Here is a 57671-nt window from a genome sequence, read left to right on the forward strand (position 1 = left end):
AAGAGAATGATATTATTTGCATAGAGGATTTACAAGTAAAGAATATGACTAGAAATAGTAAACTATCTCGCTTAATTTCTGATGTGTCATGGTCAGAATTTATTCGTCAATTAGAATATAAGGCTAATTGGTATGGTAGACAAATTGTAAGGGTAGGTAAATTCTTTGCAAGTTCACAAATATGTAATAAATGTGGGTACAAAAACGAGGAAATGAAGAATTTAAGTATAAGAGAATGGATTTGTCCTTGTTGTAATGTAACTCATGATAGAGATATAAATGCAAGTATAAATATATTAAAAGAAGGACTAAGACTAATAACAGTTTAAAATAGATAACGTATGTAAGAACCGTAGGAACTACGGGGATAGCCTGTGGAGAATTGGTAAGACATATTTCAGTATGCAAAATTCTATGAAACAGGAACCCTGTGACTTTAGTCATGGGAGGTTCAGAAATTAGCAGGAGGAATTTTTTGCATGATAAAGCTCACAGATGAAGAATTTATAATTCTTGTAAACCATATAAAAAAAGAATATGGTATTGATTTAAGCAAAAAAAGAGCACTAATTGAAGGTCGGTTATATAATACAATGATAGAGAAAAAATTTAGTTCTTTTAGTCAGTATATGAATATATTATTTAAAGATAAGACAGGAAATGAGGCTATAAACTTAATAAATAGATTGAGTACCAATCATACATTTTTTATGAGAGAACCTCAACATTTTGAATTTATACATGATAATATCCTTCCTTTTTGGGAAGAAAACAATAAATTAAGAAACTTAAATATATGGAGTGCAGGTTGTTCTAGTGGAGAAGAAGCGTATTCAATAGCTATGACTTTAGATGATTATTTTGGACATAATAAAAAATTGTGGAATATTAAGATTATAGCTACTGATATTTCAATGAATTCACTTGAAAAAGCTAAGAGAGCTACATATACAGAATTAAATGTTAATAATGTTCCTGATTTGTGGAAGAAGAAGTATTTTATAGATAATAAAGATGGTACATTTAAAATTTGTGATAAGATTAGAAAAAGCGTAACTTTTAAGCCCTTCAATCTAATGAACGATTTCTCATATCAACATTTTGATTTGATTTTTTGTAGAAATGTTATGATTTATTTCGATTTAAAAACTAGAGAAGAACTCATAAATAAATTTTATAGTGTAACTAAAAAAGATAGCTTTTTATTTGTAGGTCATGCAGAGATAATTAACAGAAGCAATACCAAATATAAATACGTAAGACCTGCTGTCTATAAAAAATAAAAGAGTATTTCTGATATATGACTTTGTGGAGGCGGTAATGTGGAACATTTTAATAATATGGTAATTGCTATAGGTGCATCTGTAGGTGGCACAGAGGCGATACTTGAAATTATAAAAGACTTGCCAAAATCGACACCAGGAGTTGTTGTAGTTCAACATATGCCGGCTATATTTACTGATATGTATGCACAACGGCTTGACAAGCAGTGTGTTATGAATGTAAGAGAAGCTAAAAATAATGATAGAGTAGAACGAGGAAATGTGTTAATCGCACCTGGGGGCTATCAGATGAAATTACATGTGAATAAAGATGGGTATTATGTAACTTGTAAAAAAGGTGAAAAAGTAAGTGGTCATTGTCCATCAGTAGACGTTTTATTTGATTCAGTTGCAGAAGTAGCAGGTAAAAATTCAATAGGCATAATACTTACAGGGATGGGTTCTGATGGTGCAAATGGACTTTTAAAAATGAGAGAAAAGGGTTCATTTACTATTGGACAAGATGAAAAATCTTGCATAGTATATGGAATGCCAATGGTGGCTTTTGATAGGGGTTCTGTTGTATTACAATTGCCACTTGCTGAAATTTCAAACTGTTTGATTAGACATCTTAATATTTAAAAACGAAAAGATTAATTTTTTGTAAATAAAAAATTAATCTTTTATTAAATTATATGGATAAAAAACCCTAGAAACTCCAAATATAATAAGAGAGATTTATATTTAGGAGGAAAATGATAATATGAAATTTTTTAAAGGCGATATGAAAGCTAAAGTTTTAAGATATGTATTTGTTTTAACCTTGACTATAATAGCTGTTTTAGCAATTAAACATGACCATATATATAATAATTTAGGGAAAGATGCTTCGATTAATTTAGATAGAAATAAAGAAGCAGTAAGTGTTATGAATAATCAATCATTACCAAAGGATACTACAAGTAGCAAACAAACTTTATCAGTAAGTACAATAGGAAGTAAAACAATAGTGAAAAATGATGAATATCTAGAAAGTACTATAAATATGCCTATAATAACAAATTCAAATAAGATTGTTGAAAGGTCTACAAATGATAAAATAAAAAATGATATCTTTGAATTTTATAATAAATCATACACAGAAGCAAAGCAATATCTTAAGGATAATCCTGATGAAGAAAATAAGTTTGTTGCAAATGTAGATTTTGAACTTAAAAAGAATACTGACTCTGCTCTTAGTATAAAAGTAAGATATTATACTTATAGTGGCGGTGCACATGGATTTTATCAAGATATAGCATACAACGTGGATATGAGAACGGGAAAATTTTTAGAACTAATGGACTTATTTAAAGATAACACTAAATACAAGGAAGTTATAGATGAAGAAATTAAAAGACAAATAACTGAGCTGGAAAAAAAGGACAAAGAAAATATCGGAATATACAATTTTAAAGGTATAAAAGAGAATCAAAATTTTTATTTGCAGGATGAGAATTTAGTTATGTATTTTGATTTATATGATATAACTCCATATGCAGCAGGAATACCAGAATTTTCAATAAACAAAAAATTAATAAGCTATATGTTAAAACCAGAATATGTAGATTTATTTAATTTGAAATAGAAATTTAAATTAAATGTTATGCTATAATATCTAGCATAGAGATTTATTAAAATTGGGGGTATAAAAATGCTACTTTTAAAAAAAGACGACATAAAAAAAGTATTTACAATGAGAGATGCAATTGAGGCTGATAAGGAAGCTTTTAGAATTTATTGTGAAGGAAAAAGTGTAAATCCTTTGAGAACCAATATACCAGTTCCAAGCCAAGATGCTAGTATGTTATTTATGCCAGGATATGTAGAAGAACTGGGATGTGGGGGAATAAAAATTGTATCTGTATTTCCTAAAAATGCTCAAAAAGGTAAACCAGTAATTCCAGCAACAGTATTACTATTAGATGGTGAAACTGGAGAAGTGAGTGCAGCTTTAGATGGAACTTATGTAACTCAGATTCGTACTGGGGCAGCATCTGGAGCAGCTATAGATGTATTGGCTAAAAAAGATTCTAAGATTGGGGCTTTGATTGGTCTAGGAGGACAAGGAGAACCACAACTTGAAGCTATGATAGAAGCTAGAGATTTGGATGAAGTAAGAGTGTTTAGTAGAAATAAGGAAAGTAGAGAAAAATTTGCAGAAGAAATGAATTTAAAATTAAGTAAATATAACACTAAAATAATTGCAGTTGAATCATCTGATGAAGCTATAGACAATGCAGATGTAATAGTCCTAGCTACTCCATCAAAACAGCCTGTACTTAACGGAAACTTAGTAAAAAAAGGAGCTTTAATAAGTGCAGTAGGTTCATATATGCCAGATATGCAAGAGTTGTGCCCAAATTGTTTAACTAGAGCATCTAAGATATTTTTTGAATCAACAGATGCAGTTTTATCTGAATCAGGAGATATATTAATTCCATTAGAAGAAGGTAAAATAAGTAAAGATGATTTTAATGGTGATTTAGGTAATGTTATAAATGGGACTATTCCTGGAAGAGAAAGTGATGATGAAATAATTGTGTTTAAAACTGTCGGAATAGGTGTACAAGATGTCGTAACAGCGAAAAGAATATACGATAAAGCAAAAGAAAACGGTATTGGAATGGACTGGAAGTGGTAAAATTTTCAAAATAAATCTATAATTAGACAAAATTATGTTATAATGTTGATAAATAAATTTTTTTATTATCTTAGTTGAGGGAGGCTATTTGTATGAAAATGGTAAAAAAGTTAATATTATCTTCGATTATGGCTTTAGTTTTAGTTCTAACTATAGGGTGTTCTAATGCAGAAGAAAAAGTAAAGTCAAATTTTGAAGCTAATTTAGCCGCACTAGAAATGTATAAATATGACGAAAAGGGGATTTCTGACGCATTAACAGAAGTTGAATATAAACAAATTCAAACTTATAATAGCAAGGACAAGGTTTCAATGTTAGCTCAATTGACTCCTCTTTATGGTAAAGAAAATGCTGAAAAGATATATGACACAATTGTTAAGTTAATTCAAGGTGTTGAAAAGACTGTAACAGTAGATTCTTCTAGTAAGGATAAGATAACTTTAAAAGTTGTAAGTAAAGCATTAGATACTAGTAAAGTAATGTCTGAAGCAAATACTTTAGTAAAATCATATGTAACTGATGAAAAGAATTACAACAAAAAAGAAAAAGAAGTTCAAGATGATATGGCAAAAATGATTATAGACCTTTACAATAAAAAACCAACTAAGGATGTTACAACTTTAATTACATATACTAAAAAAGATGGTAAATGGCAACCACCAAGCAATATACAAAAATTATGTGAAGGAATATATACAATTTAATTTATTTTAAAGACACAAAAACTATCTTTTAAACATATAATAAAATGTTTGGGAGATAGTTTATTTTATTCTAAAAATATCAAATATATTTTATAAGTTATTTACTTATTTTATAAATTATATTTTATAAATGACTTATCTTGTTAAATAACTTATCTTGCCAAGTAATAAATAAATTTTTTACTAAATAAAGTACATTTAATATAATTTGTTTTAATATTTATTGTACAATCAAATTTATTTGGTATGTTTACTAATTTTGACTATATAAAACAAACAATACAATTATGATATATCTTGATAAAACATGGTGAATAATTGTGTGTTATATAGTCGAAAATATGATATATTAATATTATATTATACGTTAAAAGTTTATTTATGTATTTTCAAAAAAGTTTTTATAAAATGAGAGGGGTGTTTTTATGGTATCAAGGCAAGAATTAAAAAGAGTGTCAAAAGCTCAATTGTCTGGAAACTGGGGTACATGTGCAATTGCTATGGCAGTATATATTGCAGTGATAGTATTAATATCGATTGTAGGATTGCCTTTTGAACCTTTAACTACTATTGTAGTAGCTATAATAGGGTTTTGCGTTGCAGCAGGATTTACATGCATGTTCTTGAAGATTACTAAAGATGAAAAAGTAAGAATAGGAAATATTTTTGTAAATGGAAGAATCTATTTAAGAAGTTTTGGACTTTATGTATTAGAATCAATAGCTGTTTATATTTATTCTTTTATAATCACAATTATAGGCGCATTTTTATCATTCGGTGTTTTACTTACTAGTGGAGCAATTGAATACCTATCAAGTGATAGTGTTGGTATAGGAACTATTATTTCTACTGGAATAACTTTAGTTCTTATAATATTTGTTCTTATGCTACCAGTTTATATATTGCTATTATATGTTTCTCAAGCTGCTTTTTTAATTTGTGAAGATAAAGATAACTTAGGTGTATTTAAAGCGATGGGTGCCAGTTTAGATATGATGAAAGGAAATGTACTTAAATTATTTGTACTAAACCTTAGTTTTATAGGATGGTATATACTGGCGATAGTTACTCTTGGAATAGGCTTATTATGGTTGATTCCATATGTAGGAGTTACTAACTGTAATTTTTACAGACAATTATTAAAAGAAAATCCAGATGTAGAGGATATATTATTGGATAAAGAAAAATCTTATTCTATGTATTAAGATAGTTTTACAGTTAAATAAAATGTATTTTTAACTTGAACATTAAAGTATTGCATGACAAAACTGTCTTTTATAAGAATTTTTTTCTTAAAAGGCAGTTTTTGTTATTAAAAAATAAATGGTTGACACAGTATAGACTATTATGATAGTTTTTAATTATAGTAATGACTATTGCGATAACCATATTTGAGGAGCGATTTTATATGGAAATAAAATTATTTGATTCAGAACTTAAAGTAATGGAAGTTCTATGGGAGATAGGAGAAAGTAAAGCAGGGGAGCTAGTAAAAATACTAAAAGAAGAAACAGGATGGAATAGAAATACTACGTATACAGTTATAAAAAAATTAGTAGCAAAAGGTGCAATAGAGAGAATTGAACCAAATTTTGTTTGTAAAGCTTTAATAAGTAAAGAAGAAGTGCAAAAACAGGAAACAGAAACACTAATTAATAAAATGTTTGGAGGGTCTTCAGAAAAATTTCTTTCAGCTTTTATTAATAAAGAAAATCTTTCAAGTGATGATATTACAAAACTTAAGCAGATTGTCGAAAAATTAAAGTGAGGTAAGATTTATGTTCATTAAATTGTTAGAAATGAGTTTTACTTCTGGAGTTTTACTTTTAATTGTTATTTTCATAAGAGCATGTTTATTTAAAAAATTACCTAAGAAGGTATTTGTATTATTATGGTTGATTGTGTTGTTTAAACTTCTTATACCAGTAAGTTTAAACTCTGGTTTTAGTATTTATAGTATAATTGAATCCGCTTTTAATGTTGAATTAGGAGCTACATCAGCTGAAGATTACACTCTTAAGGAAGTCAGTAATTCTATAGATAAAAATATTTCTAACAGTAAAGTACTATCTGATATTGAGAATTTTACAATATTGGAGATGTTAGGTATTTTGTCTTTTGTGGTTACTATTATACTGAGTATATTTTTATGCTCTAAGTATATTAAAATAATTAATCTTTTTAAAACTTCAATACATATAAAAAATCATGATTTTATTAAAAAATGGATATATGAAAATAGGTGTTTTAGAAAATTTATGGTTTGTGTATCTGAATTTACTAAGACACCACTTACATCTGGTATTTTAAAGCCACGTATTATTTTACCAAAACAAATGGATTATAGTAATAATCAGACTTTAAACTTTGTTTTGACTCACGAGATGGTTCATATTAACAGATTTGACAATATGCTGAAGTTGTTTATGCTTTTGGCTCTTGTTATTCATTGGTTTAATCCTTTAGTTTGGATAATGTTTTTTTTACTAAATAAGGACATAGAATTTAGTTGCGATGAAAAAGTAATGAATATGATTGGAGAAGAATATAGAGCTGATTATGCAACTGCACTGATAAGTTTAGCAGAAGAGAATAATCCATTTTCGATGGCAATTTACAATGGATTTGGAAAGACAAAGATAGAAGAGAGAATAGTTAATGTTATGAAGTTTAAAAAGTCAACTTATGTTACTTTTTTGGTTTCAACTGTATTAGTTTGTGGGACAAGTCTTGTTTTTGCAACAGGAAATAAGGAAATTAATGAAGTTGAATCTTTTGATTTAACAAAAAGTGAGCAAAGTAATAGAAGTGAATTTTCATTAAGCAATAAATCGACTGATTTGTATTCTTCAAATGAGGATTCTGATATTTCTGTCAGTGTGTCAAAAATATCTGTGAATAAAGAAAATGAACCTAAAAGTAATGAAGATGAATCCATGAATAAAGAAAGTAAATCTAAAAGTAATGAAGATGAGTCTGTAAATAAAGAAAGTAAATCTAATAGTAGTAAATACATGTATGTAAATAAATCAAGTAATTACAATGATATATCTTATACTAATTCATCAAATTATTTAGTTCAGAAAAATGGTTATGATGAGAATGGTTTAGTTATATCAAGACAAGGAAATTTGTTGTCAGTCAGCAAAGTTCAATATAGAACTTCTGTAAAGGAACCTTAAATCCTAGTAATATAAGAGATTTAGAATTAAAATACTATCTTGAAATAAGTTTAATTATTTTGAGATAGTATTTTTTATTAAAAAAATTATAAAGATACTTGACACAAATATGACTACCGTGGTAGTCTAAAGGTATAGTTAATAACTATTGCAATAGTCACTGATAACTATTATACCTAAATAAATCTCTAAGAAAGGAAGATTGATTATGAAAATAAAAAAATCCCTTATAGGAACAATGATTGCAGCTGCTATAGTATTAGGAGGAACAGGGTCAATATTTGCAAATGAAAATAGTGATGTATCTAATATTACACTAGATAAGTTTGATTCTCTAATAAAAGCAGGAATAACTGACCCTGCTGACTTAGAAAAGTATGGAGTAGAGTATTATACTTATGAAGAGTATGCTAAGAATATTGAAGAGTTAAAAGCATATGCTAAAGACCCTAATGAAGTTAAAGATGTAAGTCAAGAAGACCTTGAAAAAACAATTAAAATAATGGAGCAAGATTTAGAGAAGATAAAAACTGAAGGATTAAAGATTATGAAACCTATCAGAATAGACAATGGAAATGGGCTTATAAGTTTCTGTGGTAGATAATGTACTCAGCTTACAATGCTAACCTTTTTTATATATACAATGAAATGTTAATAGTATTTATTAAAAAGTTTATAAAAATACTTGACACAAAAGTGACTATTATGATAGTCTAGAGATGTAGTTAATAACTATTGCAATAGTCACTGTCAACTACAATGCCCAAATAAATCCCTAAGAAAGGAAGATTGGCTATGAAAATAAAAAAAACAATTATAAGCACAATGATGGTATCTGCTATGATACTAGGTGGAACTGGAGCAGTATTTGCAAATGGAAATGATTCATCTAAAATTACTTTACCTAAGTTTGAATCTTTAATGAAATCAGGAATAACTGACCCTGCTGAGTTAGAAAAGTATGGAGTAGAGTATTATACTTATGATGAATATGCTAAACATATTGAAGAAATGAAAGCATATGCTAAAGACCCTAATGAAGTTAAAGATGTAAGTCAAGAAGACCTTGAAAAAACAATTAAGATAATGGAACAAGAGTTAGAGAAAATAAAAACTGAAGGATTAAAAATTATGAAGCCTATCATTATAGAAAATGAAGATGGGTCTCAACTTGCTATTTCTTCAAATTATGTAGCAACTAATTAGTGTTAAATATAATCTCAAAGAATATCTTAAAACCCTAAATAAGCATGACTAAATACATTAGGCTACTGCGATGATATAAACATGTAGTTGATGATTATTTAAATATTCATTAACTACACTACCCAAATGAAGTTTAAGTTTGTTAAAGTGAAGTAAAAAAGTATTAAAAACTTAGACAAATGTAATTGAACATATTGAGTGAGAGTAAAATGAGACTCAAATAAGTAATAAAAGAGCTAAAGTCTAAGTGAAAAAAGAAGTAAGAATTAGAGGAAAAACAGAATAAAAGTAAATCAAGTCAAAGTAAAAAGTATTAAACCCAATTTGTAATGTTAACATTTTTTAATGTATGTTAAGAAATGTTAACATTATTTTTTTTTATCTAAATTAATAATTATAATATTTAGAAAATTCTAACGAAAATTAAATGTTATTTATTAGATTCATTAAAAGTTAAAGAAAATAATCGATTTAGCATTTTTAAGAGGGGTTTTAAAATTTTTAGACTTCTTGGCATAGCAATTGCTTAATATATAAATTAAATAATATGATTATAAATTTGTGGATTAATTTTATCATTACTTACTTATTAATATATATACCATGTTGATAATAAGTATATGTTGATAGCTTTTAAAGTGTATCGCTAACAAATACACTAAGCTATTAGAGGAGTATTATTTCTAAGGGGGGAGAATCATGAAACAATTGCTTACAGGAAATGAGGCAGTAGCACGTGGAGCTTACGAAGCAGGTATATCTTATGCAGCTGCTTATCCAGGAACACCAAGTACCGAAATACTAGAAAATATAGCACTGTATAAAGATGACATAATTGCAGAGTGGGCACCAAATGAAAAAGTTGCAGTAGAGTCTGCAATAGGGGCATCTATTGCAGGAGGAAGAGCACTTGCGGCTATGAAACATGTTGGAGTAAATGTCGCAGCGGACCCAATATTTACGTATGCATATATGGGGGTAAATGGTGCAATGATTATTGTGTCAGGGGATGACCCTGGAATGCATTCATCACAAAATGAACAAGATAATAGACATTATGCTAAATTTGCAAAAATAGCTATGGTAGAACCGAGCAATAGCCAAGAATGTAAAGATATGTTAAAGGCAGCTGTTGAAATAAGTGAAAAATATGATACTACAGTTTTATTTAGAATGGTTACAAGAGTATGCCATAGTAAAGGTCTCGTTGAGTTAGGAGAAAAAGAAGAAACAGTTGTAAAGAAATATGAAAGAAATCTTTCTAAATTTGATGCTATACCAGCTACTTCAAGAGTACTTAGAGTTAAGCTTGAAGATAGATTAAAAAAACTTGAGGAGTTCTCTAATGAAACAGATTTAAACTTTATAGAATGGAATGACAAAAAAATTGGTGTAATAACTTCAGGTGCTTCTTATGAGTATGCTAAAGATGTGTTTGGAGATACTGTATCATACTTAAAATTAGGATTTACATATCCTCTTCCAACTAAGAAAATTAGGGAGTTCACAGAACAAGTAGATACTGTTTATGTAATTGAAGAATTAGAACCTTATATAGAAGAACATTTAAAAGAGAATAACATACCTTGTATTGGAAAGGAAAAGATACCTAATATTGGGGAGTTAAACCCAGACATCATAGCACAATCAATCTTGGGAGAAAAAAGGGAGCTAATAGAATACAGTAAAGAAAAGATAGTAGGTAGACCACCAACATTATGTGCAGGATGTCCACACAGAGGATTTTTCTATGAGTTAGGAAAAATTAAAAATGTACTTATAAGTGGAGATATAGGATGTTATGGACTAGGAGGAGCAGAACCTTTAAATGCTAAGGATACCTGTATATGTATGGGAGGAGGTCCAGGAGTAGCTCATGGAGCACAAAAAATATTTACTAAAAATAATATTAATATGAGAACTATAAGTACAATAGGAGATTCAACATTCTTCCATACAGGGATAAATGGACTTATAGATATAATATACAATAAAAGCAATACTGTAACATGTATTCTTGATAACAGGATTACTGGTATGACAGGGCATCAAGAGAATCCTGGGACAGGATTTTCATTACAAGGTGACGTTACTGAAATGATGGATATTGAGACTATAGTAAAAGCTTTAGGATGTAAGAATGTAAAAGTTGTAAATCCTAATAAGTTAGATGAAGTTAAAGGAGCATTGGATTGGGCTTTATCAATTGAGGAACCATCAGTAATAATTACAAGATGGCCATGTGCATTAAAAAAATTTACTGAAGATGATAAAAAGAGATTTGACCTTATACCATCAGTTTGTAGTGTAGATGATGAAAAGTGCATTGGATGTAAGAAATGTCTTACAACAGGATGTCCTGCTTTGAGATTTGATAAATCTAAAAAGAAATCAAGTATAAATCAAGCTCAATGTGTAGGTTGTACAGTGTGTGCACAAGTATGTCCAGTAAATGCTATAAAAAAGGTTGGTGAAGAATAATGAAAAAGGTTAAAAATGTATTGCTATCAGGTGTAGGAGGTCAAGGTACTGTTTTAGCAAGTAAAATACTTTCTGCTGGTCTTATTGATGCTGGATATGATGTTAAGATGTCAGAAGTTCATGGAATGGCTCAAAGAGGGGGAAGTGTAACAACTCAAGTTAGATATGGTGAAAAAGTACACTCTCCTATACTTGGTAAGGGCGATGTTGATGTATTAGTTTCATTTGAAACTATGGAAGCTTTGAGATATCTTGATTTTCTAAAACCTGATGGCAAATTAGTAGTGAATGATTATGAGATGCCTTCAGCACCAATTTTAACAGGTAGAGTGGATTATCCTGAAAATATAATAGATGATATTAAAGAAAAAGTGGATGTAACAGTGATAAAGGCAGTTGATATTGCAAGAGGTCTTGGAAATGAAAAAGTTATGAATGTGGTCCTTTTAGGAGCTTTGATTAAGGCTCTACAGATAGAGGATGATATAGATTGGGAAAAAGTAGTGTCACAACAGGTCAAACCTAAGTTTATAGAAATTAATATAAAAGCTTTAAAAGAAGGGATGAATGCCTAAAAATAAAATGATAAGTATGTAAATAAAACTAGTTGAAAACTAGATAAAGGGTTAGGGTGGAAATCAATTACAAAACAATTATATGGTGATTGTAAATAATACTAGTTGAAAGCTAGACAAAGGGTTAGGGTGGAAATCAATTGTAAAATAGATTATAGGGTGATTGTAAATAAAACTAGTTGAAAACTAGATAAAGGGTTAGGGTGGAAATCAATTACAAAATAAATTATAAGGTAATTGTAAATAAGATTAGTTGTAAAGTAGATAAATAAAGGGTTAGGGTAAAATATAAATAAAAATTAAGATTAAAGTACAATCATTTAAGAGTAAGATTTTATAAATTTAAATATGGAAAATGAATATCTAATAAGCAATGGTTAATAAATAATTACAAATAAATTGTAAATTAAATAAATCTTTGACAGGAAGGAGAACTATTTATATATTAAATAGTATTTATAATATGAAAAAAGGCGATTTTATATGGATTGGAGTTCTTATTTGTATTATTGCTATCTTAGCGATACCAAGTAGTAGAGAAGTGTTTATGGCAGCAACAGGTGCACATCCATATATTGGAGGTTTTTTCAAGTTTGCTGTACTAGCTACAATGGGAGATTTACTTGGTGCTAGAATCTTGCATAAAGACTGGAAAATACCAGTAGGGGTCTTTTACAGAGCAATAGTTTGGGGAATAATAGGTATAGTTACAACATATGCGATGTCAATCTACTCAGCAGGCGTAGGTCAAGCACAAGTAGATGGTATGCTTCCTTTTGAGGGAATAGCCTTTGCTAATGCTTTGTTTAAGAGTGCAACTATGAACATACTAATGTCACCAACTGTGTTTTTATTCCATAAGGTTATGGATTGTTTTATAGACAAAAAATATGAAGTTGAAAAAGGGATTAAGGTAACACTTAAAGATGTGGTAAATGTAGTGGATTGGAATGCTTATCTTGGTTTTAGTGTTTTAAAAACTATACCATTTTTCTGGATACCATGCCATACAATTGTATTCTTATTCCCTGCTGAATATAGAGTAATTGCCTCTGCATTTGCATCTATAGCTTTAGGTCTAATATTAGCTTTAGCCAATAAATCTAAGGTTACAAATTAAGTTTATTGATGAATCAAAAATATTATTTAAACTAGGAATAATCTTTTAAAATAATAATCTTTAAAATAGTATTACTTAGAATAACTAAGCAATATTTTCATTATGAAGCAATATTTTCATTATGAAGCAACATTTTATTAAAAATAAATATACAATTTCAAAGAAAACTAAATTTGCGAGTACTGTTTTTAAGAAGCTTAAAATCCCCCATTTAAAGTTTTAAGATTCTAAAACAATAAGTTATAACTACAAAAATGGCTGTTAGGACTATGATACTTATAAGTTAAAATACTTATAGTATAGATTAGTTCATAACAGCCATTTTTTATTTTGAATCAATAATCTAAAATAAATTCTAAATCAAACTTTAAATTAAAGGGTTTAAAGAAGCTATTCTAGTTGTAGCCACGTAAACTCTAGATATTTCATACCATGTTTTAAAATCTACCACTCCACTTTGAGGTAAACCAAAGATTCCTTGGAATATTCTAACTGCATTTTCTGTGTCTGTTCCATATATACCATCTTCTATTACCTTTGGTATAGCTGGGTAAGAGTTGGATATGGCATTTAACTGATTCTGTATAGTTCTAACATATTGTCCAGTAGAACCAACTTGTAATGTAGTCCCAGGGAATGATACAGGGACACCACTTACTATAGGCGCTCTTTCAAATACTATCTCATCTCCATAATAATATCTTAGTATGCTTTCGTAGTCGTATCCTTGGTCACCTAAATCTTTACTTCCCCATTGAGTCATTTGGTTAGGACATTGAGATTTTTGACCATCGCAATATTGTGCTAATAGTGGCTGTCTTGCTGTAGGAGGTCTTTTTATAAATGTGTTAAATATTGCATCTACAACTACATTAATTGGTTCAAATAAGTTTCTGTTGTTTATAAATTTATGGTCATATGCAGTTGATGAAGTTATTGTAAAATTATATCCTTTATTTCGATACCACTCAGTAAATACCCTATTTAAAGTAAATGATATTATAGCTATTACATTTGCATAGATTGTCTGTTGAGGCCAAGTTGAATATATTTCAGATGAGGCTATGTTTTTAATATACTCTTTAAATTGAATCCAATAGTTTGGAGCTGATGAATCTTCTGGCAAACCATCATGAACTACTATAAATTCAGGTACTACAGGGTTATCCAATACAACAAAACCAGTAGGAGGAGGTAATGGCTTTGAGTTACTTTCTGGAATTTTAGGAGGATAAGTACCGTATAGGGTATGTTCTCCTATATCAAAAATCAATTCACTTTGTCTTGAGAAAGAACGTTTACTTCTTGTTCTAGGAAACATGGGAACTCCCTGTCTCGCTTCAATTGTAGCTAATAATTGCGTTCCTTCTATGACAACTGTTTCATATCCATCTGCTATGGCTTCTACTATATACTGGCTGTAAGGTCTAACATCAGATGGTTGTAGAGAGTAATCTACATCTGGTGCTGGTAATACTAATCCAGTCACTTGACCAGATTCATTACTCGTTAGGTTTTGGTATAAAGTTGATGAGCTTTGGCTACCATTAGACATTGAATATATATTTACTGTTGCATTTTGAATAGGTCTATTGTTAGTAGCATCGATTATACTTACTGTTAAGAAACCATCTTGCATCAAATCACCCTTTCTTTAAATGAATTTAGTTCCCTTATATTTCAAGATATGAATATAGCTTGAGATTTGTTAAATAATATAGATATAAATTTAAATTTTTTAAAATATTTTAGTATATTTGACTTTGAATAATTTAATGTCTATTTTAGAGTGTATTTAAAACAAAATAAGCTAAAAATAAATAGATGCTATAAAGAAGAAATGAATTAAGTATTTTGAACAGAAGTGAATTAAAAATTTTGAAAGGAAAATAGTCTATGAAGCTGGATTTATTTTTATTGGCAATAGTTCCTATATTGATAGGGCTATTTTGGATAAGGTCTAAAGATAAATATTGTAGAGAGCCTTTAATTCATTTAATTAAATTTTTTTTAATAGGTGCTTTTTTAAGTATTATAATTATACTTTTAGAAAATTTACTGATGAAATTTAATGTATTTGAAGGATATTCAGAACTAATATATGTATCATTTGTAGTTGCAGGGCTTGTAGAAGAAGGTGTAAAAGCTCTGATACTAATTCCTGCACTAATTAAAGAAAAACATTTTACCGAAAAGTTAGATGGTATTATTTACTCTGTATTTTTATCTTTGGGATTTGCAACAATTGAGAATATAGTCTATATTTTTTCTGAAAGTGGTAATTTAGCCCTTCAAGTTGGTATTAATAGAGCGATTATCTCTATTCCAGCTCATGTAATGTTTGCTATTACTATGGGATATTATATCTCTAAGTATAAGTTTGAAGGAAATAAAAACAAGAGACGTGAGTACTTATTTATGGCTGTATTGATTCCAATTTTATTACATGGAGTTTTTGATTTTATATTGATGATAGAATATAGATGGGCTATTATATTACTTATAGTTTATGTGATAATTTTGTGGAAGGTAAATCTTGATAAACTTGATAAATATATGAATCACTCTAAAAAAGTGTTTTTCGGTAATCTTAAGAAAAAGAAAAGAAAATAGAGTTCAAGCAAAAGACATAAACAGTTAAAAGAAATAAATGACAAACAAACGAAGCAGATTGAAGGGGGATTATAAATTTGGCGAATTTACCAGAAGAATTTTTAGAAGATATTAGAGAAATACTACAGGATGAATATGATGATTTTATAAAAAGTTATGATGAAGATAAGACTACTGGTCTTAGAATAAATACATTAAAAATTGATAAAAAGAAACTGTTGGATTTAAATTTATTTGATTTGTCACAGATACCATGGGCAGAAGAGGGTTTTTATTATGATGATAAAATCAATAGACCTGGTAGAAATCCACTGCATGAGGCTGGAGCATATTATTTGCAAGAGCCTTCTGCCATGAGTGTGATACCAAAAGCAGATATTAAAGAGGGCGATAAGGTACTCGATATGTGTGCTGCTCCTGGTGGGAAATCTACATATATATTGTCTAAATTAAATGATACAGGTCTATTGGTCTCTAATGAAATTAATGCTAGTAGAATTAAGGCTTTAGGCGAAAACCTAGAGCGATTTGGAGTGAAAAATTGTATTATAACAAATACCGATTCTAAAAGCTTAAGAAAGACATTTAATGGGTATTTTGATAAGGTGGTTATAGATGCACCTTGCTCTGGTCAGGGTATGTTTAGAAAGGACGAGGTGGCCATATCAGATTGGAGTTATGCAAAGGTATTAGAATGTCAATCTATTCAAAAAGAAATTATAAGAGATGGATATAAAATGTTGAAGAAGGATGGTATTTTAATTTATTCAACGTGTACTTTTTCAAGAGAAGAAAATGAACATGTTATAAATGAGTTTATCAGTGAATATCCATATGCAGAACTTATTGAAATGGAAAGATTATGGCCTCATAAAATAAAGGGAGAAGGTCATTTTGTTGCCAAAATAAAAAAATTGGAAGATGAAGAGTGTAATGTCAAAGAATTAAAAATAAAAAATTTAGATAAAGAAATAAAGGATTATAGGGAGTTTGAAAAGAAATTTTTAAAGGTTGATTTTTATAGTAATAAAAAAAATAAATTTTATTTAAGAGGAGAAAACCTGTACCTACTTCCAGAAGTATATCCAGATACGAAAAAACTAAAAGTATTGAGATACGGTTTGCATTTAGGGGTTTTAAAGAAGAATAGATTTGAGCCTTCTCATGCACTATCTCATTATTTAAAGGTTGAAGATGTAAAAAATGTCGAAAACTTTAGTGTACAGAGTGATTCAATTCTTAAATACTTAAAAGGGGATGTTGTAAATTCTAATGAAAGTAGAGGCTGGGTTTTGGTATCAGTTGAAGGCATACCTTTAGGTTGGGGGAAAGAATCTGCTGGTGTAATTAAGAATCATTATCCTAAAGGTCTTAGAAAATTATTTTAAACTAGTAGAAAAAAGAAGTATAATATTTATATTGTAAGTTTATGGTAGATTATTTTGCTGTAGATTGACTTAATATTTAACACAGAGGAGACGATTTTAGTGGGTGAAGCAGTTAAAAAAGAAATTGTAGAGTGGATAAAAGTGATTGTCATAGCTCTTGTTCTGGCATTTGCAATAACTCGTTTTATAGTGCCAACAATAGTTAAGGGAGAATCAATGTATCCTACACTGGTTGAACGTGACTACCTAATAGTTAATAGAATCGCGTACAAGGTAGGAGAGCCAAAATACAAAGATATAATAGTATTCAAAACCGACTTAACAGAAGAAAATGGAAAGAAAAAAGACTTAGTAAAAAGAGTCATCGGAGTTCCTGGTGACCATGTAAAAATACAAGACTCCAAGGTATATGTAAATGATAAATTGTTAAATGAGACTTCCTATATACATAATAATCGTACTGATGGAGATATTGATATCGTAGTTCCAGAAGGAAAATTATTTGCTATGGGGGATAATAGAGAAAAAAGTTTAGATAGTAGATACGATGAGGTTGGATTGGTCGACGAGCATACCGTTTTAGGAAAGGTTCTAGTCAGATTGTATCCATTTTCTAAGATAGGAACTATTGACTAAACATATAAAATTTGGAGCAATCGCTGATTAACTGAAATCACCAGACCATGCACAATAGTTGTCTGTATAAAAAAGACAACACCTTATTTAGTAGACTTATCTAAAAGATAATGTTAGAAATGCATTATTAATAAAGATAATATAACTATAAAGGAGAATTTGTGAATGAATGAAACTATTAAAGAAGAGATTGTAGAGTGGATAAAAATAATTATTACTGCACTTTTTTTTGCATTTATTATAACTCGTTTTATAAAACCAACACTAGTAAATGGAGAATCTATGTACCCAACACTTAAGTCACATGACTATTTGGTAGCAAATAGGATGACATATAAATTATCAGAACCAAAATGTGGAGATATAATGATATTTAAGACTGACTTATTACAAGATGATGGAAGAAAAAAAGAACTTGTAAAAAGGGTTATAGGTGTACCTGGTGACCATCTAAAGATTAGTGATTCAAAGGTTTATATAAATGGCAAGTTATTAAATGAAGTTTCATATATACATGATAATTATACTGAAGGCGATATTGATATGGTGATTCCTAAGGGAAAAGTATTTGCGATGGGAGATAATAGGGAAGTAAGCTTGGATAGTAGATATAAAGAAGTAGGATTAGTAGATGAGCAAAATATTAAAGGGAAGGTTATTTTAAGAGTATTTCCTTTTACAGATATAGGCATTTTTGAGTAGGTGATTTGTATGGCAGTTGGTGTAGCATCCTTATTGTTTAATCTTGAGGAGGCTTTAGATATTTGTGAAAAAATAGAGCAAATAACTCATTTAGAGATTGGGATTGACAATATATATGAATGTAGTGAGTTATGTAAATATAAAGATAGAATTTCTAAACTAGGATTATCTGTAGGGATACACTTACCTATGGAGTTAAATACTTGCGAAAATATAGAGTATATACGAGATTCATGGATAAATTTTATTGAGAAAATAGAATTTGAGCTCAAAGGGTTTGATATAAGGTATTTTAATCTTCATTTGGGCTATGTTATGACAAATAGGATTAAAAAGAATAGAAACAAGTATTTAGACAATAGTGTAGATTTTTTAGATAAGGTAAATACAAACTCGTATATATGTATAGAGAATACATATTCAAAAAGTGGGGATTTTTCAAATATTGGAAATATATCCTATGATTTTGAATATATATTTAATAGGATTAAAAATTCTAAGATTTGTTTTTGTTACGATACTGGACACTGTTTAATTGATGAGGATGATTATATAAAGAACTTGAAGGATAAAATAAAGTTGATACACTTAAGTGATAATGATGGTATCAATGATACACATGTAGGCATAGGAAAAGGAATTTTATCTGAAGAGGGAATTAAAGAGGTCTTAAAGTTAGATGCAGAATATTTAGTACTAGAAATAAACTACGAAGACATTGAAGATACTATAAGTAAATTGAATCGTATTGTAGGAGAGGGTTAAATACCTCTCTTTAACTTGTTGATATGCCTCGTTGATTAAAATTTGTATTCATCAAAAGGAAGGAGATGTTGAAGTGAAAAAAATAAACTTAAAAATAGACGGAAAAAATAAAGAATATTCGTTAGAAGAAAACTCTTTAGGAATTAGACTAGGTGATATAGCAAAAGAATTTTGTGATGAGCATAAGGGTTATATAACACTTGCAGTTGTGGACAATAAGTTAAAAGAGTTAAATTGCAGAGTGAAGAATGATTGTGAGATAAATTTTTTAGATACTACTAATGAAGATGGTGAGAGAGTTTACTTTAGAGTCATGTCATTTGTATTTGTAATGGCTTGTAGAGAAATATTTTGGGATAGTAGAGTTACAATAGAACATTCACTATCTGGTGGGCTATACTGTGAAGTTCACATAGATAGAAAACTTAAAGAAGTGGATGTTGAAAATATAAAAAACAAGATGCAAGAGATAGTAAACAATGATTATACCATAGAAAAAATTGAAGTTACAAGAGACGAAGCTATTTCCATATTTGAAAACAATGAAATGTATGAAAAGGCAGAGCTTTTAAAGTATAAAGAGTATGATAGTGCTAAAGTATATAAGTGTAGAAACTATATAGACCATTTTTATGGATATATGCTACCATCAACTGCTTATATAAAATCATTTGATATTAAGCTTTACAATGGAGGAGTTATAATTCTAGGCCCTAGTGAAGAAGATAAGACTAAACCTATGAAATTTATACCTCAGCCTAAATTATCAAGCGTATATTATGAAGCGGAAGAATGGTCAAGACTTATGGGAATTGACAAGGTAGTATCACTTAATAAGATAATAGAAAACAAAGAATATGGAGACATAATAAGAACATTTGAAGCGTTACATGAAAAAAGATTATCTCAAATAGCAGATATGATAAAAGAGAATAATAAGAGAGTAGTCTTAATAGCAGCTCCATCTTCGTCTGGAAAAACAAGTTTTGCTCATAGATTATCTATACACCTCAGAGTAAATAATTTAAATCCTATTTCGATTTCTTTAGATGACTATTTTATAGATAGAAAACATACTCCTTTAGATGAATATGGAAATTATGATTTTGAATCAATTTATGCTATAGATTTAGAAAAATTTAACTTAGACTTAAAGAGTCTTTTAGCAGGAGAAGAAATTGATGCTATAAGATTCAACTTCAAAGAAGGAAAGAGAGAATATACTGGTAAAAAAATAAAGATAGACTCAAACCAACCAATTATACTAGAAGGTATACATGGGCTAAATCCTATTTTAACGTCATCTATACCAGATGAAGATAAATTTAAGATATACATAAGTGCCCTTACTCAAATAAACTTGGATGACCATAATAGAATTCCTACTGCTGATTTGAGAATGATAAGAAGAATTGTTAGAGATTATAATTTTAGAGGTTATAGTGCTGATAATACTATCTTACAATGGGCATCAGTTAGAAGAGGCGAAAAGAAGAATATATTCCCATATCAAGATGAAGCAGATGCCATATTTAATTCTGCTTGTGTATATGAATTAGCAGTTTTAAAGCGATTTGCTAAGCCCTTGCTGGAAGAGATAAAAGAAGATAATCCTGCTCACATTGAAGCAACTAGATTACTAAAGTTTTTGCAGTATTTTGTAGAGCTAGATGATACTTCTGATATACCAGGGACTTCAATTCTTAGAGAATTTATTGGAGGAAGTAAAATAGTCGATTAATCTGGACTATAGTATTTGTCTTTAGATTTATTAGTAATAAAATGGCAGTTGAAAAAACTGCCATTTTATTTTGCTATAATAGTTACAAGTTTTAAAATATATATTAGAATCTATTTGGAGAGATGAAGACAGGAAGTTTAAAATATTGAACTATTAAACTGTTAAAACGGTTAAATTGTTTGAAAAATGAATAAATTCTTGTAAAAAATAGTTTTAAAGTATAATTTTTTTTAACACTGTTTTATTATAGTATAAATCTGTGCTAAAATAGAATATATATATCATAATATAAGAGGTGCCTATGAATACGTTAGATGAGACATTATTAAAAGAAATTATAAGTTCTAATAAGAAATATACTAATTATGGACAAGTTGCTAGTTACATACCAGAATTAAAAAACGCTAGAAGAAATGATTTAGGAATTTGTATCATAGATAGTGAAAACAATCTTTACAGTGCTGGAAATTGTAGCACAAAGTTTACTATACAGAGTATTTCAAAACCAATTGTGCTTGCTATGGCACTTATGGACAATGATTGGGAAGACGTTTTTTCAAACGTTGGAATGGAGCCAAGTGGAGACCCATTTAATTCTATAATGAAACTTGAAATTAATGACACAAAAAAACCCTGTAATCCAATGATAAATGCAGGGGCTATAGTAACTACTTCTCTTATAAATGGGAGCTGTTTGGAAGAAAAAGAAGAAAGAATGCTTAGTTTCTTTAGGAAATTAGCAAAGAATGATAATATAGGAATAAACTATGATGTCTATAAGTCTGAAAAAATGACTGGAGATAGAAACAGAGCAATGGCTTACTTATTAAAAAGTGATGGATTTATCAGAGGTAATGTAGAAGATGTTTTAGACCTTTATTTTAAACAATGCTCAATTGAAGTAGATTCTGTAGATTTAGCCAGAATTGGCATAAATCTTGCTAATTATGGAGTAGACATAGAAAATGGTGAGCATTTGATGAGTGAAATGGTTTCTAGAATTGTCAAAACATTTATGATGACTTGTGGAATGTATGATGCTTCTGGGGAATTTGCTATTAAAGTTGGGATTCCTGCAAAATCTGGAGTTGGGGGTGGTATAATGGCTTCTGTGCCAGGACGTATGGGTATTGGTGTTTATGGACCTGCACTTGACAAAAAAGGTAACAGCGTCGCAGGAGTTAAAGTTTTAGAGGAGTTGTCAAATAAACTCAAATTAAATATTTTTTAAAATTTTAAGAAAGGATTTTTTTGACAACAACATATAATTTAATATATAATTAAATTGTAAAGAAATATGAATTAAATAAATTTTTTAGGAGGGGTCAATGAAAGAGGTATTGGTATTACGAGATTTGGAGTGCATAAAGGCTATTGCGCATCCACGTAGAATAGATATTCTAAAAGCATTTGACAAATCGCCATTGTCAGCAAAACAATTATCTCAATTATTGGAAGAACCTCATGCAAAAATAAACTACCATATAAAAATGTTATACAAAGTTGGTATTTTAGAATTAGTTGAGGAAAAAATAAAGTCGGGGATTGTGGAAAAATACTATTATCCAAGTGCAAAAAATGTGGTTATAGGGAATAGGATACTTAATTTTTCTTTAGACAATGGGGAAGAAAAAGAAGAATTGTACATATCAAAATTTGAAAACATGAGTGAAGTTTTTTATAAGGCAGCAGAAGAAGATGTTTTAGAAAATGAAAATATAGTTGATTATCATGATATTTCTCTTACTCATGATGAATTAGTTGAACTCAGTGATGCTATGAAGTCAAAGATAGATGAAATTTTAAATAAAAGACAACACAACGTTGAAGGTTCTAAGTATGATATAGCAATGGTTGTAATTCCTACACTTGAGGAAGAATGTCCTAGTTAGAACCATTAATTATGGATTAATTAAAAACATAAAGTTAGAGATTGAACATCAGAATTTACTTAATAATCAAAAAATGGCTTTTGGTATGAGTAAAAAATGATTTTTAGTCTCTATTTTTTTGCCTGTTTATATAAAGGATTATAAAATATATATAATCAAATTGTAATAGATATATAAATGAAATGTAGTAAAATTATAATTAAAATGTAAGACATATATAGATATATGTAAGGAGTGGCTAAATAATATATAAGATTATAATATTTGAAATTTCTTAAAATGGGTATAATTAAATTGTAAATATTAAAATTTAAAATTAATATACATGAAATTGATTATAGTTACATTAAATTAAAGTTGTATTAAAATAAAAACTTACTTATTAGAAATTTATAATTAAAATTTAGCACAAATATAAGTACAAATAAGAATCTAAGTAAAAATAAAAGGAGATTAATATGATTAAATTAGGAACACATCTTTCAATAGCAAAAGGATTTGCTAAAGCAGCTGAGACAGCTGTATACATTGGTGCAAATACATTTCAATTTTTTAGTAGAAATCCAAGAGGAGGAAATGCTAAAGAATTTGATGAAAAAGATATAGCTAAGTTTCAAGAGATTAGAAAGGCAAATAATTTTGCACCATTACTTGCACATGCTCCATACACTATGAATTTAGGTGGTACAAAGAATGATGTATACGAATTTGCGACAAGAGTGATAGATGAAGATATAAGAAGGATGGATTCACTAGGAATTGAATACATGTGTTTTCACCCAGGTAGTCATGTAGGTGGTGGAGTAGATTTTGGTATAGAGAGAATAGTAAAAGGATTGAATAATGCTATTAAGGGTGATGAAAATATAACTATACTTCTTGAAACTATGTCAGGAAAAGGAACTGAAATAGGATTTAAGTTTGAGCAATTAAAAAGTATAATAGATGAAATTGAACACAAAGAAAGAATAGGTGTGTGTCTTGATACATGTCATATTTTTTCAGCTGGATATGATATAGTAAACGATTTAGATGGAGTCTTAGAAGAATTTGATAAGATTATAGGGATAGATAAGTTAAAAACTGTTCATCTAAATGATAGTATGATGCCATTTGGAGATAAAAAGGACAGACATGCTCCTATAGGAGAAGGAAAGATAGGATTAAAAGCATTGATTGATTTTATGGAACATCCTAGCCTGAAAGACCTACCATTTTTCTTAGAGACTCCTTTTGATGATGAAGGTCATAAGAGAGAACTTAAAATGATAAAAGAGATACTATCTAGTAAATAAAATTTTATTTGCTATGTGTAATTTTAATAGAATATAAATATATTGCAAAAATTCTCATAATTTGTTGTATAATTAAAGGTGATACATTTATATTATATAAAAATTAATTAAAAGTTAGGTGGGGAAAGATATGAGAAATTTAGGCAATACCAATATGAAAATAAAGAGAGTTGGCTTTGGGGGAATTCCAATACAAAGAATTACTCAAGAGGATACTAACTTAGTCATAAATGAGTTAGAAAAACAAGGAATAAACTTTATTGACAGTGCAAGAGGGTATACAATAAGTGAGGAAGCAATTGGAATTGCTCTTGAAGGGAAAAGAGATAAATTTTTCTTAGCTACTAAAAGTATGTCTAGAGATTATGACTCAATGAAGAGAGATGTTGAGATAAGTTTAAATAATTTCAAAACTGATTTTATAGATTTATATCAATTCCATAATGTTAAAGAAGAGGAGTATGACAATCTTTTTAAAGATAAGATGGCTTATAATGCTCTTTTAGAGGCAAAAGAACAAGGTAAGATAAAGCACATCGGGATAACTAGCCATAATTTAAGTACTATAGAAAAAGCTATAGAAGGTGGAAAATTTGACACTATACAGTTTCCTTACAATATAGTTGAAGGACAAGCAGATGAGGTATTTAAAAAGGCTCATGAAAAAGGAATTGGAATAATAGTAATGAAGCCTTTAGCTGGAGGGGCTTTAGATAATGCTACATTAGCTATTAAGTACATATTATCTAAAGACTATATAGATGTAGTTATACCAGGGATGGAAAGTGTTGAACAGGTTAGACAGAATGTTGCTGTACTTGAAAATCTTGTGCTAGATGAAAAAGATAATAAAGAAATTGAGGAAATAAGAAATTCTTTAGGTAAAAAATTCTGTAGAAGATGTGAATACTGCATGCCTTGTGCTGTTGGAATAAATATACCATTGAGCTTTTTATGTGAAGGATATTATACTAGATATGGACTTGAAGAGTGGGCTAAAGAAAAATATCAGGTTATGGATGTTAAACCTACTGAGTGTATTGACTGTGGTCTTTGTGAGAGTCGATGTCCATATGAACTTCCAATAAGAGAAATGTTGAAGACTGTTGTCGAAAAATTAGGATAGATTTTATTTGTTGAAATCGGTGTAGTAAGTTTACTCCGATTTCTTTTTATATGGATATGCTTTATTTATGTGAATATGTTTTATTTATATGGATACGTCTTTATATACAAATGTTAAATTTATATGAATGCAGTAATTTTATAAGTACTAAATTTACATAGCTACAAGTATCATATAAATTTAAAATTTGTGTGAGTATAGCTATAGCACAAATATTATTGTTATATTTTCAAATGGTATAGCATTACTATAGTATCAATTAGTATATAAAATATTTATTTCTCAAAAATATTATAAGATATATCATATTTAGATACTGGATAAAGTTCAATTTCAACCCTAGGGTTATCCTTATCGATAAAGTCGAATAAAAGTACTGGCTTAAGTTGTTTATCATTTTTTATTATTCCGCTTTTTTCAATACCATCACAAATACTCTTTGGATAATTATGTAAGTCTCCCATTCTCTTGTTTGGGAAGTATAACTTTAAAACAGTTATTAGATTTTCTTCAACAGTTTCTCCTTGATACTGTTGGTTTATAAAACCTGCAATCATGTTTTCATATGCTAAATACTTAGAATACTTTCCCTTTGAAGGCATCCATGCTTGACCATTTATATTATGAAGTTTAAAATTAGATTTACTAATGGGTCTACCTGGAATTGTTATTTTAATCAAATTGTTCACCATCCTTATACAGTATTTATTATAATCTGTGGATGATTTAAAAGCAAATTCTTATTTTTAATGTTTTTGTAAGTGATAAATTTAGATATGATAAAATTTATATTGCCTATTATGAATGGTAAATTTAAAAATGTAAAATACACTATATAATTGTAAGTTAAAGTTATATTTAATTTTGTGACTATAATTTATCAGTATGATATGTATTACATTGTTGAAAACATAAAAATTATAATTATATTAAAATGGAAAATAGATGATAATTTAATTACATGGTGAAGTTTGAGTTATATAAGTATTGGAGTAAAGTAGAGAAATCATATTAGTAAGATGATTACTGAAAAAATAGTAAAAAAAGTTTAAACTAAGTTGTTATTGTAGAATAATAAGAAATAGAGTATATAAAACAAGTTATATTAAAGTATAAATGGATATTATTATAAAGAGATGAGACTTATATTATAATTTAGCTCATTTTATAATATAGTAATAATAATTGTAGTTTTATAACCTAAATTAAACAGGTTAAATAGATTAAAAAGGAATAATTTTATGAATAATAAGGAATTAAAAGAATTTTGTAATCTTATAGGATTAAAGTGTGTAGGAATAGCTGGTATAGACAAGTATGACAATCTAAAAAAGATACTTGAAGATAGACAGGAAAAAGATTATTTGACTGGGATGGAAGAACCAATAATTGATAATAGGATTAATCCAAGAAATATAATGGAGGATGCTAATTCTATAATAGTATGTGCATTTCCATATCATATAAATAGACAAGAAAAAATCGAAAATTCAAATTTATCAAAATATTGTCATGGAAAGGATTATCATATTGTAGTAAAGAACTTTTTACAACAAATTTGTGATTATATATCCAAAACAGTAGAGGATTTTAAATACAAGATATTTGCTGATAATGGGCCATTAGTTGACAGATATTTAGCTTATTTATCAGGTATAGGATATTTTGGAATAAACAATAACATCATAACTGATGAGTATGGTTCTTATATATTTATAGGATATATAGTAAATAATTATAAATTTGAGGAAGATAAACCACTAGAAAAAAGCTGTTTTAAATGTGGTAAGTGTGTAAAATATTGTCCGGGAAATGCTATATTAGGAAATTATGATATGAATCCCAAGAAATGTTTATCATATATAACTCAAAAAAAAGGAGATTTGTCAGAGGAAGAAAAATCTGTTTTAAAGAGTAGTAAAAAGGTATTTGGGTGTGATATCTGTCAAGAAGTATGTCCACATAATGTTGGAATACCAACAACTCATATTTTGGAATTTAAAGAAAATATAATAGATTATTTGGACTATGATGAGATACAAAATATTTCAAATAAAGAATTTAAAAGGAGATATGGAGATAGAGCATTTAGTTGGAGGGGCAGAAATATAATAAAGAGAAATATGGAAATAATTTTAGATAAGTATAATGACTAATAATAAGAGTCTATTTCATATACTTTAATGTGAACTTACTTTAACACTTATTGTATCAAAGTCATATTATATCATTAACGTTAAATATGGGGAGGTGGGGGAATATTGAAATATAATAATACATCTGAAATAAATCCACTAGATTGTATACTAGGTCAAGAAAGAGCTGTAGAAGCTATGGAATTAGGTCTAAGAATAAGTAATCCAGCCTATAACATATACTTAGCTGGTGAATCTGGAACAGGAAAAAGTACTTATGCCTTAAAGGTTTTGAATGAATATGCATCCAAAAAAAATACACATAAAGATTGGTGCTATATATATAATTTTGAAAACCCTAGAGAGCCTATTATAGTTGAGTTAGAAAAAGGGTTTGGAAGAGAACTTAAGAAAGACATGGAGAAGTTAATTGAGAGTCTTTTAGAAGATTTTAAAAATGCGTTTGAAAGTGAAAGCTTTGAAATAGAAAAAAATAAACTTTTGGACGAATATGAAATAGAAAAAGATATGTTACTAAAGCAAATTAAGAAGTACGGAGAAGAAAAAGGATTTAAATTAAAACAGAGTAAAATGGGAATAGTCTTTATACCTTTGAAAGAAGAGGAAGATGAAAGTGACATATCTGATGAGGAGTTCTATAAGGCAAAAAGAGAACTGGAAAACATGGCTATACAGGTCGTGTATAAAATTAAAGATTTAGAAGAAATAGCTGAAAAAGCTGTTTTAGAGCTTGAAGAAGAGATAGCTAAACTTGTAGTAGAACCTCACATCAAGACATTGTGCGAAAAATATGAAAATTATGATAAAATCCAAGCTTATTTGGAAAAAGTAAAAAAAGATATAATAGAATATATGTACTTATTCTATTTAGATGAAGATGAATTAAAAGATAAATATGATAAAGAACATTTTATTAAATATAAAATCAACCTATTTGTAGACAATGGAGGTTCAAAAAACAAAGAATCAGCACCTGTTATAGTAGAGATAAATCCAAGTCCTGCAAATTTATTTGGAAAGGCAGAATACGATTATGCAAATGGCAATATAAAGACTGATTTTACAAAACTATTATCAGGAGCATTTCATAGGGCTAATGGTGGTTACTTAGTGATTTATGCAGACCAGTTATTAAAATATACGATGTCTTGGGAAATCCTTAAAAAGACTTTGCAAACAAAAAAAGTAATATTGGAAACTCAGACAGCAATTAAGCCAGAAAATATGCCATTAAATGTAAAATTAATATTGATTGGAAGCCACTATATATATGATATTCTATACAGATATGATGAGGATTTTGAAAAATATTTTAAAATATTCGTGGATTTTGATAGTGAAATGGATAAGAATGAAAATAATGAAGATGGAATTGCTAGATTTATAGCATCTCAATGTGATAAGAATAATTTAAGACATTTTACTAAGGAAGCTGTTGGTGAAGTTATCAAATTTAGCACTAGATTGTCTGGTGATTTAGGAAAATTATCAACTAAATTTAATAAAATAATGGAAGTTGTAATAGAAGGAAGTGCATATGCAGAATTTAGAAATTCAAGATATACAGAGCAGTGTGATGTTAAGAAAGCAATAAGTGAAAAGAGAAAAAGAATTAATAGGGTAGAGACACATATGGATGAATCAATTGAAAATGGATTTACTTTAATAGAGACAGAGGGAAAACAGGTTGGAGTGATAAATGGTCTATCTGTATTAAGTACGGGAGAGTACTCTTTTGGTAGAGCTTCAAGGATTACAGCAACCACTAGTCCAGGAAGTAAAGGCATAGTAAATATAGAAAGAGAAGTAAATATGAGTGGCTCTATACATAACAAAGGAGTGCTTATATTAGGCGGTTATCTTTCTGAGAACTTTGCACAGGATTTAATAATGTCACTAAATGCATATATCTGTTTTGAACAAAATTATGGTGGAATAGATGGAGATAGTGCTTCTTCGGCAGAATTATATGTACTATTGTCATCTCTTAGTGGAGTGCCAATTAAGCAGAATATTGCTGTTACAGGCTCTATAAATCAAAAGGGAGATATACAAGTAGTTGGTGGAATAAGTGAAAAAATAGAAGGATTTTATTCTATATGTAGGACTAAAGGATTAAATGGTGAGCAAGGAGTTATAATTCCTAAGAAGAATCAGAGAAACCTTGTTTTATCAGATGAAGTTAATGATGCTATATTAGATGGGAAATTTAAGATATATACAGTTGAAAGAGTAGAAGAGGCTATAGAGATACTGACAGATGTTAAATTTGAAGAAATAAAGAAATTAGTAAAAGAAAAATTGATATCCTTTAGTAAGATACAAACTGTGTCAAAAGAATAAGTTTATTATAGAATTTAATGGGTATTTATGTATAATAAAAAGCAAGAACTTTAATAGGTTTTTGCTTTTTTTGTGAAATATATGTAGATTGAATTTTTATTTTGTATATTTTATATATTGATGTTTATTTTTTGTTGAGATGATTAAACTATTTATAAATAGAGTCTTATAAATTAGTATTTTAAAGGGGGATAATTATGAAAAATGTAAATCTAAAAGAGATAAATGAAAAAGACATAAAAGAAAATGAAGACATAAAAGCGAACCAAGAGATAAATGAAAAAAATCTAAAAGGGAAAGAAGATATAGATAAAAAAGATATAAATAAAGTTGAACCTAAAAAAGAAATGAATAAAGCAATTAGTAAAAAAGATAAGATAATTGATGAGAAAGATATATCAAATTTTAGTGATATTGAAGAAGATAAAAAAACTGAAACAGGCAAAAAATCAAAGAGTACTAATTCCAATAAGAAAACACAAAAATCAGATAAAGAAACTAAAGGTAAATCTAAGAATAAGAATAAGTCAGTAAATGATAAAGATGTAAACAAGATTTTAGATGAATTAGAAAAACTATACCCAGATGCTACATGTGAGTTAAATTATGGGACAGCCTTTGAACTTTTGATAGCTACTATTCTATCAGCTCAATGTACTGATGTAAGGGTAAATAAAGTTACATCAGAGTTATTTAAAAAGTACAATACAGCAAGAGACTTTGCCAACTTGAGTATTGAAGAAATTAGTAAAGAGATAAAAAGTTGTGGCCTTTATAAAAGTAAATCTCAAAAAATAAAAGATACATCTGAACAACTATGTGAATTATATGATGGTGAGGTACCAGATAGTTTAGAAAAACTTGTGAAATTACCTGGCGTTGGAAGAAAAACAGCAGGAGTTGTACTTAGTAACGCCTTTAATCAACCAGCAATAGCAGTAGATACCCATGTATTTAGAGTTACCAATAGAATTGGGATAGTGGATGAGCCAAATCCTCAAAAAACAGAATTTGCACTTATGGAAGCTATACCAAAAGAAAGATGGTCACACTCACATCATGTATTAATTTTTCATGGAAGAAGAATGTGTAAAGCTAGAAATCCAGAATGTGGAGATTGCCCAATAAAAGAAGATTGTAATTATTATAAAGAAATTAATGAAATGAAATAACTTTTATCAAAGTAAGTTGTACAAGAGGGATTTTCTGATATAATAATACTTATGAAAATGTTAGATAGAAAACTATTATATATAACTAAGTAAAAATTGTTATTAACATTATTATATATAATAGTATAATATTATTGTTATTCTGTTTATAAAATAAAGTTTAATAAATTAAGAGCAATACTTAGGGAGGATAAAAATGTCATTGAATATAGTATTAGTAGAACCAGAAATACCTCAAAATACAGGAAATATAATAAGAACTTGTGCAGCAACAGGTTCAACTTTACATTTAGTAAAGCCATTAGGTTTTTCATTAGATGATAAACACCTAAAAAGATGTGGGCTTGACTATTGGGATATAGCTGATATACAATATTACGATAGCTTTGAAGAATTACAAGAAAAGTATCCAAACAGCAAATACTTTTTTTCTACAACAAAGGCTAAGCAGTCACATTCAGATGTGAAATATGAAGAAAATTGTTTTATAGTATTTGGCAAAGAAACAAAGGGATTACCAGAACCTTTGTTGAAAGCAAATATGGATACTTGTATTAGAGTACCTATGTTGGATGTTGAAAAAGCTAGGTCACTAAATTTATCAAATTCAGTTGCTATAGTAGTGTACGAAGCTTTAAGACAAATAGGATACCCTAATATGAGGTAGTTTACCAAGCCTAAATGAGAAAGGAGCATACTTAATGAAAAATCTAAAGATAATCTGTGACAGTTTATCGGACGTGCCAAAAGATTTGTTAGATAAATATGATATAGATATTGTCTCGTTAACAGTTATATTAGAGGAAAAAGAGTATAAGGATAGAATCGATATATCTGGAGATGAATTTTATAAAAAGCTTAGAGAAGAAAATGCATATCCAAAAACTTCTCAAGCTACTTATGCCCAATTTAAGGAAGTGTTTGAGAAGTATACTAGTGAAGATAGAGAGATACTTTATATAGCAGGTTCTGCCACAGCCACAGGGACGTATCAAAGTGCTGTAATGGCAAAAAATGATGTAGAAGGTAAAATATATACATACGACTCTAACTTGCTTTGTATGGGAACTGGTTTACTTGTAATAAAAGCAGGAGAACTTGCAAGTGAAGGAAAGTCTATTGATGAAATATTGCCTGTTTTAGATGATTTAAAAGAGAAAGCTTTTGTTATATTTTCGGTGGATACACTAGAATATTTACAAAAAGGAGGAAGAATATCATCTACTAAAGCAGCAATAGGAAGCATATTAAATATAAAACCTATCCTAGAGATAAAAGATGGACTAGTTTCACAAATATCTCAAGTAAGAGGAAAGAAGAATGTAATTTCTAAGATGATGGACTTGATAAAATCAAATTGTGGGGATGATTTATCAGACCAAATTGTGTATATAGGATATAGTGATGATTTTAAGGAAAAAGAACAATTATCTAGGGTTATGGAAGATGAATTAAGACCTAAGGAAATTAGATTTTTCCAAATTGGTGTGTGTATAGGTGCACATGCTGGACCTGGTGTCACTGGTATCATATGTCTAAAAAAATAAATAATATTTTTTAAATTATTAGTTATTTTTTTATTAGTTTAAGATAAAATATTAAATATTGATATGCTAAATTGGATTTATTTTAGATAAAATTAAGTGTTGATATATTAGATTTAGTTTTTAGGGAAGTGTGTAAATAGATAAAATTCTATTGCACACTTTTTTATAGTAAGATTTATTGTAAAGAGTTCAAAATAAGAGTGTAAATTATATATAAAAAATTTATAAACAGTATATAAAAATGTCATGAAAGTATAAGGAGTGAAATTTGATGCATTTAAAAAGAGTGTTGATATTGATATTAACCGTAGCAATGACAGCTGGAATGTTGGTTGGGTGTAGCAATAATCCTGACAACAATTCTAATTCTAACAAAGGTAATAAAAGTAATATAACTGACAAAAATAATTCAAAAAAATCTATATCCATGATACTAGATATTGAAGGAACAAACAATGAAGTTATGAATAATGCTGCTTTATTGGCATTAGACAATGCTAAAAAGAAACTTAATATAGATACAAATAAGGTGGAATCAGATGATTCGTCGACTTTTTCTAATAGTATAGATATTTTATGCAATGACAATCAAGATTTAATTATAGCTGTAGGAGCTAGGTTTGCAAAACCACTGGAGAAGGTAGCTAAGAAATATCCAAAGCAACAATTTGCAATTGTAGATTATGAATATGACAAGCAACCTTCTAATATAACTTCAATTTCTTATGAAGATAATAAATCTGGATATCTAGCTGGATTAATCGCTGGAAAGATGACTGAAAGTGATAAGGTCGGTTTTATTGGTGGATTAAAGGGCTCTAGTAGAGATAAATTTGAAGCAGGTTTTAAAGAAGGTATTAAATTTTCTAATAGTAGTATAAAGGATGTTTCGATTGAATATGTGGATGTCTTTAAGGATAGTAAATCGGCTGAGTCTATAGCTAAAAAAATGATGGATAATGGGGTAGATGTTATTTTCTCTACTACTGAAGATGATTCAAAGACTGTAATAAATGCAGTTAGAGCGAAAAATAAGAAAGTTATAGCTACTAATAAAGACCAACATGATTTGGCTCCAGAAAATGTTATAAGCTCTATTGTAAAAGATTTTGAAAAGCCTACTTATAATATGATACAAAGTTTTGTAAATGGAAATTATAAAGGTGGAGAAGTTATAGAAAATACAGTTAAGTCTGGAAGTACTGGACTTGCTCCAAATAGCTCTCAAAATGTTCCTCCAGATGTGTTAGAATATGTTAATAAGAACAATAAATAATCTATAGAGACTTCATGTTCTATATCAGGGAGTGAATTTTGTGAAAATAAAAAGACTATTGATGCTCTGCTTTGTTGTGGTGTTTACAATTTTTATATTAGCTATATGTGATTTTGATTTTGGACTTGATAAAGTAAACAAAGATAATTCTAATATAAATAGTGCTAAATCCAAACAGAGTGAGTCTAAAAGTGTATCAACATCGTCAAATAAAGATAAAGTAGATAACAAAAGTAATAATGAGGAATATGAAATAAAAGATGATGATTCTTATGTGAGAAAAACTGTTGGAGTATTATTAGACACTGAAAACTTAAATAACGAATCGTATAATAACAATGTACTATCAGCTCTAAAAAGAGCTGATAAAGATTTTGATATTAGAATAAAACTTGAGAAACCAAAGACTTCTAAGAATTTTAAAGAAAGTCTAGAAAAACTACATAAATCTGAACCAGATTTGATAATAGCAGTTGGAGCTAGGTTTGCAGAGTTAATTAAAGAAGATGCTACCAAATATCCAAAACAACAATTTGCAATAGTTGATTATGCTTATAAAGTCCAACCTGCTAATGTAGTTTCAGTATCATTTCAAGATAATTCTACTGGATATTTGGCAGGTCTTATTGCAGGTAAAATGACTGATACTGGTAAAGTAGGTTTTATAGGAGGTGTTGAGGGTTCTAGTAGGGATAAGTATGAATCTGGATTTAGGAAAGGTCTAAAAACTTCAAATAAAAATGCTGAGTTACTAGTTAAATACTCAAATGTATTTGAAAATCCTGAGTCAGCTAGAACTATTGCAAAAGAAATGAGAGATTCTGATAGAGATGTTGTATTCTCAGTTACAGAAGATGATAGTAAAAGAGCTATTCAGGTAGCAAGAGAAAATGGTGGCCAAGTTATAGCTATTAATAAAGACCAATATGATATGGCACCAAACAATGTAATAAGTTCAATTGTAAAAGATGTGGAACAACCAGTCTATGAATTAATAAAGAATGTTATAAAAGATGGTTTTCATGGAAGTAAGGTAATGGAATTTAAAATAAAGGATGGAGAAATAGGATTGACTCCAAATAGTAGTAGAAATATACCACCAGATGTTTTAGAGTACATAAAAAAAGAGTATAACAAAGTGAAAGATACATATTAATAACTGTTTTAAAAGTTTATAAAAATGCACTTTATAGGTGTGAGTTAATTATAGAAAAGTCTAATAATAGGTGTGTTAGCAGAAAAATTCTGCTACACACTTTATTTATTTCAAGTAAAAAATTTATCAAAAAAAAGAAAAAGGAGTAAAAAATGGAATTTACAAGAGAGCCATTTATACTAGATGACGATTTGTGTCTAGCTTTGGTGGACAAAAGAATTAGTTATCTAATGGAAAATGAATTAAAATTAAGAAATATAGAGATAATAAAAACAATAGAATGTAAAGAATTATATGAAAGCATAAAATATCACCCAGATATATGTATTTGTAATTTAGGAAAAGGAGATATAATTGTTGCGCCGAATGTATATAATCAATACAAAGAGTTATTAAGTAGATATAAATTTAATATAATTAAGGGAGAAGCTAATTTATTAAATAGATACCCTTATGATATACCTTACAATATTGCTATAGTTGGTGACTATGCTATCCATAACTTTAAGTACACTGATAAAGTAATATTAGATTATATTGAAAATAATAAACTTAAAAAGATAAATATAGAGCAGGGCTATTCTAAATGCTCAATCTGTATAGTAGATAGAACATCTATAATAACATCAGATAAAGGTATTTGGAAAAGCATGAAGAATACAGAAATAGAGTGTTTATTAATAGAAAAAGGTCATATAAATTTATTTGAGATGAATTATGGATTTATAGGTGGATGTACAGGGTTAATTTCTAAGGATAAACTAGCTTTTTGTGGAGATGTTAAAAAACATCCTGACTATGAACGTATAAAAAGTTTTGTAGAAAGTAAAAACAAGGAGATAGTTACACTTAGCTGTGAGAATTTACTAGATATAGGTTCTATAGTTCCTCTCATGACAAGAAAGGAGCGATAACTTTGGTTGAGAAGGATAATATTTCTTCTATGAAATTTTTGAGGAATAATAATGTAAACGATAGATTAATATATACGAATGACATTGTAGAAGTAGTGATAGATTCTGCAAAGCAAGAAGTATTAAATAAAAAAATACTTAATGGTACTAAAACTGAACAAAGAGCTCTAAATATTGATGAGATATCAACAGAAATAACTAGTATGATAATAAGTATAATGAAAGAGAAACTTTTAAAAGAATACATTCTAAAATGCTATGGGCGTACATATCCTGAAGATAAAAATAATATATACATATATTCACTGAACATATTTGCTAAAAAAGAGATTTTTATGAGAGAAACAGTATTTACAAGGGTGAGAAACTATATAGAGGAAAATGATTTTATAAACGTAGAAGGTTTTATTAGATTTAGAATGCGAGAATTTATGAAATATATTTCTGCTATAGGTGATATTGCAGTTGAGGAGTATTTAATAAAGAAAGACCAAGATGAATTTATAAGAGTCTTAAAATACTTTATAGATACTCAAGAAGAAAAGATTGATTTGCTAAAAGTTCATATAATGGAAGATAATACATTTATTTTATACGATAAAAATGGAAACAAAATAGACAGTATAGATGATGAAGAAATCATAAATATGGTAATAAGAGAGAATTTAAACTATGAGGACTTTTTAATAAGTACCTTATTAACTTTATGTCCTAGAAAAATAGAAATATTAGATTTATTAAATAATAATTGCTCAAAAGAAATTATAGATACTGTAGAGGCAATTTTTGAAAATAAAGTTAGTATAATTATGGAGAATTAGGAACTAAAGATATAAAACTAAAAAAATTCTTTTTAAATCGACACAAAAGACTTATAATTGTATATAAAGCTATAATATAGCTAGGGCTATTAACTATAAAAAATATCTACTGATTAAGTGTAATATAGCTGACAAATATACAATTGATAAGGAGAAATTTTATAATGGATAATTTAATTAGGATACTGATATTAGCTGTTATTGGTGGATTTATAGGTTACGTTACAAATGTAGTTGCTATAAGACTAATATTTAGACCAATAGAGCCTATTAAAATACCTATTTTAAATATAGAAATAGTAGGGCTTATACCAAAGAGAAGAGCAGAAATAGCAGCCAATGTGGGAGAAATAATTCAAGAAGAATTTCTTTCTATGGACGAAATACTTGCAAATATCATTACTGACGAAGATAAGGAAGAAGTTGTAAGATACATAAAAGCAAGGGTAAAAATTATAATACATGAGAAAGTCTCATTTATACCAAGTGGCATAAAAAACATGATACAAGACTATTTAGGAGAGATAATTGAGTCTGAAGTTAAACAGAGTATAGATGAATTGAGTAAAAATATAATAAATAAAGCAAATGAACGTATAGATATACAAAAAATGGTCGAAGATAAGATTAATGAACTAGATTTATATGAATTAGAAGAGATAATAATAAAAATAGCTAAAAAAGAATTAAAGCATATAGAATTTTTAGGTCTTGTTTTAGGTTTTTTAATAGGTATAGTTCAAGGTTTGGTTACTATGTTTATTTAAATATACAATAATTAGCTATTGTACTTAAGTATACAAAAACTAAAAATTAACTTCAATAAAAATTAATTTTAGTATTTATCTAGTCATATCTATCATGCATGTAGATATATTTTAAAAATTTAAAATTGGTGAAAATATTATAATATAACTATAAATCAAAAGATTAAAGTAATATAAAAATATTAGAATATTGATTTAGAGTTGATTAAGATGAAAAATAATGGGTAATTATTATATTACATTAATGTTGATTGATGTATAAGTATCTGTTATAATGAAAATATATTAAAAATCATAGTGTTGAAGAGGAAGAGTAGAGTAGAAACCATTCTCAGAGAATTTGGGTCTATGGCTGAGAGCCCATGTAACAGGTCTATTTGAAAACTACCTTGGAGCTGAGTTTATTAGCAGTATTTGTATTTATACTATATGTGAAAGTGCTCGGGTGACGACCTTATAGTCATCAAGAGGGTTGTATATACTTGTATACACCAACTTGGGTGGAACCGCGAATTAATATCGTCCCAAACATATTTGGGGCGATTTTTTATTACAAAAAATCTAAAAATTATTTCAATAAGGAGGAAAAAACAATGATTAAAGTTGCTTTAAAAGATGGCTCAATAAAAGAATTTGAAAGTGCTATTTCTGTTATGGATGTAGCAAAATCCATTAGCGAAGGATTAGCTAGAAATGTGGTAGCAGCATCTGTGAACGGAGAGGTTGTAGGTATGGACCACATTATAGATTCTGATTGTGACTTAAATTTATTTAAGTTTGAAGATAAAGAAGGTAAGGAAGTTTTTAGACATACATCAGCACATATATTAGCTCAAGCTATAAAGAGACTTTACCCAGAAGCAAAACTTGCTATAGGGCCAAGTATAGAAAATGGATTCTACTATGATATAGATTTAGACCATAGATTAGTTCCAGAAGACTTAGAAAAAATAGAAGCTGAAATGAAAAAAATAGCTAAAGAAGATTTAAAAATAGAAAGATTTGAACTTCCTAGAAATGAAGCTCTAGAGCTTATGAAAGAACAAGGAGAAGACTATAAGGTAGAACTTATATCTGATTTACCTGAAAGTGAAATAATATCTTTCTACAAGCAAGGTGATTTTACTGATTTATGTAGAGGACCACATTTACCATCTACTAAAAAAGTTAAAGCTGTTAAATTACAAAGTGTTGCAGGTGCATACTGGCGTGGCGATGAAAAAAATAAGATGCTTCAAAGAATCTATGGAACTTCTTTTGAGAAAAACAAAGATTTAGAAGAGTACTTACATTTATTAGAAGAAGCTAAAAAGAGAGACCATAGAAAACTAGGTAAAGAATTAGGATTATTTATGATACCTGAAGAAGGTCCTGGATTCCCTATGTTCTTACCAAAAGGTATGGAACTTAAAAATGAACTATTAAAATTCTGGAGAGAAATACACAGAAAAGCTGGATATATTGAAATAGAATCTCCTATTATATTAAATAGAAAATTATGGGAGACTTCAGGTCACTGGTATCATTACAAAGAAAATATGTATACAGTTAAAATAGATGATGAAGATTATGCTATAAAACCTATGAACTGTCCTGGAGGATTAATTTACTATAATTCTCAATTACACTCATATAGAGATTTCCCAATGAGAGTTGCAGAGCTTGGTAGAGTTCATAGACATGAGTTATCTGGTGCATTACAAGGATTAATGAGAGTTAGAGCATTCACTCAAGACGATTCACATATATTCATGTTGCCAGAGCAAATAAAGGATGAAATAAAAGGAGTAGCTAACCTAATAGATGGTATCTACAAAACTTTTGGATTTGAATATAACTTAGAGTTATCTACAAGACCAGAAGATTCTATGGGAAGCGAAGAAGAGTGGGAAGCAGCAGAAAATGGATTAAGAGAAGCTTTAGAAGAATTAGGTCTACCATATACTATAAATGAAGGTGATGGTGCATTCTATGGTCCTAAGATAGACTTCCATCTAAAAGACTGTTTAGGAAGAACTTGGCAATGTGGTACTATCCAATTAGATATGCAACTTCCAAGACAATTTGATAACACTTATATCGGACAAGATGGTGAAAAACATAGACCAGTTATGATTCATAGAGTTGCTTTTGGTAGTATAGAAAGATTTATAGGTATATTAATAGAGCATTATGCTGGTAAATTCCCAGTTTGGTTATCTCCAACTCAAGTTAAGATACTTCCTATATCTGATAAATTTATGGATTATGCAAATGAAGTTAAGAAAGAGTTATTTGATAAGGGTATAAGAGTTGAATTAGATGACAGAGCTGAAAAAATCGGATTTAAGATAAGAGAAGCTCAGCTTGAAAAAGTTCCATACATGTTAATAGTAGGTGAAAAAGAAGTTGAGGAGAATAATGTTTCTGTTAGATCAAGAGATAAAGGTGAAATAGGTAGCATTAAATTAGATGAATTTATAGCTAGTATTTCAAAAGAAATTGAATCAAGAGAAAGTATTATTCAAAACTAATATTTAAGATATTAATAGATAATATAAGTTTAATCGATATATCGATATGTAGAAATTAAACTTATGAAAAGATAAATATAATTAGAGGTACAGTTAATCATATTTTTATGATAGTGTACCTCTAATTTTTTTGTTGTAGGTTAAATGATGTATTCATATGTCTGTTAATTTAGAGATGTATAAAAGATGCTTAAATAATATATTTATATGTTTGCTAATTTAGAGATGTATAAAAGATGCTTAAATTAATGTATTTATATGTTTGCTAATTTAGAGATGTATAAAAGATGCTTAAATTAATGTATTTATATGTGTACATTAATTTAAATATATATAAAAGTTGTATAATTGTAAGTAAAGAGAGATATATAAAATTAAATAAAGTTAGTTTATGCAAATAAATTTGATATACCTATAGTTAACTTTGGAGGTGTGATATGAATACCACTATTTTGTTTTTTAATCAAATAAATGAAGATAGCTTTAATTTAGTTGGTGGGAAGGGGTTTAATCTTGGCAAAATGACTAAGAGAAACCTACCTGTACCAGAAGGATTCTGTATAACAACAGATGCCTTTTACAAGTTTATAGAACCATTAAAAGATAATGACTTATTTAAACAATTAGATAATGTAGATGTTGATGATTTAGAAAAAATTCAAGAATTGACTAGTAGTCTAAGGGATTTAATCATAGAAAAGTCACTTTCAGATAGTATAAAACAAAATATAAAAGAGGCCATAGAAAGCATTGGAGAAGATGATTTCTATGCAGTGCGTTCTAGTGCAACAGCAGAAGATTTGCCAGATATGTCTTTTGCAGGTCAACAAGATACATATTTAAATGTACATGGATTTGAAAACTTAATTGAAAATATAAAATATTGTTGGGCATCACTTTATACTCAAAGGGCTATAGTATATAGAAAGAAAAATAATTTGAATGAAGATAATGTATTAATTTCTGTGGTAGTTCAGAAAATGGTCGATTCACAAAAGTCAGGAATAATGTTTACTGCTGACCCCATTAACAATAACTATAATCATTTGACTATTGATGCAGGTTTTGGACTTGGTGAAGCTTTGGTAGGGGGATTAATAACTCCTGACTTGTACAAAGTAAATAAAAACGAAAATAAAATTATAGCAAAAGAAATAAATGCGAAGAAGTTAGCCATATACAGAAAAAATGATGGTGGCACAGAGCAAATCTTACTTGATAAAAATAAACAGAAAGAACAAGTACTTTCAGAACGAGAGATTTATAATGTAGCACAACTAGGACATGAAATCGAGGAATACTATCAGACTCCACAAGATATAGAATGGGCAATTGATGAGAGTGGGAAAATATATATTTTGCAAAGTAGAATGATAACATCTCTATATCCTAGAGTCGAAAATAGTAATATAAATGGAAAATCTCAGGTATATATATCAGCAAGTCATATTCAAGTAATGACAAAACCAATTAAACCCTTAGGTCTTGATATATTCAAAAGAGTAATGCCTTTTGATAGAGTCGAAGAAGGCAGTAACTTCAAGATAATGAGTCAAGCTGGAGGTAGACTCTATGCAAATTGTACAGAAATACTGAGATTACCAATAAGAGATAAGACAATCAAAGATTTAATGCCCAATGTAGACTATCTTGTAGCAAGTGCACTTGGAGAGTATATTGAAAAATATCCTTTAAAGAAAAAACTGCCTTCTAAAACTACATTAAAAATGGCAAAGAATTTAATAATACCTATCTTAAAAATATCAAAGCAAAATTATGCCTTTGATAAAAAACCAGATGCTCTTGCAAGTTTAGTGGAGTTGAAAGAAGAACTTATTTATGATGTGTATAGAAATATAAACAAGGGAAATGATTTATGTGAAAAGATTGTAATCGTGGAAGAGTTATTATCTGCTTTTATATTTAAGTTAGCAAAGCAACTTATACCAAATGTAGCTCCAGGAATTTTAAGTGATAGAAAACTTAGAAATATGCTTGAAGAATTAGATTTATTGTACTTAGAAGATAGTTTTGTAAGTGGACTAGAAGGAAATATTACTACTGAGATGGGATTAAGAGTAGGTGATTTAGCTGATTTAATAAGGAATAATCTAAAAGAGATTGATATATTAAATAAAAATCCTAAAGATGCTCATTTATTGCTTTTAAAAAATGCTAGTGATGAATTAAAGAGTGAGTTAAGTGATTTTTTAAGACAATTTGGGATGAGAGGAATTGGAGAAATAGATATAACAAATCCTCGTTATCAAGAAGATTTCACTCCAATAAGTATGTCTATATTGAATAATATAAATACATTGGAAAAAAATGAACATAGAGAAAACTATCAAAGATTGATTGAAAAATCGAGTGAAAGTGAACAATTAATTTTGGAAGCTTATGAGAAGATAGGTAAAGATGATTTAGTCAAAAAAGTTAAGAATCATCTAAATAATATAAAGACTTTCTTGCCTTTACGTGAATATGGAAAATATATTATAGTTGGTGTATTTAATGAAGTAAGAAAAGTAATTGATGAAGTAGGGGATAAATTAGAAAAGGATAATTTACTTGATAATAGATATGATATATTTTATCTAAACCTTGATGAAATATATCAAGCATTAAATGAAAAAGTAAATTTCAAAGAAAGTATACAATGCAGAAAAATAGAGTATGATAAATATGAAAAACTGAATCCACCAAGGGTAATTACAAATGAAGGAGAGATATTCTCTGGGAGTTATTCAAAAGAGGGGGTACCAGAAGGAGCATTTGTTGGTATGCCAGTATCAGCAGGTATCTATGAAGGATATGCAAGAGTTATATTGAATCCAAATAACGACAGTTTACAAAAGAATGAGATTTTGGTGACTAAATTTACAGACCCTGGTTGGACGCCACTTTTTGTAAATGCGAAGGGGTTAGTACTTGAAGTTGGAGGGCTTATGACTCATGGTGCAATAGTATCTCGCGAGTATGGTATACCTGCTTTGGTGGGAGTGGAAGATGCTACAAGTCTGATTAAAACAGGAGATTATTTGAGAATAGATGCATATAAAGGATATGTTGAGATTATATGTAAATAGATTGGACTTAGTAGAGTATTATAGGAGAGACGTTTACTAGTGAAAATGAATGAGACAATATAAAATTATGATATATAAAAACACTTCTAGGAGTATTTGATTTATCAATAAATAATAAATCTACTATAGAAGTGTTTTGATTTTAATAATAAAAGTGTTTTTGTCATAATAATAAAAATATTTTGGTTGTAATAATCATTTTATCTAATTCTTGTTTTTTAGAATAGTAAAATTTCCACTTGTAGCACTTACATAGAAATTTGTAGCCCCATTTTTATAAGTGTATAAATCATCGTGACGATTCAATTCAAAGTCACTATTTAAAGAACTAGAAATCTTATCAAAGCTTAAAGTGAATCCTGGATTATCAGGAATAGACAAATCAATATTGGCAGAAGTAGTCTCACAGTTTAGAGAAGACAACATTTTGTTAGATATAATTTTTACATCACCTGAAGTTGATTCTGCTTTAATATCAGAAAGTGTTCCAGATACATCCATTCGTCCAGAAACTGTACTACAGACAAGGCTTTTATTATTTATATCTTTTAAACTTATATCACCACTAGTTGTATCTAAATTTAAACTATCAATTTTGCCAGAAAGTTGTATTCTGCCAGATGTTGATGTAAATGTGGCGTCTTTACTATCTAGTTTTGTTATATCAATATCACCACTAGTTGTGTCTAAGTTTACTTTATTAATATTACCAGAAAGCTCTATTATGCCTGAAACCGTGCTAGCTTCCATTATATTACCTTTTATGTAAGTACTATATATATCTGCTGAAGTAGTAGATAAATTTATTTTATCATAAAGCCTATTAGGCAAATATAGTTCAAGTATTGTTGGTTTTGGAAGATTAACTCCAATAAAGAATTTCTTTGCTGAATTATCATCTATAGAAAGAGAATTTCCATCAACCTTTATCTTTGCAAGTTTTTTCTTTGAAAAATTAGAAGGAGTTTTTTGAATTAATTTGATTTTATTAGAATCACTTTTCTTAATTCTAACTTCACCTGAAATCCAGTCAACATTAATATCGTTTATTTTATCTGAAAAACTTTCATTTTTAGCTACTATATACTTATCATAGTTGTATTTAGAATGTAAATTATTAAAAGAAAGATTAAAAGAATGCGAGAATATGTTTCCTATAAGAAGAAGGATAAATACTATAGAAAGTGATATTGCAACAATACTCCATACTAAAATCTTTGTTTTTATGAGTTTTTTATTCATGTTTATTATCCTCCTTTGATTCACTTAGTTGTATTATTCCTTTAATAATCTCAACACCAGCAGAACCTATTATAAATAGTATCCATGAAAAAGACCAAATATTAAATAGCATGCTTGTGATTAGATATATAGCAACTATTATAATCCAATATGCACTAATAAATGATTTGTAAGCCGGATTTATATCATCATAATTTGTTTTAAATTCTTTAAATTCTTTGAATTCTTTTGTTGAAGTATCATTATATAGAGCATAGTTTGGTTTTGTCATTTGATTATAAACTAGTAGCCCTACTCCAATTGCTATTAATATAAGCATTAAAAGAATCCCTAGAGTTGGCTCTATACCAAAGCTCACAATTGAGACTACAAACAAGAAAGGGCTTACTATAAAAAGAGCAATTGCTATTGATGCTCTTAAGGCTCTTTTCTTTTTTTCCTCAATTAATTCAGAAGGTACAAAATATGGTTCTTTAACACTTTCAATTAACTCAGATAAATCTCCAATTCCTGAGATTACTGAATTATATGCTTCTTGTTCTGTTTTACCATCTTGTATTTGGTCATTGTATTTTTCTTTTAGATTTTCAAATAATTCATCTTTAAGTTCTCTGACTTTTTTTGTTTCATTAATTCCTGTAAAGCTATTATCAATATAAGTACGTATTTTATCTAACATATTTTCACCTCCTAAATTAATATGTCTATTAGTGCTTTTGTATTATCCCATTCTTCATGGCTTTTTATATATTTTTCTCTGCCTATGTTTGTTATAGAATAATATTTTCTTCTAGCTCCAGTAGCTTCATCTCCCCAATAAGAGGTTATTGCACCAGACTGCTCAAGTCTACGAAACGCTGTATATAGAGTGGCTTCTTTTAACTCGTACAATCCATTGGTCTTTTCAAGTATAGATTTATTAATCTCATAACCATAACTGTCTTTTTCAAGTAAATGTTTTAAGATAATTGTTTCTGTATGACCTCTTATCATGTCAGATGCGATTGTCATGAACATCACCTCCGATTAAATATATAATACTTTGATATACCTCGCCTGTCAAGGTATATCATGAGAAAAAATATTTCATAGTGTTATTATAAGATTATAAGAGTTTATATGAAAATAATGTAAAAGTTTTATGGATAATATATTTTATATTTAGTTTTAGATAAATTTATATAGTCATTATGTTAAAAAATGATATAAAGTCTAATTTAATTTAGCAAAATAAGTGATATAATTAAAAAAGAAAAGAAATATGGATTTATTTGGAATAATTTTGACAATCTATTTACTACACGTGTAGAGTCGTATATAATTAAATTATACGTAAAATATAAAAAATAATTTATCAATACGTTAGGAGAAAGTATTATGATAAAGTCAGGCTTATTTTGGAATATTTTCATTATGATATCCTTTATAATAGAATGGTTTCTTTGTAAGAAAATGCTAGATTATACAAGTGAGCAAAAAATTTCTAATAGAAAAATAAATATATACATAGGTAGCATTATTATTTTTGCTAATATAATTTATTTTTTTGATGTATCTCCAGATATAAGAGTAATTATATCCGTGATGTTTACTGTCGTATTTTACAAAATCTCATATGATGTGAGGTTTAAGAAGTCTGTATTAATATCTTTAATTTACTGGATGTTATTAATTGCTACAGATGCTTTAAGTATATCTTTAACAGTTTGGCTTAATTCTATAGATGATATGAGTAAGATGGCAACAGGTTATATATACAGAATTGAGTCCATGGTATCTGGAAAGATGCTTTTGATTTTAGCTTTATTTTTATACAGAACATTAAAGATAAAATTGAATATAGAAATAAATAAAAAGACATTCTCTTATATAATCATCCCAATAGTCGCTAATATAGCATCTTTTTTTATTATTTTTAAATACATATTTAATTCAAAGTCTGGTAGTGGAATGCATAATAGTCAATTTGTTATGATTTCTGTTGTACTGCTTATATCAAGTATTATTTTAATCTTAATTGCTAAGAAGTTACAGCAATATAATACTTTAATGGTAGAAAATAATATGATTAAAAACGTTTTAAAATCTGAAAGTGAGTATTATGAAGATATAGAAAAGAAATATCTAAAGACTAGATTATTAAGTCATGACATGAAAAATCATTTATTGTGTATAAATGCCATGATTAAAAAAGGTATTGATGTTACTTCATATTTAGATAATCTACAAGGAGAGATTCATGGTAATGACTTATTTTTTAATACTGGTAATTTCATATTAGATAGTATATTAAGTGAAAAGAAAGAAATCTGTGATAAAAATGATATAGAACTAAGAACAGGAATAAATTTTAGTCATTGTGAAGCTATTGAATTAGTAGATGTATGTCATATATTCTCTAATATTTTAGATAATGCGATTGAAGCATGTAACAAAATAGATAGTGGTGATAGAAAGATTTGTATTAAAGGCGATGTCATGCAAAATTTTTATTTAATAAGAGTGGAAAATACTAAAGTAAATGAGATTATTACTAAAAATGGAGATATTGTGACAGATAAAACAGGTCCTTTTCATGGTTTTGGAATAAGAAGTATAAAAAACTCTGTAAACAAGTATGGTGGTAATGTTGTAATTGAATATGATGATAACAAGTTTGTAGTTAAAATTGCTATACCACTTAAAAATGTGAAAAAGGTAGTCAATCATGTAATTTAATGTATACAGGTAAAGTCTATAATTATGTGTACATATTGAAATTATTTATTATTTATTAAAATTTTTCAAAGTTGGGATATTATACATATTATAAATGGGGCATATTAATAAGCTTAAGATAGTAAGCTTTTTATTGTGATAAATAAAAAAAGAAGTTGCATCAAAAATAGAAAAAATCTTTAAAGATGTAACTTCTATGGTATATGTATGAGAGGCTATATCGCCATTTCTGGGATTAAGCTTCTCATAGCTTCTATAGTTGTTTGAATAAGCTTATCAAGTTCCCAGCCAAGCATTTCTGCACCACTTCTTATAACGTCTCGAGAACAGCCAGCAGCAAATGACTTATCTTTAAATTTCTTTTTAACAGATTTCAATTCTAAATCAGAAACACTCTTTGAAGGACGCATTATTGCAGCGGCACCAATTAAACCAGTAAGTTCATCTACAGCAAATAATACCTTTTCCATAAACTGTTCTGGCTTGACATCTGAGCCAGTTAGTCCATATCCATGACTTACAGTAGAATCGATTATCGATTTATCTAAATCAAGCTCTGTCATTAATTCTCTTTGCTTAACACAATGTTCATCAGGATACATTTCAAAATCTAAGTCATGTAAAAGTCCAACTACTTCCCAAAATTCTACTCTCTCAGGGTCGTATTCTTTTGCATAGTATCTCATAACTCCAGATACGATTTGAGCGTGTCTTATATGAAATTCTTCCTTATTGTATTTTTTTAGTATTTCCCATGCTTGTTCTATATTTGGCATGTAACTCATTTTTATCACTCCTCTAGCTGAATATTTTGAATTTTTATAAAGTTTGTTTTCCATTGATTATATCAATCAATTTCCAATACGTCAACACACTGATACACAATTTTGCATGTGAATTCAGAAATTAGTGAAAATTGAATTTTTATGTCTGGTTTTTAGGTCTAAAACCTTTCTATTTAAATTCTGAGTATCTAAATTTTTTCATTCTGTAATGTTATTTTCGATATAAACGCTATAAGTAATGTAATAAATCCTACTCCTATTATAATAATATACACTCTATCCGATAATAAATCGAAAAGTCTACCATATATAACCTGACCAATAGGCATTGCGACAGATGTTCCTGCAAAAAGAATAGCCATAACTTTTCCTAGCAGTTCATTTGGAGTTTTTAACTGTATGATTGTTATAGCATATATTGAGATAAGAGTCGTTGTAAAAAATATTAGCATAGAGGATATAATAAAGATTAAAAATGGAACTGGAAATCCTGTATTTAATATAAGTGGATAGACTGAAAATGCCATTGGTATAAATATAAGTGCACATATGATGAAACAAATATGTAAGTTGGTTATTTTTAGATGCTTTGAGAAAATACCAATACTCACAGCAGCTATTAATGAACTAAAAGAGATTGCTCCTTCTGCTACACCATATAGAAAGTTATTAGATTCCATAGTTATTTTTACTATATAGGGGATACCTACGATTAGCATAGAACTTAAAACTAGATTTATTGCCATTGCTAAAAAGAGTATTTTTAATGTAAATCTATTTTCCTTACATATATGGATAATACCATCTTTTATATCAATAAATATAGTTTTTATAATGTTGCCAGTTTGTTCTTGTTTAACAAAAGGAATCTGTATAAATATCTCCATAATTGCAGATAGAAAGAAACTTATACAACTGATAACGACAATTGCATTGATACCAAGGATACCATACAAAACACCTCCTAATACAGGACCTGCTATATTTGTAAGAGAGGCAACTCCAGCTACGATACCATTTGCATTTATTAAATGTTCATTATCTACTAAAATGGGTGTACTTGACTGAACTGTTGGTTGATACATTGTGCTTATGACTGAAAGTATGGTCATAATAATTCCTATAAGTAGTATTGAACCATTATCATTAAATAAGAAGAGTGATAAGATTAGTACTGCAACACTACTTGAAAAATCGAAAATAACCATTAAGTTTCTTCTGTTGAATATATCTGCAATAGCCCCACCAATAGGGGAGAATACCACAATTGGGATTGAAGATACTGCGAGTATCGTAGCAAATATTTCTGCCTTACCAGTCATATCAAGTATGTAGAGAGATAAAGCAAACTTAAGTATTGATGCACCAAATAATGAAATTATTTGACCTAATACCATTAAGTTAAAATTTTTATTAAAAGTATTTAATGATTTTACCATATATATACCTACCTATCTAAGATTATTAAAATATTTATAATGATTGCTATGACAGCAATGACTATAAGGAAGTTTTTTCTTGTTTTAATTCCTAATATTATTATAAATGCAGCAAATATTATAGATAAGATAGAGTAGAATGGCATGAGTTCGCTGCTAGGGTCTACTAGTTTTGTGTGGATATTTAGTTTATCATTTATTTTGTAAATAATATCATTTAGTTTTTGTATTAATTCAATCATATTACCCCTCCTAGTTATAAAGAAATGTTTAGAAAATTTATTTTAAATTATTACTCAAGTATGTGTTCTACAAGATTGTCTACCATAAAATCAAATACTTCAATGTAGTTATATCCAATATCTTCTTTTAGCAATAGACTTGAAAGTAGGGCATTGCAAACACCAAAGGCTTTTTCTTTCTCTATTTTTAATTTGAGATTGTATCTTTCAATTAAGTTATAAAAATTTTGTACATTATTATATTCAAGTTGCGAAAGCATCTCTTTAGGCATCTTATTTAATAAAGAGATGTAATCAGCATTATTTGGTGAATATAAGAATGGGTTTTTATCATATAATCGGTATAACATCTTCAAGGCTTTTGCAAAACCCTCTTTTTGAGGCATGTTACTTAAAATTTCATCTACTGATGATATAAGTTTGTTTTGAATTTCATTTAATACTTCAAAAAATAGCTTTTCTTTTGAATCAAAGAATGTGTAAAATGAACCCTTTGCAATTCCTGATTTTGAACAAAGTTCGTCAATGTTAGTTTTTTTGTATCCATATTTAGACCAGTGAATTTCACATTCTGAAATTAGTCTTTTTCTAATATTATTTTTTTCTATTTCTGTAAAGCTTTTAGCCATATTTATCAATCCTCTCTATAAGTATATATATCTATGACTTAAAATATATTTTAAGTCATAGATATATAATATTGTTCATTTATAAATTTGTCAAGCTTGACCCTGACAATAAGCAATATTTTTTGCTACAATCTGTTATTAATCTCACCTGTAAGCTGTTATATGAAAAGAGCCAATAGCCATAAGGGATGTTATTTATAGGTTATTGGCTTTATGTCTTTATATCTGAGTATTTGATAGCTGGCAAATTTAATTGTTTTACAGTGATAAGATTTTCTTATTTATATTTGAGATAGGATAGCGAAAAATTTTTAAGCACTATATTTTTCAGATTCCTAACCTTATTTATAATATTTTCGATTTGACACTATATCATTTGAACTAATATAAGGATTATGATATTTTTTGCGTTTTCGAGTGAAATAAGGGAAATTAATGGATTCTTTTGGACAAAAGGAAATGCAAGCCATACACTGATTACATTGATGTTGAAATGTTGGTTTACCATTTTGCATTATTATATTTTTGCAAGGGCATACTTTAAAACATAATCCACAAGAAATGCAATCATCCCAAACCTTGAAATATTTATCATTAGATGGACAATTTTTTATATAATGGTCCATTATTTTATGAAAAAGTGTATTTACTAAAAAATTGGGTTTTGGGTAGTTTCTTATTTCTTTTTGTGATATTTCTTTTGATATAATTCTAAGCTGTTCCTCCGTTTTAGGAACACGTTTTTTAGGGTTAGGAAATGGTGGATACATGGCTACATAGTTAGCAACACTATATACTTTATTCCCATAAGATAAATTACACCCTTTTTCCTTGAGTAACAATGCTAATTCTTCCATGCTTTTTCCGTTAATAAAAGCAGGCATAGAAATTGCAAATATATAGGCATCAGGGGATAACTCTAAATTTTTTATAAATTGAATTACAGTTTCTGGTATAGTCCAATGGTATACAGGAAAAATAAATCCTATTCGTTCAGCAGTCAATTTTGAATAATCAGATGGTGATGTTCTCATTGAGATAATCTCTGTATTATTAAGTTCTTGTGCGATTACCTGAGCAGCTCGCATACTATTTCCTGTTCCAGTAAAGTAGTAGATTACATTACGCATATTTTTTACCTCCAAAATCTGTTGAATAAGACTTGTAACAGTCTATTTTTTATTCTGAGTTTTAAACAGAATAGTGTTCTGTTAGGATTATATCATATATGCAAATTAGGGTCAATAATTAAGAGAATAGCGTTCTTTTAATTGTATAATCTGTCCTATTCTTGTTGACATTATGATATGTGTAATTATACCTTGAGAGAAATATAAGGGTGAAATAATGAGAGAATTATTTAAAATACAATGCCATTTAAAATACAAAAAATATAGATTATGAAAAAATTTTTTAAGGTAAACGTTTATTAAAAAAAGAAATGTTTACATAACGAATAAATGGCTATAATTTAAATACACAAAGTTATATCAGAGAGAGGAATAAAAATATGTTTAATGAACTTAGAACAAAAGAAAATGTATATAAAAATTTAATAAATGGAAAATGGGTGGAATCTAATTCAAGAAAACCAATAGAAATTTACTCACCAATAGATAATTCTCTTGTTGGTAAAGTACAATCTATGACAAAACACGAAGTAGATAAAGCCATTGAAAATACAAAAGAGAGTATAAAGGTATGGGCTGAAATGCCTGTATACAAGAGAGCTAATATATTCCATAAGGCTGCTGATTTATTGTTAGAAAATATGGACGAGATAGCTAATATATTGGTACTTGAAATAGCCAAAGATATAAAGTCTGCAAGAGCAGAAGTTGAAAGAACGGCAGATTTTTTAAGATATACAGCTGATGTAGGAAAAAATATGGAAGGTGAAGCTATCAGTGGTGATAACTTCCCTGGTGGAACAAGAAATAAGATGTCTTATGTTTCAAGGGTTCCATTAGGTACTGTTTTAGCGATATCTCCTTTTAATTATCCTGTGAATTTATCAATGTCAAAGATTGCACCAGCACTTATTGGTGGAAATGCAGTTGTATTAAAACCTGCCACACAAGGAGCTATTAGTGCACTTCATGTAGTAGAAATTATGAGAAAAGCTGGTATACCAGATGGAGTACTTAACACTATTACAGGTAGGGGTAGTGAGATAGGGGATTATGTTGTAACTCACAAAGGAATTAATTTTATCAACTTTACTGGTAGTACTGAAGTTGGTCAACATATATCTAAAATATCTAGAATGGTACCATTATTATTGGAACTTGGTGGAAAAGATGCCGCTATAGTATTAGAAGATGCAGACTTGGATTTTGCAGCTAAGAATATAGTGTCTGGAGCTTATTCATACTCAGGCCAAAGATGTACAGCAGTGAAGAGAATCCTAGTACAAGAGAGTGTAGCTGATGAATTAGTGGAAAAGATAAAGCCATTAGTAGAGAAGTTAACGATTGGAAATCCAATGGAGGAAGTAGTTATCACGCCTCTTATAGATAACAAAGCGACTGATTTTGTTCAAGGTTTAGTTGATGATGCACTACATAAAGGAGCAAAATTAATAACAGGTAATGTTAGAAAAAATAATTTATTTTATCCAACATTATTAGACAATGTAAATGTTGATATGAAGATTGCTTGGGAGGAGCCTTTTGGCCCAGTACTTCCAATTATAAGAGTTAAAGATATAAATCAAGCAATTGAAATTGCTAATCAGTCAGAGTATGGACTTCAATCATCGGTATTTACAAGTGATATTGATAGGGCATTTTATATTGCTGATAAGCTTGAGGTTGGAACTGTTCAAATAAATAATAAGACTGAAAGAGGGCCAGACCATTTCCCATTCTTGGGTGTAAAGGCATCTGGTATGGGAACTCAAGGAGTTAAGTATTCAATTGAGGCTATGACTAGACCTAAAGCAGTAGTGGTAAATGTTAAAGAGTTATAAAGAAATAGATAGAGTATGGATAAAAATATAGGATAATAACTGGCAATAGAAATATAGAAAAGCAACTAAAAATAATCAATAAATATAAGTGAATAGCTGGAAATATAAAATAAAGTGGAGAATTTAATTCTCCACTTTATTTTTTGAAGTTTTAAGTAAGTTTACTTGATAGAAGTATCTAATCTACTTTATTTTTAAGGAAACATTTAAATATAAAAGATATTCCAAAGAATTTTTAAGATATTTTATCCTAATAGAATTGATATATTTTTGTATTAAATTATCTTAAACTACAGAATAATGTTTAAAAAGATTGTTTTACTTGAATATTTATCCAGTTATACATTTTGATTGACCAGTTACACGAAATATATTGAATATTAAGAAAATTAGTAATATTATATGGATAAATAAAAAAATATATAGGAGGTATTTTATATGAGTCTTTTTGTTGGTGGATGGTCAAAATTTAGAACTGTCGAGGAAGACGATTTAAAAGTATTTAATGAAGCTGTAGGAATGTTAAAAGGTGTTGATTATGAAGCACTTATTGTTGCTACTCAAGTTGTTGCAGGAACAAATTTTAAATTTATTTGTAATGCTACTTCAGTCACAAATCCTCCACACGATTATTTAGCAGAAATAGTAGTTTTCAAACCTCTTCCTTGTGATGAGCATGATGCAACAATTACAAGTATTAATGTAATTAAGTAATATTAATAGGAGCTAGGATATGAGATTAAATATAACAAAACAAAACACTCTAGAGGTTGAAAATAGTAAAAAAGAAGATGTCTATTTTGTAATAGTTGATAATGTTTTCTTTGAACGTCATGGTGATGTATTTAATAGTATCACAGACAATAATTTAAATAATTATAATGTAGAAATATTACCAACTAATAATATTTTCTTAGAATTAAAAATAACATCTACTAAAGATTTAGAACCTGTTTTTATTGTAGTTGAAGATAGACAGTATAATCATGGAAGTGTAATGTTTAAGCCAGTAGTGGTGTAATGTCTAAATTTCTTACAGAAGTATAACTATAATAAAAAGAAAAAAGTCTACAAATATGATAACTATGAAAAGATAGTGTTTAAAAATATAACAAAAAAATATAACTAAATAAATGAACTAATTAAAATAACTGTGTTGACAAAATCTATATTCTGCAACACAGTTATTTTACTAAATAAGATAGAAATTTATCAATTACAAAAGTAAAATAAAACCTTTTATTTAAATCAAAATTTATAATTTAGGGGGCAAATAAATGCTAGAAAATCAAAATCAACTTTTAGATGAAATAACACTCTTATTAGATGAAGGAAAAGTAGCGATAAATAAGGCACAAGGTCAAAATTTAATTCTAGTTCTTGGAGGTACAGGTTGTGGAAAAAGTACTGCAATTAATTATCTTGCGGGATGTGTAATGAAGGAAGTAGAAGATGAAGATACTGGTACATCATATATTGAATGTTTAGACCCTGTAGCAGAGATTGGCTCAGGAGCTGTCTCACAAACTCTATATCCGAATATTGTAGATATGAGAAAACCAGTAGAAGGAATGAATGCAAAATTATGTGACACTGCAGGATTTAGTGATAATAGAGGAGTAGCTCATGATATTAGTGCAGCAGTTTCATTAGGTGAGGTATTTAAAAATTCTGCATCTATATGTGCAGTAATTGTACTAATACCAGAAGCAGACATATTAGACTCTAGACTTACAAAAGTGCTGGATTTATTCCAACAGTTAAATATGTGTCTTCATAAAGATAACTTTAAAGGAAGTATAACTTTTTTCATTTCAAAAAGCTTCTTAGGAAGAACAGAAAAACAATTATATAATATTATCAGAAAAAAATATGAACAGTTGTGTGAATCCTCAGAAAGTAATATAGATGAAAAAGCTTGGTTATTTGAAGAATTGCTAAAAGATAATGGCAAAAATATTCATCTTTGTAAGCCTCTTGTAGCTGAAGAGAGAGAGACTTTATTAAAACAAGCACTAGAATTAAATGAAGTCAAAGATAAGACATCAGCATTCCAATATCCAATTAGCTCGGATGCAAGATTAGTTTTAGATACATTAATAAAAGAGATTCAAAGTAGTATAGTATCTAGTTTAGAAGATTATGTGAAGGCATATACAGAAGACTTTATTAATGTTATTGAAAGAATAACAATGATTCGAGAAATATCAACATATGATAGAGTTGTAGGGACATTTAAAAATTGGTTGGAAAATACATCAAGTCTTACTATAGACAAATTTATTAATGTGTTATCTAAAGAAAGTGGATTATTCTTGAAAGATAGTTGCATGAAGTTACAAAATAAGATAAAGGGAAATTTAGATATAATTGATGCCTTAAGTAAATATACAGAGAATGGAACTGGGGAAATTCTATTACCTTCTGTACACATGGAATCTATTATAGAAAAAGTAAGTAAAAAGATAATGGAGCAAAACTTCACTATAATAAGAAAGAATTTAGAAAAAGTTTTAGTTTCTCATGAAGTACAAAAACAAGTATTTACATTAAAAAATAGAGAAAAATTAATGGAAGTTGCAAATAAAAAGGACTATATGTATAGTGTAAATGATTTTGAAGAAATTTTGATGAATGTTACAACTGTACAGCGTGAAGAATTAGTAGACAGTATAACAAGATTAAATGCATATGGAGAAGAAGGAAACGAAATAATTAGAGAATTTGTAAGTAAATACATCTTAAATCCATTTATAGTAAAAACAATTAATATTAATGATAAGAAGTGTGTTGAAATAAGAGCATTGATTCCAAACTTAGTAATTAGTAGTGTATTGAAATATTTTAAAAATAGAAAAGTAGATGACAATACTACTACATTTATGTTCTTTGCTAAAGAGACTATTTATATGGATGATAACCTTGGAATGGAATTTGCATCAGAGAAAAATATTATTCTTTCTTGTAATAATCTCGATGTAAGTAGCAATGTAAAGATTAACGTAAGTGGAAAGAGTGGAGACCTTGTAGATAATTCTATGTATGGACAAAATGGTAAAGATGGTAGGGATGCAGGTAATATTTACCTATACATTAAGAAAGAAATTAGAAATTATCGCTTAACATTAATTGCAAATGGAGGAAATGGCTCTAAAGGAACAGATGGGAAACGTGGAGATGATGGAGCAAGTGGAGCTAATGGAGCAGATGCAGGATATACAAGTTATTTTGCTGCACAAATATTTAAAGGATATTTTGCAGAAGGCACAAAAGGTAAAAAAGGTGATAAAGGTGGAACTGGTGGAAATGCTGGAATAGGTGGAAATGCTGGTAAGAAAGGTAATATTTACTTCATTTCAGATTCAGAAGAACAAAAAAATATAATAATTAATCATTGTGATGTAACAGTGAGAGATGGAGAAGCAGGTCCAAATGGTGTACCAGGTTCAGGTGGATATGGAGGAAAAGGTGGTTATAATGGTTATAATACGCTTTCATTCTCTGCAAGTGGTATAGATAAGACTCTGTACTATACAGGATATTTTACAAGTTGGGATTATAAAATAGAGAAAGTATTTTATTATCGTGTAGAACTTAGTGGTGGAAGTTGGAGTGAAGGAAAAACAGGACCATCAAGAGAGTATGCTGAATATGGAGATAGAGGAGACAATGGAGGATTTAATGCACCAAATACCAAGATATCAACAGCCGTTTCAAAAGTAGAAGAAAGTCTAATTAAAGAAAAATATCAAAGCTATTGTTCTGAAATATAGAAAGGGATGGATATATGGCAAATAAACTTTATAGTGGAATCGTAAACCTTTTGGAAGAGGGAAGGGACACACTTGAAAAATATAACTTAAAAGAAAAATCAATTTTATTATTCTTAGGCGCTTCAGGTGTTGGAAAGAGTACTTGTATCAATTATTTAAAAGGTTGTGAAATGGAAGAAAAAACAGATGCAGAAACTGGACAAGTATATATTATTGCAAAAGATTCAGCTGTTGAAATTGGTAATGGTGTATACTCTAAGACGTTATGCCCAGAAGTTGTAGATGTTACAAATAGAGAATTTTCATTATGTGATTGTCCAGGATTTTTTGATAATCGTGGACCAGAATATATGATTGCAGGAGCAATGCTTGTAAGAGAAACTATCTTTACATCTTCAAAGGTGAAAGGAATGGTAGTTATTTTAGACTACCAGTCTCTACTGGATTCTAGACATACACTATTAATAGAAACAGCTAAAAACCTAAAAGATATGTTTAATGATTATACAAAGTATAAAGAAAATTTTTTCTTTCTTATTAATAAAATACCTAAGTCACTCAGTGATAAAGTAACTGAAGAGAAAATAAGAGCTATATTGAAGAAAGTAAAAAAAGACCTAGACAGTCAAGAGAAAGATTATGATGGTTACAAGGAGCTAGTATATCTATTAAATGTAATCTTATCAGACAATATATCTATCAAACTGTGTAATCCACTGGATAAAAAGCCAGAAGTATTATTAGATA

52 protein-coding genes, 1 pseudogene and 1 other annotated feature (1 of these 54 running past the window's edge) are annotated in these 57671 nt (G+C 28.5%); of the genes and pseudogenes, 43 read left to right on the forward strand and 10 right to left on the reverse strand.

Annotated features, from left to right (window positions below; genetic code table 11):
- The 14 genes from Q3223_RS08145 to Q3223_RS08210 form a co-directional block, all read left to right on the forward strand.
- Positions 1 to 329 (forward strand): RNA-guided endonuclease TnpB family protein (locus Q3223_RS08145; RefSeq protein ID WP_407811828.1); only part of this gene is annotated, 329 nt, incomplete at its 5' end.
- A gap of 150 nt (positions 330 to 479) precedes the next feature.
- Positions 480 to 1283, forward strand: a complete 804-nt coding sequence (locus Q3223_RS08150) for a protein-glutamate O-methyltransferase CheR (RefSeq protein ID WP_223152745.1) — start codon at positions 480 to 482, stop codon at positions 1281 to 1283.
- 39 nt (positions 1284 to 1322) lie between these two features.
- Entirely contained in the window at positions 1323 to 1904 is a 582-nt protein-coding gene (locus Q3223_RS08155; protein WP_407811829.1) for a CheB methylesterase domain-containing protein, read from the forward strand.
- Positions 1905 to 2025: 121 nt separating this feature from the next.
- Positions 2026 to 2889, forward strand: coding sequence for a DUF3298 and DUF4163 domain-containing protein (locus Q3223_RS08160; RefSeq protein WP_231301172.1), 864 nt, complete (start codon positions 2026 to 2028; stop codon positions 2887 to 2889).
- Between the two features lie 66 nt (positions 2890 to 2955).
- Positions 2956 to 3945 (forward strand): ornithine cyclodeaminase family protein, encoded by a 990-nt coding sequence (locus Q3223_RS08165; protein ID WP_227832225.1) that lies wholly within the window; start codon positions 2956 to 2958, stop codon positions 3943 to 3945.
- Positions 3946 to 4037: 92 nt separating this feature from the next.
- Positions 4038 to 4649, forward strand: coding sequence for a hypothetical protein (locus tag Q3223_RS08170; RefSeq protein ID WP_054269069.1), 612 nt, complete (start codon positions 4038 to 4040; stop codon positions 4647 to 4649).
- 425 nt (positions 4650 to 5074) lie between these two features.
- A complete protein-coding gene (locus tag Q3223_RS08175) occupies positions 5075 to 5854 on the forward strand; it encodes a DUF975 family protein (protein ID WP_054275831.1) in 780 nt (259 codons plus the stop codon).
- Positions 5855 to 6057: 203 nt separating this feature from the next.
- Positions 6058 to 6417: a BlaI/MecI/CopY family transcriptional regulator gene (locus Q3223_RS08180; RefSeq protein WP_054269071.1), complete on the forward strand. Its 360-nt coding sequence runs from the start codon at positions 6058 to 6060 to the stop codon at positions 6415 to 6417.
- A 10-nt stretch (positions 6418 to 6427) separates the two neighbouring features.
- A complete protein-coding gene (locus tag Q3223_RS08185; protein WP_407811830.1) occupies positions 6428 to 7831 on the forward strand; it encodes a M56 family metallopeptidase in 1404 nt (467 codons plus the stop codon).
- A 208-nt stretch (positions 7832 to 8039) separates the two neighbouring features.
- On the forward strand, positions 8040 to 8435 hold the full coding sequence (locus tag Q3223_RS08190; RefSeq protein WP_407811831.1) for a hypothetical protein: 396 nt from the start codon (positions 8040 to 8042) through the stop codon (positions 8433 to 8435).
- 191 nt (positions 8436 to 8626) lie between these two features.
- Positions 8627 to 9037 (forward strand): hypothetical protein, encoded by a 411-nt coding sequence (locus Q3223_RS08195; RefSeq protein ID WP_227832227.1) that lies wholly within the window; start codon positions 8627 to 8629, stop codon positions 9035 to 9037.
- Positions 9038 to 9736: 699 nt separating this feature from the next.
- Entirely contained in the window at positions 9737 to 11518 is a 1782-nt protein-coding gene (gene iorA / locus Q3223_RS08200) for an indolepyruvate ferredoxin oxidoreductase subunit alpha (protein ID WP_074179063.1), read from the forward strand.
- Positions 11518 to 12093 carry an indolepyruvate oxidoreductase subunit beta gene (locus Q3223_RS08205; protein ID WP_054275834.1) on the forward strand — a complete coding sequence of 192 codons (576 nt, stop codon included), beginning with the start codon at positions 11518 to 11520 and terminating at the stop codon, positions 12091 to 12093. Before iorA ends, Q3223_RS08205 begins: the two co-directional genes overlap by 1 nt.
- 463 nt (positions 12094 to 12556) lie before the next feature.
- Positions 12557 to 13213 (forward strand): hypothetical protein, encoded by a 657-nt coding sequence (locus Q3223_RS08210; RefSeq protein ID WP_054269077.1) that lies wholly within the window; start codon positions 12557 to 12559, stop codon positions 13211 to 13213.
- Between the two features lie 367 nt (positions 13214 to 13580).
- On the opposite strand, the gene sleC is transcribed toward Q3223_RS08210, so the two are convergent.
- A complete protein-coding gene (sleC, locus tag Q3223_RS08215; protein WP_054269078.1) occupies positions 13581 to 14852 on the reverse strand; it encodes a spore cortex-lytic germination protein SleC in 1272 nt (423 codons plus the stop codon).
- 257 nt (positions 14853 to 15109) lie between these two features.
- Between sleC and Q3223_RS08220 the strand changes: the two genes are divergently transcribed.
- From Q3223_RS08220 to Q3223_RS08270, 11 genes and pseudogenes are all read left to right on the forward strand, one after another.
- Positions 15110 to 15826, forward strand: coding sequence for a PrsW family intramembrane metalloprotease (locus Q3223_RS08220; protein WP_054269079.1), 717 nt, complete (start codon positions 15110 to 15112; stop codon positions 15824 to 15826).
- A gap of 27 nt (positions 15827 to 15853) precedes the next feature.
- A pseudogene (locus Q3223_RS08225) lies at positions 15854 to 15901 on the forward strand (bacteriocin); the annotation flags it as partial.
- A gap of 2 nt (positions 15902 to 15903) precedes the next feature.
- The gene (locus tag Q3223_RS08230; RefSeq protein ID WP_074179065.1) at positions 15904 to 17214 is read left to right on the forward strand and encodes an RsmF rRNA methyltransferase first C-terminal domain-containing protein; all 1311 of its coding nucleotides are present in this window, start codon (positions 15904 to 15906) and stop codon (positions 17212 to 17214) included.
- 99 nt (positions 17215 to 17313) lie between these two features.
- Complete coding sequence (lepB, locus tag Q3223_RS08235; RefSeq protein ID WP_054269080.1) at positions 17314 to 17850, forward strand: signal peptidase I; 537 nt, start codon at positions 17314 to 17316, stop codon at positions 17848 to 17850.
- 165 nt (positions 17851 to 18015) lie between these two features.
- The gene (gene lepB / locus Q3223_RS08240; protein ID WP_054269081.1) at positions 18016 to 18552 is read left to right on the forward strand and encodes a signal peptidase I; all 537 of its coding nucleotides are present in this window, start codon (positions 18016 to 18018) and stop codon (positions 18550 to 18552) included.
- Positions 18553 to 18561: 9 nt separating this feature from the next.
- Positions 18562 to 19317: a sugar phosphate isomerase/epimerase gene (locus Q3223_RS08245; RefSeq protein ID WP_054269082.1), complete on the forward strand. Its 756-nt coding sequence runs from the start codon at positions 18562 to 18564 to the stop codon at positions 19315 to 19317.
- 73 nt (positions 19318 to 19390) lie between these two features.
- On the forward strand, positions 19391 to 21058 hold the full coding sequence (locus Q3223_RS08250) for a nucleoside kinase (RefSeq protein WP_054269083.1): 1668 nt from the start codon (positions 19391 to 19393) through the stop codon (positions 21056 to 21058).
- Positions 21059 to 21359: 301 nt separating this feature from the next.
- Positions 21360 to 22289 (forward strand): glutaminase A, encoded by a 930-nt coding sequence (glsA, locus tag Q3223_RS08255; RefSeq protein ID WP_054269084.1) that lies wholly within the window; start codon positions 21360 to 21362, stop codon positions 22287 to 22289.
- A gap of 97 nt (positions 22290 to 22386) precedes the next feature.
- Positions 22387 to 22950, forward strand: a complete 564-nt coding sequence (locus Q3223_RS08260; protein ID WP_054269085.1) for a transcriptional regulator — start codon at positions 22387 to 22389, stop codon at positions 22948 to 22950.
- A gap of 458 nt (positions 22951 to 23408) precedes the next feature.
- On the forward strand, positions 23409 to 24245 hold the full coding sequence (locus Q3223_RS08265; protein ID WP_407811832.1) for a deoxyribonuclease IV: 837 nt from the start codon (positions 23409 to 23411) through the stop codon (positions 24243 to 24245).
- A 130-nt stretch (positions 24246 to 24375) separates the two neighbouring features.
- A complete protein-coding gene (locus Q3223_RS08270; protein WP_054269087.1) occupies positions 24376 to 25371 on the forward strand; it encodes an aldo/keto reductase in 996 nt (331 codons plus the stop codon).
- 275 nt (positions 25372 to 25646) lie between these two features.
- Here the strand turns inward: Q3223_RS08270 and Q3223_RS08275 are convergent, their stop codons facing one another.
- Entirely contained in the window at positions 25647 to 26051 is a 405-nt protein-coding gene (locus Q3223_RS08275) for a RusA family crossover junction endodeoxyribonuclease (protein ID WP_021383211.1), read from the reverse strand.
- Positions 26052 to 26612: 561 nt separating this feature from the next.
- On the opposite strand from Q3223_RS08275, the gene queG reads away from it, so the two are divergent.
- The 12 genes from queG (at position 26613) to Q3223_RS08335 (ending at position 43125) form a co-directional block, all read left to right on the forward strand.
- On the forward strand, positions 26613 to 27527 hold the full coding sequence (gene queG, locus Q3223_RS08280; protein ID WP_407811833.1) for a tRNA epoxyqueuosine(34) reductase QueG: 915 nt from the start codon (positions 26613 to 26615) through the stop codon (positions 27525 to 27527).
- Between the two features lie 105 nt (positions 27528 to 27632).
- A complete protein-coding gene (locus Q3223_RS08285) occupies positions 27633 to 29870 on the forward strand; it encodes an AAA family ATPase (RefSeq protein WP_407811834.1) in 2238 nt (745 codons plus the stop codon).
- Between the two features lie 197 nt (positions 29871 to 30067).
- Positions 30068 to 31042, forward strand: coding sequence for an endonuclease III (nth, locus tag Q3223_RS08290; RefSeq protein ID WP_207713485.1), 975 nt, complete (start codon positions 30068 to 30070; stop codon positions 31040 to 31042).
- Positions 31043 to 31238: 196 nt separating this feature from the next.
- Positions 31239 to 31709 carry a tRNA (uridine(34)/cytosine(34)/5-carboxymethylaminomethyluridine(34)-2'-O)-methyltransferase TrmL gene (gene trmL, locus Q3223_RS08295; RefSeq protein ID WP_003429657.1) on the forward strand — a complete coding sequence of 157 codons (471 nt, stop codon included), beginning with the start codon at positions 31239 to 31241 and terminating at the stop codon, positions 31707 to 31709.
- Between the two features lie 34 nt (positions 31710 to 31743).
- Positions 31744 to 32589, forward strand: coding sequence for a DegV family protein (locus Q3223_RS08300; RefSeq protein ID WP_054269090.1), 846 nt, complete (start codon positions 31744 to 31746; stop codon positions 32587 to 32589).
- Positions 32590 to 32860: 271 nt separating this feature from the next.
- Positions 32861 to 33865 (forward strand): BMP family ABC transporter substrate-binding protein, encoded by a 1005-nt coding sequence (locus Q3223_RS08305; RefSeq protein WP_407811835.1) that lies wholly within the window; start codon positions 32861 to 32863, stop codon positions 33863 to 33865.
- Between the two features lie 40 nt (positions 33866 to 33905).
- On the forward strand, positions 33906 to 35021 hold the full coding sequence (locus Q3223_RS08310; RefSeq protein WP_074179070.1) for a BMP family ABC transporter substrate-binding protein: 1116 nt from the start codon (positions 33906 to 33908) through the stop codon (positions 35019 to 35021).
- Positions 35022 to 35173: 152 nt separating this feature from the next.
- Positions 35174 to 35935 (forward strand): DUF6873 family GME fold protein, encoded by a 762-nt coding sequence (locus Q3223_RS08315; RefSeq protein ID WP_054269092.1) that lies wholly within the window; start codon positions 35174 to 35176, stop codon positions 35933 to 35935.
- Positions 35936 to 35937: 2 nt separating this feature from the next.
- Entirely contained in the window at positions 35938 to 36756 is an 819-nt protein-coding gene (locus Q3223_RS08320; RefSeq protein WP_054269093.1) for a putative sporulation protein YtxC, read from the forward strand.
- A 164-nt stretch (positions 36757 to 36920) separates the two neighbouring features.
- Positions 36921 to 37523 carry a DUF445 domain-containing protein gene (locus Q3223_RS08325; protein WP_074179071.1) on the forward strand — a complete coding sequence of 201 codons (603 nt, stop codon included), beginning with the start codon at positions 36921 to 36923 and terminating at the stop codon, positions 37521 to 37523.
- Positions 37524 to 37814: 291 nt separating this feature from the next.
- Positions 37815 to 38053, forward strand: a binding site (T-box leader).
- 63 nt (positions 38054 to 38116) lie between these two features.
- Positions 38117 to 40036: a threonine--tRNA ligase gene (gene thrS, locus Q3223_RS08330; RefSeq protein WP_054269095.1), complete on the forward strand. Its 1920-nt coding sequence runs from the start codon at positions 38117 to 38119 to the stop codon at positions 40034 to 40036.
- Positions 40037 to 40473: 437 nt separating this feature from the next.
- Positions 40474 to 43125 carry a phosphoenolpyruvate synthase gene (locus Q3223_RS08335; RefSeq protein ID WP_284181635.1) on the forward strand — a complete coding sequence of 884 codons (2652 nt, stop codon included), beginning with the start codon at positions 40474 to 40476 and terminating at the stop codon, positions 43123 to 43125.
- A gap of 204 nt (positions 43126 to 43329) precedes the next feature.
- On the opposite strand, the gene Q3223_RS08340 is transcribed toward Q3223_RS08335, so the two are convergent.
- From Q3223_RS08340 to Q3223_RS08350, 3 genes are read right to left on the reverse strand one after another with little or no spacing between them, the layout of a single operon-like run.
- Positions 43330 to 44367 carry a DUF4097 family beta strand repeat-containing protein gene (locus tag Q3223_RS08340; protein ID WP_407811836.1) on the reverse strand — a complete coding sequence of 346 codons (1038 nt, stop codon included), beginning with the start codon at positions 44365 to 44367 and terminating at the stop codon, positions 43330 to 43332.
- Positions 44360 to 45046 carry a permease prefix domain 1-containing protein gene (locus tag Q3223_RS08345; protein WP_167639739.1) on the reverse strand — a complete coding sequence of 229 codons (687 nt, stop codon included), beginning with the start codon at positions 45044 to 45046 and terminating at the stop codon, positions 44360 to 44362. The genes Q3223_RS08340 and Q3223_RS08345 overlap by 8 nt, the downstream gene beginning before the upstream one ends.
- An 11-nt stretch (positions 45047 to 45057) precedes the next feature.
- Positions 45058 to 45378 (reverse strand): PadR family transcriptional regulator, encoded by a 321-nt coding sequence (locus Q3223_RS08350; protein WP_054269099.1) that lies wholly within the window; start codon positions 45376 to 45378, stop codon positions 45058 to 45060.
- A gap of 366 nt (positions 45379 to 45744) precedes the next feature.
- Between Q3223_RS08350 and Q3223_RS08355 the strand changes: the two genes are divergently transcribed.
- Positions 45745 to 47085 carry an ATP-binding protein gene (locus Q3223_RS08355; RefSeq protein WP_407811837.1) on the forward strand — a complete coding sequence of 447 codons (1341 nt, stop codon included), beginning with the start codon at positions 45745 to 45747 and terminating at the stop codon, positions 47083 to 47085.
- Positions 47086 to 47300: 215 nt separating this feature from the next.
- Here Q3223_RS08355 and Q3223_RS08360 read toward each other — a convergent pair whose 3' ends face one another.
- The 5 genes from Q3223_RS08360 to Q3223_RS08380 all read right to left on the reverse strand — a co-directional run bounded on the left by Q3223_RS08360 (position 47301) and on the right by Q3223_RS08380 (position 51310).
- Positions 47301 to 47870, reverse strand: coding sequence for a hypothetical protein (locus Q3223_RS08360; protein ID WP_054269101.1), 570 nt, complete (start codon positions 47868 to 47870; stop codon positions 47301 to 47303).
- Positions 47871 to 48058: 188 nt separating this feature from the next.
- Complete coding sequence (locus tag Q3223_RS08365; RefSeq protein ID WP_231301161.1) at positions 48059 to 49309, reverse strand: MFS transporter; 1251 nt, start codon at positions 49307 to 49309, stop codon at positions 48059 to 48061.
- Between the two features lie 8 nt (positions 49310 to 49317).
- The gene (locus Q3223_RS08370; RefSeq protein WP_167639741.1) at positions 49318 to 49551 is read right to left on the reverse strand and encodes a hypothetical protein; all 234 of its coding nucleotides are present in this window, start codon (positions 49549 to 49551) and stop codon (positions 49318 to 49320) included.
- 50 nt (positions 49552 to 49601) lie between these two features.
- Positions 49602 to 50180, reverse strand: coding sequence for a TetR/AcrR family transcriptional regulator (locus tag Q3223_RS08375; RefSeq protein ID WP_223152729.1), 579 nt, complete (start codon positions 50178 to 50180; stop codon positions 49602 to 49604).
- A gap of 341 nt (positions 50181 to 50521) precedes the next feature.
- The gene (locus Q3223_RS08380; RefSeq protein WP_054269105.1) at positions 50522 to 51310 is read right to left on the reverse strand and encodes an EFR1 family ferrodoxin; all 789 of its coding nucleotides are present in this window, start codon (positions 51308 to 51310) and stop codon (positions 50522 to 50524) included.
- A gap of 380 nt (positions 51311 to 51690) precedes the next feature.
- On the opposite strand from Q3223_RS08380, the gene Q3223_RS08385 reads away from it, so the two are divergent.
- The 5 genes from Q3223_RS08385 to Q3223_RS08405 all read left to right on the forward strand — a co-directional run.
- Entirely contained in the window at positions 51691 to 53151 is a 1461-nt protein-coding gene (locus Q3223_RS08385; protein WP_074179079.1) for an NADP-dependent glyceraldehyde-3-phosphate dehydrogenase, read from the forward strand.
- 438 nt (positions 53152 to 53589) lie between these two features.
- Positions 53590 to 53865, forward strand: a complete 276-nt coding sequence (locus Q3223_RS08390) for a hypothetical protein (RefSeq protein ID WP_054269107.1) — start codon at positions 53590 to 53592, stop codon at positions 53863 to 53865.
- Positions 53866 to 53884: 19 nt separating this feature from the next.
- Positions 53885 to 54172 carry a hypothetical protein gene (locus Q3223_RS08395; protein ID WP_054269108.1) on the forward strand — a complete coding sequence of 96 codons (288 nt, stop codon included), beginning with the start codon at positions 53885 to 53887 and terminating at the stop codon, positions 54170 to 54172.
- 256 nt (positions 54173 to 54428) lie between these two features.
- Positions 54429 to 56924, forward strand: coding sequence for an ATP-binding protein (locus tag Q3223_RS08400; protein WP_407811839.1), 2496 nt, complete (start codon positions 54429 to 54431; stop codon positions 56922 to 56924).
- Positions 56925 to 56938: 14 nt separating this feature from the next.
- Positions 56939 to 57671, forward strand: partial view of a hypothetical protein gene (locus tag Q3223_RS08405; protein WP_407811840.1) — the beginning only. Its footprint extends 4469 nt past the window's final position; only the first 733 of its 5202 coding nucleotides appear in the window; it begins with the start codon at positions 56939 to 56941; its stop codon lies off the right edge, out of view.

Origin of the sequence: Clostridioides sp. GD02367 (genome assembly GCF_045900275.1) — a bacterium.
Taxonomy (GTDB): Bacteria; Bacillota; Clostridia; order Peptostreptococcales; family Peptostreptococcaceae; genus Clostridioides; species Clostridioides difficile_A.

What these genes read in the sequence shown, in the direction of transcription:
- Q3223_RS08150 (WP_223152745.1), top strand. Translation starts at nt 480, where the DNA reads ATGATAAAGCTCACAGATGAAGAATTTATAATTCTTGTAAACCATATA.
- Q3223_RS08160 (WP_231301172.1), top strand. Translation starts at nt 2,026, where the DNA reads ATGAAATTTTTTAAAGGCGATATGAAAGCTAAAGTTTTAAGATATGTA.
- Q3223_RS08165 (WP_227832225.1), top strand. Translation starts at nt 2,956, where the DNA reads ATGCTACTTTTAAAAAAAGACGACATAAAAAAAGTATTTACAATGAGA.
- Q3223_RS08170 (WP_054269069.1), top strand. Translation starts at nt 4,038, where the DNA reads ATGAAAATGGTAAAAAAGTTAATATTATCTTCGATTATGGCTTTAGTT.
- Q3223_RS08175 (WP_054275831.1), top strand. Translation starts at nt 5,075, where the DNA reads ATGGTATCAAGGCAAGAATTAAAAAGAGTGTCAAAAGCTCAATTGTCT.
- Q3223_RS08180 (WP_054269071.1), top strand. Translation starts at nt 6,058, where the DNA reads ATGGAAATAAAATTATTTGATTCAGAACTTAAAGTAATGGAAGTTCTA.
- Q3223_RS08185 (WP_407811830.1), top strand. Translation starts at nt 6,428, where the DNA reads ATGTTCATTAAATTGTTAGAAATGAGTTTTACTTCTGGAGTTTTACTT.
- Q3223_RS08190 (WP_407811831.1), top strand. Translation starts at nt 8,040, where the DNA reads ATGAAAATAAAAAAATCCCTTATAGGAACAATGATTGCAGCTGCTATA.
- Q3223_RS08195 (WP_227832227.1), top strand. Translation starts at nt 8,627, where the DNA reads ATGAAAATAAAAAAAACAATTATAAGCACAATGATGGTATCTGCTATG.
- iorA (WP_074179063.1), top strand. Translation starts at nt 9,737, where the DNA reads ATGAAACAATTGCTTACAGGAAATGAGGCAGTAGCACGTGGAGCTTAC.
- Q3223_RS08205 (WP_054275834.1), top strand. Translation starts at nt 11,518, where the DNA reads ATGAAAAAGGTTAAAAATGTATTGCTATCAGGTGTAGGAGGTCAAGGT.
- Q3223_RS08210 (WP_054269077.1), top strand. Translation starts at nt 12,557, where the DNA reads ATGAAAAAAGGCGATTTTATATGGATTGGAGTTCTTATTTGTATTATT.
- sleC (WP_054269078.1), bottom strand. Translation starts at nt 14,852, where the DNA reads ATGCAAGATGGTTTCTTAACAGTAAGTATAATCGATGCTACTAACAAT.
- Q3223_RS08220 (WP_054269079.1), top strand. Translation starts at nt 15,110, where the DNA reads ATGAAGCTGGATTTATTTTTATTGGCAATAGTTCCTATATTGATAGGG.
- lepB (WP_054269081.1), top strand. Translation starts at nt 18,016, where the DNA reads ATGAATGAAACTATTAAAGAAGAGATTGTAGAGTGGATAAAAATAATT.
- Q3223_RS08245 (WP_054269082.1), top strand. Translation starts at nt 18,562, where the DNA reads ATGGCAGTTGGTGTAGCATCCTTATTGTTTAATCTTGAGGAGGCTTTA.
- glsA (WP_054269084.1), top strand. Translation starts at nt 21,360, where the DNA reads ATGAATACGTTAGATGAGACATTATTAAAAGAAATTATAAGTTCTAAT.
- Q3223_RS08260 (WP_054269085.1), top strand. Translation starts at nt 22,387, where the DNA reads ATGAAAGAGGTATTGGTATTACGAGATTTGGAGTGCATAAAGGCTATT.
- Q3223_RS08265 (WP_407811832.1), top strand. Translation starts at nt 23,409, where the DNA reads ATGATTAAATTAGGAACACATCTTTCAATAGCAAAAGGATTTGCTAAA.
- Q3223_RS08270 (WP_054269087.1), top strand. Translation starts at nt 24,376, where the DNA reads ATGAGAAATTTAGGCAATACCAATATGAAAATAAAGAGAGTTGGCTTT.
- queG (WP_407811833.1), top strand. Translation starts at nt 26,613, where the DNA reads ATGAATAATAAGGAATTAAAAGAATTTTGTAATCTTATAGGATTAAAG.
- nth (WP_207713485.1), top strand. Translation starts at nt 30,068, where the DNA reads ATGAAAAATGTAAATCTAAAAGAGATAAATGAAAAAGACATAAAAGAA.
- trmL (WP_003429657.1), top strand. Translation starts at nt 31,239, where the DNA reads ATGTCATTGAATATAGTATTAGTAGAACCAGAAATACCTCAAAATACA.
- Q3223_RS08300 (WP_054269090.1), top strand. Translation starts at nt 31,744, where the DNA reads ATGAAAAATCTAAAGATAATCTGTGACAGTTTATCGGACGTGCCAAAA.
- Q3223_RS08305 (WP_407811835.1), top strand. Translation starts at nt 32,861, where the DNA reads ATGCATTTAAAAAGAGTGTTGATATTGATATTAACCGTAGCAATGACA.
- Q3223_RS08315 (WP_054269092.1), top strand. Translation starts at nt 35,174, where the DNA reads ATGGAATTTACAAGAGAGCCATTTATACTAGATGACGATTTGTGTCTA.
- Q3223_RS08325 (WP_074179071.1), top strand. Translation starts at nt 36,921, where the DNA reads ATGGATAATTTAATTAGGATACTGATATTAGCTGTTATTGGTGGATTT.
- thrS (WP_054269095.1), top strand. Translation starts at nt 38,117, where the DNA reads ATGATTAAAGTTGCTTTAAAAGATGGCTCAATAAAAGAATTTGAAAGT.
- Q3223_RS08335 (WP_284181635.1), top strand. Translation starts at nt 40,474, where the DNA reads ATGAATACCACTATTTTGTTTTTTAATCAAATAAATGAAGATAGCTTT.
- Q3223_RS08340 (WP_407811836.1), bottom strand. Translation starts at nt 44,367, where the DNA reads ATGAATAAAAAACTCATAAAAACAAAGATTTTAGTATGGAGTATTGTT.
- Q3223_RS08345 (WP_167639739.1), bottom strand. Translation starts at nt 45,046, where the DNA reads ATGTTAGATAAAATACGTACTTATATTGATAATAGCTTTACAGGAATT.
- Q3223_RS08350 (WP_054269099.1), bottom strand. Translation starts at nt 45,378, where the DNA reads ATGACAATCGCATCTGACATGATAAGAGGTCATACAGAAACAATTATC.
- Q3223_RS08355 (WP_407811837.1), top strand. Translation starts at nt 45,745, where the DNA reads ATGATAAAGTCAGGCTTATTTTGGAATATTTTCATTATGATATCCTTT.
- Q3223_RS08360 (WP_054269101.1), bottom strand. Translation starts at nt 47,870, where the DNA reads ATGAGTTACATGCCAAATATAGAACAAGCATGGGAAATACTAAAAAAA.
- Q3223_RS08365 (WP_231301161.1), bottom strand. Translation starts at nt 49,309, where the DNA reads ATGGTAAAATCATTAAATACTTTTAATAAAAATTTTAACTTAATGGTA.
- Q3223_RS08370 (WP_167639741.1), bottom strand. Translation starts at nt 49,551, where the DNA reads ATGATTGAATTAATACAAAAACTAAATGATATTATTTACAAAATAAAT.
- Q3223_RS08375 (WP_223152729.1), bottom strand. Translation starts at nt 50,180, where the DNA reads ATGGCTAAAAGCTTTACAGAAATAGAAAAAAATAATATTAGAAAAAGA.
- Q3223_RS08380 (WP_054269105.1), bottom strand. Translation starts at nt 51,310, where the DNA reads ATGCGTAATGTAATCTACTACTTTACTGGAACAGGAAATAGTATGCGA.
- Q3223_RS08385 (WP_074179079.1), top strand. Translation starts at nt 51,691, where the DNA reads ATGTTTAATGAACTTAGAACAAAAGAAAATGTATATAAAAATTTAATA.
- Q3223_RS08390 (WP_054269107.1), top strand. Translation starts at nt 53,590, where the DNA reads ATGAGTCTTTTTGTTGGTGGATGGTCAAAATTTAGAACTGTCGAGGAA.
- Q3223_RS08395 (WP_054269108.1), top strand. Translation starts at nt 53,885, where the DNA reads ATGAGATTAAATATAACAAAACAAAACACTCTAGAGGTTGAAAATAGT.
- Q3223_RS08400 (WP_407811839.1), top strand. Translation starts at nt 54,429, where the DNA reads ATGCTAGAAAATCAAAATCAACTTTTAGATGAAATAACACTCTTATTA.